The organism is Microbacterium sp. NPDC077663, from assembly GCF_044542795.1.
GTDB lineage: Bacteria > Actinomycetota > Actinomycetes > Actinomycetales > Microbacteriaceae > Microbacterium.
In genome coordinates, this window is sequence record NZ_JBITVE010000001.1 from 1070766 (window position 1) to 1126887 (window position 56122).

Sequence of the window (56122 nt, forward strand, 5' to 3'; positions counted from 1 at the left end):
CGGTGAACGAGTCCTGGTTCATCAGACGCTGCAGGGGCAGGTTCTGCCGCCGCATCGCGCGAGCGATCGCGTCCTTGCCCTGCTCGACCGCCTCGTCGCGGCGTTCCTTCGTGAACCACCCGCGGATCTTGTTGCGGGCGCGGGTGCTCTTGACGAACGCCAGCCAGTCCTGGCTCGGCCCGGCATCCGGATTCTTCGAGGTGAACACCTCGACGACGTCACCCGAGTGCAGTTCGGACTCCAGCGGCACGAGGCGGCCGTTGACCTTCGCGCCCATCGTGCGGTGACCGATCTCGGTGTGCACGGCGTAGGCGAAGTCGACGGGGGTCGCGCCGGCGGGGAGGCCGATCACACGTCCCTTGGGCGTGAAGACGTAGACCTCCTTCGCCCCGATCTCGAATCGCAGCGAGTCGAGGAACTCGCCGGGATCGGCCGTCTCGGCCTGCCAGTCGGAGATGTGGGCGAGCCACGCCATGTCCTGGTCGATGGCTTTGGAGTCGGCCTTGCCGCCGGCGATCTGCTCCTTGTACTTCCAGTGCGCCGCGACGCCGTACTCGGCCTGCTGATGCATCTCGTGCGTGCGGATCTGGATCTCGACCGTGCGACCACCAGGACCGATCACCGTCGTGTGCAGGGACTGGTACAGGTTGAACTTCGGCGTGGCGATGTAGTCCTTGAAGCGGCCCGGGATGGGTGTCCAGCGGGCGTGGATCGCGCCGAGGACCGCGTAGCAGTCTCGGACGGTGTTCACCATGATCCGAATCCCGATGAGGTCGTAGATGTCGTCGAACTCGCGACCCCGGACGACCATCTTCTGGTACACCGAGTACAGCTGCTTGGGGCGGCCCATCACGCGCCCGCGGATGCGCAGATCCCGCAGGTCGGTCTCCACGGCGTCGATCACGGTGTGCACGTACTGCTCGCGTTGCGGCGTGCGCTGCTTCACGAGCGAGTCGATCTCGGCGTAGAGCTTCGGGTGCAGGACGGCGAACGACAGATCCTCGAGTTCGCTCTTCGCGGTCTGGATGCCGAGACGGTGCGCCAGCGGGGCGTAGATCTCGAGGGTCTCGCGTGCCTTCTTGGCCGCCTTCTCGGGGGGCACGAAACCCCACGTCCGCGCATTGTGCAGCCGGTCGGCGAGCTTGATCAGGAGGACCCGGATGTCCTTCGACATCGCGACGATCATCTTCCGGACCGTCTCGGCCTGCGCGGCGTCGCCGTACTTGACCTTGTCGAGCTTCGTCACGCCGTCGACGAGCATGGCGACTTCGTCACCGAAGTCGGCGGTCAACTGGTCGAGCGAGTAGTCGGTGTCCTCGACGGTGTCGTGCAGGAGCGCTGCCGCGATGGCGCGCGGTCCGAGGCCGAGCTCCGCGAGGATCTGCGCGACGGCCAGGGGGTGCGTGATGTACGGCTCGCCGCTCTGACGCTTCTGCGAGGCGTGCGCCTTGGCCGCAGTCCGATAGGCCCGCTCGACGATCGCGATGTCACCCTTGGGATGGTGCATCCGCACCGTCCGCATGAGCTCCTCGAGCGCATCCCGTGAGGGGGCGCGCGAGAAGATCCGCGGGACCAACCGGCGGAGTGACTGACCGCCGGTGGCGGTCCCCGTGGGAGTGACCGCTTCAGCCATGCGATCGCCTCCCCTCTGTCCGCCCGCGCGTGGAACTGGAGGTCAATCCTACGCCCGCGCGCATGCGGCTCAGACCGCGGCGACGGCGGCCGAACGGGCCTCGATCACACGCTGGTCGCGCGTCTTCAGATCGGACTCGTTCTCGCGCAGGAGCGAGTACAGCGGAGCCGCGACGAACAGCGTCGAGTAGGCCGCAACGATCGTTCCGACGAAGATCGAGAGCGAGATGTCGGTGAGCGTCTGAGCACCGAGCCACAGGGCGCCGATGAAGAGGATCGCACCGGTCGGCAGCACGGCCACGACCGTCGTGTTGATCGAGCGGACGAGGGTCTGGTTGACCGCGAGGTTGACGGACTCGCCGAATGTGCGGCCGGACTTCTCCCCGTCCTCGAAGGTGTTCTCGCGGATCTTGTCGAACACGACCGTGGTGTCGTAGAGCGAGTAGGACAGGATCGTGAGGAATCCGATGACGGCAGCGGGAGAGATCTCGAACCCGAACAGCGCGTAGACCCCGACGGTGACGACGAGCACGTCGACGAGCCCGATCATCGCCGCGACGGACATCTTCCAGGTGCGGAAGTAGAGCGCCAGGATGAGGAAGGTCAGGACCAGGAAGATCACGAGGCCCCACAGCGACTGCCGTGTCACGCTCTCACCCCAGCTCGGACCGATGAAGGACGAGCTGACACTGTCCTCCGACACGCCGAACGTGCTGACGAGCGCGTCGGTGACTTCGCGCGTCTCCAGCTCGCCCAGCTGGTCGGTCTGGATGCGCAGCGCGTCGTCGCCGACCGTCGTGACGCGGGTCGCGGCATCCGGGACGACGGACTGCACCGCATCGGTCGCCAGCAGCTGATCCGGGGAGGCGACGTCGTTCACCGTGAACTGCGATCCACCGGTGAACTCGATCGAGAACTGGATGGGGCGGAAGACGGGCACGAGCGCCGAGCCGATCACGAGGATGGCCGCGATGAGGAACCAGAGTCGACGACGGCCCACGAAGGGGAAGGAGACCTTCCCGGTGTACAGGTCGTTACCGAAATCGTTCATGGAGCGCATCAGTCGTCCCCCTCCCCTGCCGAGCGGGTATCGCCGCTCTGCTGCGCGAGCTTGCGCTCGGCGATCGTCTGACGGCGGACCGCCTCACCCCGGGACCGTGACGACCTCTTCTCGGCCTGTGATGTGCCGCCTGCGGCGACCGGCGCACGGAACTGTGCACGACCGCGGTAGACCGCGCCGAGCGCGCTCGGGTCGAGGCCCGACAGCTTGTGCCCGCCGCCGAAGAACGACGTCCGTGCCAGCAGCTGCAGGACCGGGTGCGTGAAGAGCACGAAGATCAGGACGTCGATCACGGTCGTCAGGCCCAGCGTGAACGCGAAGCCCTTCACCGTGGCGTCGGCGAGGATGTACAACACGACGGCGGCGAGGATGTTGATCGACTTCGAGATGTAGATGGTCCGCTTCGCGCGCGCCCACCCGTCCTCGACGGCACTCGTGATCGACTTGCCGTCGCGGAGCTCGTCTCGGATGCGCTCGAAGTAGACGATGAACGAGTCGGCGGTGAAGCCGATCGTCACGATGAGGCCCGCGACACCCGCGAGGGACAGGCGGAAGCCCATCCGCCAGGCGAGGATGCACAGCGTGATGTACGTGAGGATGCCCATCACCGCGAGCGATGCGATGATCACCGAGCCGAGTGCGCGGTAGACCACCAGGGAGTACACGGCGACGAGCGCGAGTCCGATGAGTCCGGCGACGAGGCCGATGAGCAGCTGCTGCGAACCCAGGGTGGCGGAGATCGCGTTGCTGCTCTGGACCTCGAAGCTCAGCGGGAGGGCGCCGTACTTGAGCTGGTCGGCGAGCGTCTTCGACGTGTCCTGGTCGAAGTTGCCGGTGATCTGCGGCTTGCCGTCGGTGATGACGGCGTTCATCGAGGGAGCCGAGATGACCTCGCCGTCGAGCACGAAGGCGAACTGGTTCTGCGGCGACTGCAGGTTGAACAGGCGCTGGCTGATCTCACCGAAGGTCTCGGTGCCGGCGCTGTCGAAGACGATGTTGACGGCCCACTGACCGTTCTGCGAGTTCAGACCGTTCGTCGCGTCGGAGATCGCGGAGCCGTCCAGCTCGACGGGACCGAGGAGGTACTTCGCCGATCCGTCGGCGTCGCACGTGATGAGTGGTTCGCCGGCGGGCTGCTGGGCCGGGTCGTTCGCGGGATTCGCGCAGTCGTACGCCAGGAACTCGGCCTGGACCTCCTCCGTCGCCCACGACAGGTCGCTGCCGTTGGTCGGCGACGGTGTCGGCGTGGAGTTGAGCGACGGACCGGGGGTCGGATACGGCGTCTCGTTGCCGTCGTCGCCGACGAAGGTGTTGCTCGGCGCCGCTGTGTAGAGGACAGCCCGGAGCTGCATCTGTGCGGAACGTCCGATGCGGTCGCGGGTCTCCTGATCGGCGATACCCGGCAACTGGACCACGATCTGGTTGCCGGCCTGCGTGGTGATGTCGGTCTCGCCGACACCCGAGGCATCCACACGCTGACGGATGATCGAGACCGCCTGCTGCATCTGATCGGCGGTGGGCTGGGCACCGTCCTCCGTCTGCGCCTGAAGGATGATCTGCGTGCCACCCTGCAGGTCGAGGGCGAGCTCGGGGACCCACGAACTCCGCTCGAACAGATACACGCCGGCGGCGTTCACGCCGAAGAGGACGGCCGTGAGGGCCAGAAGTCCGATCAGAGCGCGCCACGCGCGACGGACGGGGGTGGATGAAGCCACGGAGGGAACTTTCGTCAGGGGCCGCCGGAGCGGTGAGATCAGGCCTTGGGCTTGTCGTCCGCGTCGGGCGTTCCGTCGGCGGGACGGGCCTCCGCGTCGGTCTCGTCGCGCGAGACGATCACGTCGTCGCCGGGGACCTGCTCGGTCTCATCGATCACCGGCTCCTCTTCCTCGACAGCACGCAGGATCGCCTGGCTGTGGACCTCGACGACCATTCCCGGGGCGAGTTCGACGTGCGCGGGCTTGGAGAGGTCGGTCGGGTCGTACTCGACGATGGTGCCGTAAAGACCGCCCTGGAGGAGCACCTTCACGCCCGGGACCATCTGCAGGGCCTTCTTCTCCTGCTCCTCCTTCATCCGCTTCGAGCGACGGCGCGAGCTGATGAACATGAAGACGAGCAGACCCGCCAGCAGGATGAGCAGGCCGTAGTCCGTGAAGAAGTTGCCTCCGGTGGCCTGCGTGGTGTTCTGCTGGGAGAGAAGCAACATGAACGGGTGTCCGCCTTTCGGGTGGGCACGCCGCAGCGATGCGGCGAAGAGAGTGGGAGGCCGAAGCCTTCAGCGATTATAGGTCATCGAGGGTCAGCGCCCCGTCGTGACGGGGGATGCCCAGGTGGGCGTACGCCTCGGGGGTCGCGACCCGGCCGCGGGGCGTGCGTCCCACGAACCCGATGCGGACGAGATACGGCTCGACGACCGACTCGATCGTGTCGGCTTCCTCTCCCACGGTGACGGCGAGGGTGTTCAGTCCCACGGGACCGCCCCGGAAGCGGCGGACGAGTGCGTCGAGGACGGCGCGGTCGAGTCGGTCCAGCCCCAGGTCGTCGACGTCATAGAGCTCGAGCGCGGCAGAGACGTCGGACGTCGTGGCCTGCGTCGACGAGCCGCCGTGGACCACGACGTAGTCCCGCACGCGGCGCAACAGCCGATTGGCGATGCGGGGCGTTCCGCGTGACCGACGGGCGATCTCGGCACGGGATGCCGCGGGAAGGTCGACATCGAGCATCACCGCCGAGCGGGCGATCACCTGTTCGAGCTCGAGGGGTTCGTAGTACTCGAGGTGGGCGGTGAACCCGAACCGATCGCGCAGCGGGTTCGGGAGCAGGCCCGACCGCGTCGTGGCGCCGACGAGGGTGAAGGGTGCGAGATCGAGCGGGATGCTGGTGGCTCCCGCGCCCTTGCCGACCATGATGTCGATCCGGAAGTCCTCCATCGCGAGGTACAGCATCTCCTCGGCCGAGCGCGCCATGCGGTGGATCTCGTCGATGAAGAGCACCTCGCCCGGGACCAGGCTCGACAGCAACGCCGCCAGGTCACCGGCGTGCTGGATCGCGGGGCCGCTCGACATGCGCAGCGGGCGTTCGCTCTCGTGCGCCACGATCATCGCCAACGTCGTCTTGCCGAGGCCCGGCGGGCCCGAGAGCAGGATGTGGTCGGCGGGCCGCTGCTGGATGCGGGCGGCATCCAAGAGCAACTGCAGCTGACCGCGCACCTTCATCTGACCGATGAACTCGGCGAGCGACGCGGGACGCAGGGCTCCCTCGACGGCGAGCTCGCTCTCGTCCGCGGGCAGGCGCTGGTCGTGGGCCTCAGACACCGGTGCGCTCCGCTCTCGCCGGGCCGAGGTGGGCGAGGGCCAGCTTCAGCAGCGCCGGCACGGTGGCTCCCGCCGGCGCCTCCGCCAGGACGTTCTCGGCGGTCTCGGTCGCGACGCGCTCGCTCCACCCCAGGGCGACGAGCGCTGCGGTGAGTTGGGCGCCGAGGCCCGGGGCCGCGGACACCCCTGGTGCCGTACGGGTCGGTGCCGTGAGCTTGCCGGCGAGCTGCACGACGATCAGCTTCGCGGTCTTCGGACCGATGCCCGAGACCCGACGGAACGGTGCGTCGTCCTCATCGGCGACCGCGGTGGCGATCTGGTCCACCGTGAGCGCCGAGAGCACTCCGAGAGCGGACTTGGGGCCGACCCCGGAGACGCTCAGCAGGTGACCGAACACGTCGAGCTCGGACCGGTCCTCGAACCCGAACAGGAGCATGGCGTCCTCTCGGACGATCATCGAGGTGTGCACGAAGACCTCGTCACCGAGGTGCAGCTGACGCGCATGCTGCGCCGTCACGTCGACCGAGTACCCGACCCCGTGCACGTCGATGACGACCGAGTCCGGTTCGAGGTGCAGCACACGGCCGCGCAGCGAGGAGATCATGCCTCGAGCCTAGACGCGCGTTCGGAGGTATGTTCGAGCGACACGCCTCGGGACGGAGTCAGCGACGGGCCGCCTTCTCGGCCGCCGCCCACGCCCGTTGCGCCGGGGTGAGGTTCGTTGCCCCGGGTGCGGCGGCCGGGCCGCGTCGCCAGGCATGGCAGAGCGCGAGCGCGAGCGCATCGGCGGCGTCCGCCGGCTGGGGCAGGGCGTCGAGCCGCAGCACGCGGGCCACCATCGTCTGCACCTGGAGCTTCTCGGCGTTGCCGTAGCCCGTGATCGCCGCCTTCACCTCGGAGGGAGTGTGCGTTGCGGCGGGCAAGCCGTGCTCTGCGGCGAGCAACAGGGCGATCCCGCTGGCCTGCGCCGTGCCCATCACCGTGCTCCGGTTCTGCTGCGCGAACACCCGCTCGACCGCCAGCACGTCGGGACCGTGCTCCGCGATCACCGCACGGATACCGGCTGCGATGGTGGCGAGCCGCTGCTCGATCGGGGCGTCGGGTGCCGATCGCACGACCCCGACGTGCACGAGCGACGCCGACCGGTCCGCACGCACATCGACCACCCCCACGCCGCAGCGGGTGAGTCCTGGGTCGACGCCGAGGACACGAAGAGCGGATGCCACTCCCCCACGCTAGGCGGGAGATGCGGCATCCGCTCGTCGGCGCGCCTGCGGACTCAGTCCTCGTCGTCGGATTCGAGCTCGGCCTGCACCTCGGGGGTGAGGTCGAAGTTGGCGTAGACGTTCTGCACGTCGTCGCTGTCCTCGAGGGCGTCGATCAGGCGGAAGATCTTGCGCGCGGTCTCGGCGTCGATCTCGACCTTCAGATTCGGGACGAACTCGACGTCGGCGGAGTCGTACTCGATCCCGGCGTCGGTCAGCGCGGTGCGCACCGAGACGAGGTCGGATGCCTCGGTCACGACCTCGAATCCCTCGGCGCGGGGCTCGATCTCCTCGGCGCCGGCCTCGAGTGCCGCCATCATGAGGTCGTCCTCGGTGGTGCCCTCGCCGGAGACGACGATGACGCCCTTGCGGGTGAAGTTGTAGGCCACGGAGCCCGGATCGGCGAGGGTGCCGCCGTTTCGGGTGAGCGCCGTGCGGACCTCGGCGGCGGCACGGTTCTTGTTGTCCGTCAGACACTCGACCATGAGCGCCACACCGTTGGGCCCGTAGGCCTCGTACATGATCGAGGTGTACTCGACCGACTCGCCGCCGATGCCCGCGCCGCGCTTGATGGCGCGGTCGATGTTGTCCTTGGGCACCGACGTCTTCTTGGCCTTGAGCACGGCGTCGAAGAGGGTCGGGTTGCCCTGCAGGTCGGCGCCGCCCAGCTTGGCGGCGACCTCGATGTTCTTGATGAGCTTCGCCCACGACTTCGCACGACGGGCGTCGATGACGGCCTTCTTGTGCTTCGTGGTGGCCCACTTGGAATGTCCGCTCACGGGACTCCTCTCGGAAAAAGCGCAGGGTCCAGTCTACGACCGCGATGGCGGAGGGCCACTACGCGTCGCGCACGCTCGCGAGGAACAGCTCGTGGAACCGCGTCTCGGAATCGAGTTCGGGATGGAAGGAGAGTCCGATGATCGCGTCCTGCCGGACGCCGACGAGTCGTCCGTCCGGGAGCGAGGCGATCACCTCGGCCGCCGGCCCGACCTCCTCGACGATCGGAGCGCGGATGAACGTCGCCCGCACGGGCGGGCCGCCGACCGCGGGCACGTCCAGCTCCGTCTCGAACGACTCCACCTGACCCCCGAAGGCGTTGCGTCGCACCGTCACATCGAGCCCGCCCAGCGTCTGCTGTCCCTCGATCCCGTCGACGAGTCGCTCGGCGAGGAGGATGAGGCCGGCGCAGGTGCCGAGGACCGGCATCCCGTCCGCGATGGCCGCGCGGAGCGGTTCGCGCATGCCGAACGCCCGGGAGAGCTTGTCGATGACGCTCGACTCGCCGCCGGGGAGCACGAGCCCCTCGACGCGAGCGAGCTCCTCCGGCCGTCGGATCGGGACGACGTCGGCACCGAGACCGGTAAGCATACGGGTGTGCTCACGCACGTCGCCTTGCAGCGCGAGGACGCCGACCCGCAGAGCCGTCACCAGCCCCGCTCGGCGAGACGGTGCGGTGCGGCGAGGTCCGACACGTTGATCCCGACCATCGCCTCCCCCAGACCGCGCGAGACGTCCGCGATCACCTTCGGGTCGTCGAAGAACGTCGTCGCCTTGACGATCGCGGCCGCCCGCTCAGCGGGGTTCCCGCTCTTGAAGATGCCGGAGCCGACGAACACGCCGTCCGCACCGAGCTGCATCATCATCGCGGCATCCGCCGGTGTCGCGACACCGCCGGCCACGAACAGGACGACGGGCAGGGTGCCGGTCTCCGCGATCTCGGCAACGAGCTCGTACGGCGCCTGCAGTTCCTTCGCGGCGACGTACAGCTCGTCCTTGGGCAACGCCGCGAGGGCCGCGATCTCACCGCGGATCTTGCGGATGTGCTTCATCGCCTCCGAGACGTCGCCCGTGCCGGCCTCGCCCTTGGAGCGGATCATCGCCGCCCCCTCGGTGATGCGTCGCAGCGCCTCGCCCAGATTGGTCGCCCCGCAGACGAACGGCACCGTGAAGCCCCACTTGTCGATGTGGTTCACGTAGTCCGCGGGCGAGAGCACCTCGGACTCGTCGATGTAGTCCACCCCGAGCTCCTGCAGCACCTGCGCCTCGACGAAGTGCCCGATGCGCGCCTTGGCCATCACCGGGATGGACACCGAGGCGATGATGTCGTCGATCAGGTCGGGGTCGCTCATGCGCGCGACGCCGCCCTGTGCTCGGATGTCGGCCGGCACCCGCTCGAGCGCCATGACGGCGACGGCGCCGGCGTCCTCGGCGATCTTCGCCTGATCGGCGGTGACGACGTCCATGATGACGCCGCCCTTGAGCATCTCGGCGAGGCCGCGCTTGACGCGGGCGGTTCCAGTGGAGTTCGTTGGCATAGGCCAAAAGTTACCATGACTCGGACATAGACTCGTCGCCATGGCAGAGGACGTCCTGACGATCGGCGGCGAGACCGCCGCCGAGATCGCGGACAGCATCCGTACCCTCATCGATCGCGGCGATCTCGCTCCCGGCGCCGCCCTCCCCTCGGTCCGGGCGCTCGCCGACATCGTCGGCGTCAACCGCAACACGGTGGTCGCCGCCTACCGCCACCTCGCGGCGGCCGGCGCCGTCGAGACCGCCGGACGCGCCGGGACGCGCGTCGCACCGCGGTCGGATCCGGCGCAGGAGGGCTTCGCCGCCGACACCGTCCTGCGCGACATCGGCACCGGCAACCCCGACCCGACCCTCATCCCCGACCCGTCGCACGCGCTCTCAAGCCTCGCGGGACGCCCCGTCCTCTACGGCGAACCGACGATCGACCCCGACCTCTACGCGTGGGCTTCGCGGTGGATCGGGGCCGACCTGCCCGGACGCGACGACCTCCGCCTGACCATCACGGGCGGCGCGGTCGACGCGCTCGAGCGTCTGTTCGCCGATGCACTGACCCGTGACGACGCCGTCGGTCTCGAGGACCCCTGCTTCCTCTCGGCGCTCCGCACCGTGCGAATCGGCGGGTACCGCCCGGTCCCCATTCCCGTCGACGAGCAGGGCATGACCGTGGCGGGCCTCCTAGCCGCGCTCGACGCAGGCGTCCGCGCCATCGTCTGCACGCCGCGCGCCCAGAACCCCACCGGCGTCAGTCTCACCGCCGAGCGCGCGGCGGAGCTGCGGGCTGTGCTGGAGCGGCATCCGTATGTCCTCGTGATCGAAGACGACCATTTCTCCATGCTGTCGAGGGAGCCCTACCACTCGATCATCGGAGCGGGCCACCACCGGTGGGCCCTGATCCGATCCGTGTCGAAGTTCCTCGGTCCCGACATGTGCCTGGCCGTCACGGCGAGCGACGCGGAGACGGCGGAACGCCTCGCCCGCCGGCTCAGTCCCGGATCGACCTGGGTGAGCCACCTGCTGCAGCGTCTCGTGCTCGCCCTGGTCTCCGACGACGCCGTGCTGACGCGCGTCGAGGAGGCCGCACGGCACTACCGCTCGCGCAACGACGCCTTCGCCGCGGAGCTGTCGCGCGTCGGCCTGCCGACGACCGCCGGCGACGGGTTGAGCATCTGGGTGCGCGTCCCGGCACCGGCCCGTGCCGTGGCGGAACAGCTCATGCGCCGCGGTTGGCTCGCCCGCCCCGGCGACGAGTTCGTCCTCGCCGACCACGACGCGACCCACCGACTGCGCCTGACCGTCCACGACCTGTCCGACCCCGACCTCGCGCGCCTGGCCGCCGATGTCGCCGCCTCGGCGCGAGCGATCGCGCCCTCACCGGAAGCGAGCACCGCCCCGTGAAGATCCTCTCCATCCAGTCCGCCGTCGCGTACGGGCACGTCGGGAACTCCGCCGCGGTGTTCCCCCTGCAGCGCATCGGCGTCGAGGTGTACCCGGTGTACACCGTCAACTTCTCCAACCACACCGGCTACGGGGCCTGGCGCGGGCCGCTCATCAGTCCGCAGGATGTCGCCGACGTCATCACCGGGATCGAGGAGCGCGGCGCGTTCGGCGAGATCGACGCGGTCCTCTTCGGCTACCAGGGCGGTGAGGGCATCGGCGACGTCATCCTCGACGCCGTAGCCCGCGTGAAGGCCGCGAACCCCTCCGCCGTCTACGCGTGCGACCCAGTGATGGGCAACGCGAAGAGCGGATGCTTCGTGGCCCCCGCCATCCCGATCCTGCTGCGTGAGCGGGTCGTCCCCGCCGCGGACCTCATCACGCCGAACCAGTTCGAACTCGGGTTCCTGACCGGCACCGAGCCGTCCGACCTCGAGTCGACCCTCGACTCGGTCGATGCGGCACGGGCCATGGGTCCGTCGACCGTGCTCGTCACGAGCGTCGAGCGACCCGACCGTCCCGAGGGAACGATCGAGATGCTGGCGGTCACGGACGACGGCGCGTGGATCGTCCGGACGCCGCACATCCCGATGAAAGCGAACGGGTCGGGTGACGTCACGGCCGCGCTGTTCACGGCCCACTTCCGGCGAACCGGCGATGCGGCCGACGCCCTCGCGCGGACGACGTCGAGCGTGTTCGATCTGCTCCAGCAGACCTACGATGCGGGATCGCGCGAACTGCAGCTGATCGAGGCGCAGGAGGCCTACGCGAACCCGCGCATGCAGTTCGAGGTCACCCAGGTGCGGTGACCCGGGCGGGCTGGTCGCGTCAGAGGACCGGCCAGCCCTCCTGGACCGCCTGGCGGACCTCGCCGAGCAGCTGCGGCAGCGCCTTCGTCTTGGCGATGATCGGGAAGAAGTTCGCGTCGGTCGCCCACCGCGGAACGATGTGCTGGTGCAGGTGCGCGGCGACGCCCGCCCCCGCGACCGCTCCCTGGTTCATGCCGAGGTTGAACCCGTCGCACTTCGCGACGGTGCGCAGCACGCGCATGGCCACCTGCGTCAGCGCACCGATCTCGGCGACCTCCTCCGGCGTCGCATCGTCGTACGTCGCGAAGTGACGATACGGACAGACCAGCAGATGCCCCGAGTTGTAGGGGAACAGGTTCAACAGGACGTAGGCCGTCTCGCCGCGCGCGACGATGAGACCCTCCTCGTCCGTCTTTCCCGGCGCGGCGCAGAAGGGGCAGTCGTGCACGAGCGGCTCCGGCCCCGCCTGGATGTAGGCCATGCGGTGCGGCGTCCACAGGCGCTGGAACTCGTCGGGCACTCCTGCCAGGTCGGCGGCGTCCTCGACCCGACGGTCGTCGCCCGTCATGCCAGGTCCGCAGAGGTGTTGACGAGGGTGTGATCCGCGATCGCGGCGACGATCTTCTCGATCGCCTCATCGACGGGGATGCCGTTGGTCTGCGAGCCGTCGCGGAACCGGAACGACACGGTGCCGGCGGACCGGTCCTGCTCCCCTGCGATCAGCTGCACCGGCACCTTCTGGGTGGTGTGCGTGCGGATCTTCTTCTGCATGCGGTCGTCGGAGTGGTCGACCTCCGCCCGGACGCCCCGCGCGCGCAGCCGGCCGACGATCTCGTCGAGATACTCGCCGTACTGCTCTGCGACGGGGATGCCCACCACCTGCACGGGCGACAGCCACACGGGGAACGCTCCGGCGTAGTGCTCGAGCAGGATCGCGAAGAAGCGCTCGATCGAACCGAACAGCGCCCGGTGGATCATGATCGGGCGGTGCTTCTCGCCATCGGGTCCGGTGTACTCCAGCCCGAAGCGCTCGGGCAGGTTCGGGTCGACCTGCACGGTCGACAGCTGCCAGGTGCGGCCGATCGCATCCTTCGTCTTCAGGTCGATCTTCGGACCGTAGAAGGCCGCCTCGCCGGGAACCTCCGTCAGCTTCAGGCCACTCGCGAGGGCGACGTTGCGGAGCGCATCGGTCGAGTACTGCCAGAACTCGTCGCTGCCGATCCACTTCTCCTTCTCGTCGTCGCGCATCGACAGCTCGAGCTCGAAGTCCTCGAGACCGAAGTCGCGGAGCATGGAGATGACGAACTCGAGCACTCGGGTCGCCTCCGCCTCGAGCTGATCGGGGGTGACGAACAGGTGGGAGTCGTCTTGGGTGAACCCGCGCACGCGCGTGAGCCCGTGCAGGGCGCCGGAGAGCTCGTTGCGGTAGACCGTCCCATTCTCGGCGAAGCGGAGCGGCAGGTCCCGGTAGCTCCGGGCGCGCTCCTTGTAGATCAGGATGTGCATCGGGCAGTTCATGGGCTTCAGGTAGTAGTCCTGGCCCTGCTTCGTGATGTTGCCGTCGGCATCCCGCTCCTCGTCCATGACGATCGGCGGGAACATGCCGTCCTTGTAGGTGACGAGGTGGTTCGAAGTCAGGAAGAGGTCCTCCTTCGAGATGTGCGGGGTGTACACGTAGGTGTACCCGCCCTCGATGTGACGACGCCGGGCGTGCTGCTCCATCTCACCGCGGACCACACCGCCCCGGGGGTGCCAGACGCTCAGACCCGAACCGATCTCGTCGGGGAACGAGAAGAGGTCGAGCTCCTTGCCGAGCTTGCGGTGATCGCGCTTGGCGGCCTCCTCGAGGCGATGCTGATACGCACGCAGCTCGTCCTTCGACGGCCAGGCGGTGCCGTAGATGCGCTGCAGCTGCGGGTTCTTCTCGCTGCCGCGCCAGTACGCGCCGGCCATCCGGGTGAGGTCCCAGCCGTTGCCGACCATCCGCGTGTTGGGCACGTGAGGACCGCGGCAGAGGTCCTTCCAGGCGGTCTCGCCGTCGCGGGTGACGTTGTCGTAGATGGTGAGCTCTCCGGCACCGACCTCGACGGAGGCTCCCTCGGCGGCCTCCTTCGTACCGCCCTTCAGCCCGATCAGCTCGAGCTTGAACGGCTCGTCGGAGAGCTCGGCGCGCGCCTCCTCGTCGGTGACGACACGGCGGACGAAGCGCTGGCCCTCGCGGACGATGCGCTCCATCTCCTTCTTGATCGCCTTGAGGTCCTCCGGGGTGAACGGCTCCTCGACGCCGAAGTCGTAATAGAAACCGTCGGTGACCGGCGGACCGATGCCGAGGTTCGCCTGCGGGCGTACACGCTGAACCGCCTGCGCGAGGATGTGCGCCGTCGAGTGGCGCAGGATGTTCAGTCCGTCGGGGCTCGACACGGTGACCGGCTCGACCCCGTCGAGCGTGTCCACGACCGTGGCGAGATCCTTCAGTTCGCCGTCGATGCGCAGGGCGACGACAGATCGGTCGGGAAACAGGGCGAAGCCGTCGGCGGGAAGGACGACGTCCGCCGGAACGATCGGATCAGACAAGGGGGGGTCTCCAGAAGGTGGCTCGGATCACGGTGACTCAGCTTCGAGCGCTGTGCGCGCTCCGCCCGCTCAGGCCCGCGGCGTTCGCGTGCCGGCGATGTGGGACATCCGGCTGTTCTGCATCCTGCGAGTCTACTGGGCTGCCGACAGGGGCGATGATGGATGCCGTGAAGCTCGCTCTCGCGGGGGTCGTCCTGCTCGTGGGCGCGATCGTCGCCGCCGCCACCGGCATCCTGCCCCTGTCCGACCTCGGCGCCGTCGCCGAGCGTGTCCTTCCGATCCTCGCGTTCGTGGTCGCCGTGACGGTGGTCGCCGAGCTCGCGGCGAAGGCCGGGGTGTTCGACGTGACGGCATCCTGGCTGGCGCGACTGTCCCGGGGCCGCACCACGGTGCTCTGGCTCCTCGTCGTGGCCCTTGCGATCGTGACCACGGCCTTTCTCTCGCTCGACACGACTGCTGTCCTCCTCACCCCGGTCGTGATCGCCGTCGCCCGGGCGAACGGCCTTCCGCCCCTCCCCTTCGCCCTCACGACGGTCTGGCTGGCGAACACGGCATCGCTCCTGCTGCCGGTGTCGAATCTCACGAACCTCCTCGCCCTCGCCCGGATGCCGGGAGCCGCCGATCCGGCCGCCTTCGTCCTCCTGCTGGGCCCGTCGGCCGTCGTCGCCGTGCTCGTGACCGTCGCGCTCCTCTGGGCCTTCCACCGGCGCGCCCTGGTCGGAACCTTCCCGGTCGCCCCGCCGCCCCGGGTCAGCGACCGCGCGCAGCTCGTGGCGGCATCCGTCGTCGTCATCGCGCTGCTGCCGCTGCTGGTGAGCGGGATCGAGCCGTGGATCCCGGCCACGGTGGCGGCGCTCGCGCTGATCGGGCTGTTCGCCTGGCGCTCGCCGAAGGCGCTGGGCCTGCGATTGATCCCCTGGTCGCTGCTCGTCTTCGCGGCGGGGCTGTTCTCGGCGGTCGCCGCCCTCGAGGCGTGGGGTTCGGGGCAGATCGCGACGGCGATCGCCGGCACGGGATCACAGCCTCTCGACCTGCTGCGGATGTCGGGCACCGGGCTCGTGACGGCGAATGCGCTCGACAACCTGCCGGCGTACCTTCTCCTGGAATCCGCGACGGGAACGCCGGAGCGGCTTGCCGCGCTGCTGATCGGTGTGAACGCGGGGCCGCTCATCACGCCGTGGGCGTCACTGGCCACGCTGCTCTGGCATCAGCGGCTCGTCGCTGCCGACGTGCACCTGCCGTGGAGCCGGTTCATCGTGTGGGGTCTCGTCGCCGCTCCTCTCGTGGTCGTCGCCGCCACCGTCCCCCTGCTGCTGCGCTGATCTCAGAGGTGCTTCAACGCCTCACGCCGGCTGAGCGGGCTCAGCGCGTGCGCCGCAACGTAAGCGGACACCCATTCCGGGTACACCCGGGCGGCGTCGCGAAGCGCCCATCCGATCGCTTTCCGGAGGAAGAACTCGGGGTCGCGGAGATTCGGCTCCAGCGCGTCGGCGAGAAGCCGCAGGTCGGTGCGCTCGCGTCGTCCGAGCTGGCTGAGGACGGCGAGGCGTCGCAGCCACAACTCGTCACTCACGCACCACCCGCGTACGAGCGCCTCGCCGTCGCGGGGATGCTCGTCGAGGAGCTCGCGGATGCGACCGCTCAGCTCATCCGTGATGTCCCACCAGCGTCCGGTCCGCACCATGTGCTCGACGAGCGGCACGATTCGAAGGTCCGCCCGCGCCGGGGGGACGGCGAGCAGCATCATGGCCGCGTACCGCTCTTCCCGGTGGGATGCCGCATCCCACAGCTCCCTCGCGTCCGCGAGGACGCGCGCGGCATCGGGTTCCCTCGCAACCGCCCCCCGCGCGATCCGACGGGTGTCGGGGACGCGTACCCCGAGGAACGGGAGGGTCGACTTCATGTACGCCTGCTGGCCTAAGGCGCGGTCGGGGTCGGCGGCGGCTCGCAGGCGCGCGCGGATCTCGTCGACGCGGTCCACGTCACGCGACGGTGAGGTCCACCTGGATCTCGCCGGCGAGCTCCTCGAGCGCCGCCGTCACCGGTGCGGCGTCCGCTCCGGCCGGGACGCGGAAGGCGACGGTCGCCTCGAAGAGGGTCCCGCCCGCCATGGGCGCGTCCAGCGTCCGGCTGCTGAAGGTGTCGATGCTGAGCGCATGCGCCGCGATTGCGGCGGTGACGTCGCGCACGATACCGGGGCGGTCGTTGCCGAGGACGGTGACCTCGAGCGAGCGCTCGACGGGTTCCACGTCCGCGGCGAGGCGGCCGCCGTGGACGGTGACACGCAGCATCCCGTCGAGTCCTTCGAGCGCGGTGACGAGGTCGGCTTCGCGATCGTCGTCGATCGAGACGAGCACGATGCCGGCGAAGGCGCCGGCCAGCTCGGCGAGCTCGCTGCGCTCCCAGTTGCCGCCCGCAGCCGAAACCTGCTCGGCGAGGGCGTTGACGAGTCCGGGACGGTCGTCGCCGACCACAGTGAGCACGAGGTGGGCCATGGCGGGATCCTATCGCCCGAGATGCCGCCGCGCAGGGGCCTGCTGAGCGAGTCCTGCGGAGCGTAACGTGCCACTCATGAAGGCACTTCAATACACGCGCATAGGTTCCCATCCCGAGGTCGTCGAGATCGAGAAGCCGGTCCCCGGACCGGGTCAGGTGCTGATCAAGGTCACAGCGGCGGGCGTCTGCCACTCGGACGAGTTCGTCATGGGTCTCAGCGAGGAGGAGTACACCGCGGCCGGGTACCCGCTGCCGTTGACGCTCGGTCACGAGGGCGCGGGCATCGTGGCGGAACTCGGCGACGGCGTCGAGCACCTGCAGGTCGGGGATGCGGTCGCCGTCTACGGACCGTGGGGATGCGGGCGGTGCCGCAACTGCGCGCAGGGCAAAGAGAACTACTGCACCAACGCGCAGGCTGAGGGGATCATGCCCCCAGGCTTGGGTGCCCCCGGTTCGATGGCGGAGTACATGATCGTCGACGACGCGCGTCACCTCGTCCCGCTCGGGGACCTCGACCCCGTGAAGAACGTCTCGCTGACGGATGCCGGCCTGACGCCGTACCACGCGATCAAGACCTCGCTGCCGAAGCTGGGCGCCGGCACGACCGCGGTCGTGATCGGAACGGGTGGCCTCGGCCATGTCGCGATCCAGATCCTGCGCGCCGTGTCGGCGACGACCGTCATCGCACTGGACGTGAACGACGAGAAGCTTGCGCTCGCGCGCGAGGTCGGCGCGCACCACGCCGTGTTGAGCGACGCCGACGCGGTCGACGCCATCCGCGAGCTGACCGGCGGACTCGGCGCGAACGCGGTGTTCGACTTCGTCGGCGCGGAACCGACAATCGCGACCGCGGTCGGCGCTGCGGCCGTCGACGCCGACGTCACCATCGTCGGGATCGGGGGCGGCACCGCGCACGTCGGCTTCGGCTCGATCGCCTACGACGCGGCTCTGCGGATTCCGTACTGGGGCTCGCGCAGTGAGCTGATCGAGGTGCTCGAGCTCGCCCGCTCGGGGCAGGTCTCGGTCGAGGTGCAGCGGTATTCCCTTGACGACGGTCCGGCCGCCTACGAGGCGCTCGCGGCCGGCAAGGTTCGCGGACGCGCGGTCATCGTTCCCTGAACCGTGTCCGGGTCGCGGTCATCCGTCGACGGCGTCGGTCACGACCGGAGCGAAGATGATGATCGCGGCCCCGACCAGGGCGACGCCCGACCCGACGTAGTCCCAAACGGTGGGCCGGAAGCCGTCGACCACGATCCCCCAGGCGAGCGAGCCGGCGACGAACACTCCCCCGTAGGCCGCGAGCACCCGCCCGAAGTTCGCGTCGGGTTGCAGCGCGGCGATGAAACCGTAGGCACCCAGCGCCACGATCCCGAGCAGCGCGAACCACCAGCCGCGGCTCTCGCGCACCGCCTGCCAGATCAGCCATGCGCCGCCGATCTCAGCGACAGCGGCGAGGACGAACAGGACGATGATCCGGGCGGTGGTCATGCCCCGCATTGTCCCAGTGGGCTGTGACGGCCGTATGACACGTCCGGAAGCTGCACGAAGATGCCGTGCGCGAATGAGAGGATGACACTGGAGACCGCAGCTCCGCCCTTCTGTACGCCTCGACCTGGGTCGGTTCCATGGGACTCCTCGCCTACAACAGCACCACGCGATTCGACATCGACGATCGCACTCTCGCTCATCTCGAAGCCGTCATCTACGCGAAGCTTCGCCGCGGTGAGGCCTTCCTCTTCACGTGGTCTCGCGCCGCAGGTGAGGGGACGGGACGCACGACCGTCTGGATGAACCGCGCGTCGAGCCTCGCTTTCCGCCGTCGCAGCGACACCCGCATCCCGCTCAACCACGAGTGGGTCGAGCGGCTGATGTCCGCGGCGAACTCCCCTGCTGGCCTGCACGAGTTGCCGGAGTCGGAGTCGGTCTCGGCCGCTGGTTGACGGAGAGTGGCGGCGTTGTGGCGTCGCCGTCTGCCCAGCGGCTTCCGGGCAACAAAAAACCCCCGGATGACCGGGGGTTTGTCTGTGCGCGATACTGGGATCGAACCAGTGACCTCTTCCGTGTCAGGGAAGCGCGCTACCGCTGCGCCAATCGCGCCTGTGAAGGCTGTTGAGTTGTGGAGTGGAGGTGGCGACGGGATTCGAACCCGTGTGGACGGCTTTGCAGGCCGCTGCCTAGCCACTCGGCCACGCCACCGTGTGTGGTTTGACCCACGTGACGCGATCTCCCCGGAGGAAGATCCCCACACTCGAGCGGATGACGAGATTCGAACTCGCGACCCTCACCTTGGCAAGGTGATGCGCTACCACTGCGCTACATCCGCATTTCGTTCCGGATCGCTCCGGCACTCGTTAAACACTAGACGATTCCGGCGCAAGCGCAAAACCGGGCACGCCCCGCGCGTGTCACCTCAGCGCGCCCCCGCTGGTTCGGCCGGAGCCCGCGAATCCGGTATGCTCGGACATCGGCCCGAGTGTCATTCGGGCGATTGGCGCAGTTGGTAGCGCGCTTCCTTCACACGGAAGAGGTCGTCGGTTCGAGTCCGGCATCGCCCACCGAAAAGCCCCCGACGTTCGACGTCGGGGGCTTCCTCGTTCGTGGGCTCAGCCGTTGAGGATCACGTCCGCTTCGGTGAAGAACTCGCTAACCGCGGCATCCACGGTCTTCGTCCCGAGCCCGAGCTCCTTGCCGAGGTCCCAGAACTTCTGCTCCAGCGACCCGTATCCGACCACGGCCGCAGGCGGCGCGTCGCCGATCCGCTCCGAGACCGATTCGATGTAGTCGGCCACCTGCTGGTCGGGGCCTTCGAGTGTCGCCCCCTCGAGCTTGCTGGTGGATGCCGGGAATCCGAGGGTCGTGCCGAAGATCTCACCCGCTTCCGGGCTGTTCACCACGTAGTCGAGGAAGAGTGCCGCGGCCTCGGGGTGCTCGTTGCGCTAGGATATCGCGACCTGAAGCCCGCCCTGCCGGTACAGGTCCTTCGCGCCGGGTTCCGCCGTGGGCGGCGCGACGATCGCGATGGACGACGCGCCCGAATCGGCGAGGTAGCCGCCGAGGAAGTTGCTCCAGCTCATCTCCGACATCGTGCGAGTCGCGCCGAATCCCGACACGGGGCTGATCTCTTCGAGCTGCTGCTGCGGAATGGTGACTCCGTCGCGCAGTCCCGCTCCCGACTGCCAGAAGTCGGTCAGCTCCTGCTCGGTGAACCCGAGCTCGCCCTCTGGCGTATACAACGCTTTACCGGCGGCACGGAGTTGGAGCTCGAAGACCTGGATGCGCTGCGTGTAGTCCGTGCCGCCGAACGGGTCACCTCCGGTCGCGTCCGTGACCTCGGCGAGCCAGTCGTCGAACTCCTCGAACGTCGAGCCTCCTTCCGGAAGGTCGAGCCCCTGCGCCTCGAGCAGGTCCTGGTTGACGAAGTTCGCCCAGAGGCTGTAGCCGGTCGGAAGGGAGTACTGCACGCCGTCGAGACGGCCCGTGCCCAGAAGCGCATCCTCGAACGTCGTGAAGTCGATCTGATCCGCCACCTCAGCGAGGTCGAGGATCGCCCCGCTCTCCCCGTATTGACGGAGGTAGCTGTCGGAGAACTGGAAGACATCCGGAAGGCTTCCACTTGCTGCCTCGACCTGCCGCTGCTCCCAGTAGCTCGGGAAGTCCGTGAAGGTCGTCTTCACCGTGATGTTCGGGTACTCCTTGTTGAATGCCGCGATGAGCTCGTTGTATCGAGCCGCGCGGTCGTCGTTCCCCCACCATGCGAAGTCGAGTGAGACCTTCTCGTCGGGGTCGTACTCGGCCCCGTCGCCGGCGCCGGCGGGGCCGCATCCGGTCAGGATCAGGGCGAACGCGGCGGCCGCGCTCCAGGCTGTGGTGGTGCGGATGCGGGACATCCTCGTCCTCTCTCGTCCGTCATCGGACGCGTCAGGGTGCTGGAAAGCGCTTCCCCGCCAACCTATGGTGGACGGCGCCCGCGCGCAAGGATCGCGTCCCGGCACGACGAAGGGGGCGCCGCGGTCAGCCCGCGACGCCCCCTTCGGGACGATCAGATCGTCGTGATCACTCCTTGGTGTCGGCCAGGACGTAGCCCGCCTCACCGTGGACGACCGTGTCGATACCGGCGATCTCGTCCTCGTTCTTCACGCGGAAGCCGATCGTCTTCTCGATCGCGAACCCGATGATGTAGGCCAGGACGAACGAGTAGATCAGCACTGCGAACGCCGCGATGGCCTGGACGATCAGCTGCGAGGCGTCGCCGCCCATGAACAGGCCGGTGCCGCGGGCGAAGAAGCCCAGGTACAGCGTTCCGATGAGACCACCGACGAGGTGGATGCCGACCACGTCGAGCGAGTCGTCGAACCCGAGCTTGAACTTCAGCTCGATCGCGAGAGCACACACGGCGCCGGCGATGAGACCGAGGAAGATCGCCCAGATCGGGTCGAGCGAGCCACACGCCGGGGTGATCGCCACGAGACCGGCGACCGCACCCGACGCCGCGCCCACGGAGGTCGGCTTGCCGTCCTTGATCTTCTCCACCAGGAGCCAGGCGAGCAGAGCCGCAGCAGGAGCGGCGATCGTGTTGACGAACGCGAGGGCCGCCGTGTTGTCTGCGGCGAGCTCGGACCCCGCGTTGAAGCCGAACCAGCCGAACCACAGCAGACCTGCACCGAGCAGGACGAAGGGCGGGTTGTGCGGGACGTGCACGCCCTTCTGGAATCCGACGCGCTTGCCCAGGACGAGGGCGAGGGCGAGAGCGGCGGCACCGGCGTTGATGTGCACCGCGGTTCCACCGGCGAAGTCGATCGCACCGACGCCGAACACGTCCTGCAGACCGTGGGTGATCCAACCGCCGTAGGCGAAGGATCCGTCATCGGCGAGGCCGAAGTTGAACACCCAGCTGGCGACCGGGAAGTAGACGACCGTGGCCCAGACAGCCGCGAACACCATCCACGCGCCGAACTTGGCGCGGTCGGCGATGGCGCCGGAGACGAGAGCGACCGTGATGATCGCGAACGTCGCCTGGAAGGCGACGAAGGCCAGCGGCGGGTATGCGGCACCCTCGGCGGGCTCGAGCACGTTGGTGAGTCCGGTGGCGCCCCAGTCGATCGACCACGGCGCGAGCGTGCCCTCAGCGCCGGGGAAGGCGATGGCGTAGCCGTAGATGACCCAGAGGACGCCGATGAGGCCGAGTGCGCCGAAGCTCATCATCATCATGCTGATGACGCTCTTCGCCTTGACCAGACCGCCGTAGAAGAACGCCAGACCGGGTGTCATCAGCAGGACTAGTGCCGCCGCGATGAGTATGAATGCGGTGTTGCCTTGATCCATCTCGAAAGGGAACCTCTCTGCAGGGACGCAGGTGTAGCGTCGGGTGTCCCCAGTGTCGAGGTGCCCAGTTTCGTCGGGCGGTGCAACTGTGTTTCGCGCCGGTTACGAGCGGGCCGTCGAGGTAAACATCAGGTTTCCCCGGTCTGCGAGAGGAACCAGTCCCGCCTTACGAATGGGTGAGAGCGACCAGTCGGGAGATGGCGCGGAGGTACTTCTTGCGGTATCCGCCGGCGAGCATGTCCTCGCGGAAAACCGAGTCGAGCGCGGTGCCCGTGGCACGGATCGGGATCTGGGCGTCGTAGGCGCGGTCCACGAACGCCACGAAGCGCAGAGCGGCGGACTGATCGTCGAAGCCGACGACATCGCGCAGCCCGATGGTGCCGATCCCCTCGATGAGACGGATGTACCGCGAGGGATGCACCGACGCGAGGTGGCGGATGAAGGCGCCGAAGTCGTCATCGGAGACGAGAGCGGATGCCGCGGCATCCGTCATCGCGCCCTCGTAGGCGGTCTCGTCGAGGACGACCGCGTGCCCGTCGACGGCGCGCTGCCGATAGTCGGTGCCGTCGATCCGAATGGTCTGGAAGTGTTCGGCCATCGCATGGATCTCGCGCAGAAAGTCCTGCGCGGCGAACCGTCCCTCCCCCAGCGCGTTCGGCGGCGTGTTGGACGTGGCGGCGAGCTTCGTGCCGGTGGGGACGAGTTCGGCGATGAGGCGCGTCATCACCATGGTGTCGCCCGGATCGTCGAGCTCGAATTCGTCGATGCACAACAGGTCGGCGCCGCGGAAGAGCTCGACGGTCTTCTGGTAGCCGAGCGCACCGACGAGCGCGGTGTACTCGATGAAGGATCCGAAGTACTTCCGGCGGGCCGGCATCGCGTGATAGATCGCTGCGAGCAGGTGGGTCTTGCCGACGCCGAAGCCGCCGTCGAGGTAGACACCCGGCTTCAGGGGCGCCTCGCGTTTGGCCCGTCGGAAGAATCCACCACGGGCAGCAGGGGCTCCCCGACCCGAGCTGAACACCTCGAGCAGGTCCTTGGCCTCTTGCTGCGACGGATAGGCGTCGTCGGCGCGGTATGTCGCGAAGGTCGCCTCATCGAACTGCGGCGGCGGCACGAGAGCGGCGACCATCTCGGCGCCGGTCACCTTCGGATCGCGTTCGCTCAGGTGCGTGGTTCCGGAGGAAGTGAGGGGCACGCGATCAGCCTAGTCGCCGCGCGGAGCGCCATCGCCGCGTGGGTCGCCGTGCGAGGATGGCCGCGTGTGGCTGACCGAGGTGGTGCCGTCGACCGGCGAACGAGTGGATGCCTCGACCCCCGACGGACGCGCGTGGCTGACCGACCGCTACGCCCCCGCCGGCGATGCATGGGTGCGCCTCAATATGATCACCTCGCTCACGGGCTCGGCAGTCGGGACCGACGGGACGAGTGACACGCTGACCAACCGGGCCGATCGCGCCATCCTGGGTGTGATCCGCGCTTCCGCCGACGCCGTCGTCGTCGGCGCCCAGACGGTGCGGGCGGAGGGGTACCTCCTCCCGAAGCGTTCCCGCCTCGTGGTCGTGTCGCGCTCGGGCGACCTCGCCGGACATCGCCTGCAGCCGGCCGCCGACGGGCCGGCGGATCAGGTGCTCCTCGTCCTCCCGCGCGACGCGCCCACACCCCCGGCCGTCCACGGCGTCAGTATCGTGCGCGTCGAGTCCGAGGACGAGCGGATGCCCGTGGCCGGGATCCTCGCCGCGCTCGAGGATCGCGGCATCCGTCGGATCGTCTGCGAGGGCGGCCCGTCGCTGGCCGCTAAGTTCGCCGACGCGGACGTCATCGACGAGTACTGCGTGACCGCGGCTCCCCGCCTCGTGCCGAGCGCCGGTCCGTTCCTCCCGATCACCGGACCGGTCGACACGACGCCGACGGGCGTGCTCGTCGGCGACGACGGCTTCAGCTACCTGCGCCTGCGTCGCCGGTGAGGCCCTGCGCGCTCAGCCAGTCGCGGATGACGGAGGTCCACCGCTCCTCGTCGTAGTTCCAGAGCTTCGTGTGTCGCGCACCGTCGAACTCGTCGAGTGTGATCAGGTCCGGGCGCCGGTCCCGCAGGGCCCGGGAGGCATCGGGCGGGACGAAGTCGTCCCCGGAACTGTGGAGGATGAGCATCGGTGCGACGAGCTCGTCCGCGCGGGCGAGGACGTCCAGTCGGTCCCAGGGGATCGGGTCCCCTGCGCCGGTCAGACTGGAGGCCCAGGGCCGGGTCAACGCGTCGAGGGCGAGGTGCGTGAGAGGTCGTGGGATGCGCGTCCGGTCCGCGTGATGCGTGAGGACGAGTCGCCAGTCGACGACCGGTGAGTCGAGGATGACGCCCGCGATGAGGTCGCGGTGGGCGGAGCCGACCGCCAGCTGCAGCGCGATCGCACCACCCATCGACCACCCCATGAGCACGATCCGTCGAGCCCCCGCGCAGCGGGCGTACCCGATGGCGCGGTCGACGTCACGCCACTCCGTCGCACCGAGAGCCGAGCTCCCCCCGCGGCTGCGGGGCGCGTCCGTATCGTTGCGATAGGAGGTCAGGATCGACGTGATCCCCGCCGCGTGCAGCACCGGCACCGCGCGCAGCGTCTCGGCCCGCGTCGTCCCGCGGCCGTGGATGTGCACGGCCCAGACATCGCTCGGGTGGTCTGCGGGGAAGACCCAGGCCGGGCAGGGTCCGAGCGAGGTGGTGACCGAGACGTGCTCGAACGGCAGGTGCAGTTCGGTCGGGTCGGAGAAGTACCACCCGCTGAACGCCGCCGCCGCATCCAGGCGATCCGACTCATCGATCTGCGTCAACAGCTTGCGGGTGACCGTCTCGGGGCCGGCCGTCAGCACCGTACCGACCTTGATGTAGTCCTGCGTCCCAGTGGTGAACAGGCCGTAGCGACCCGGCAGCACCGTGTCATCCGATCGGGAGAGGGTGATCGTCTGGGCCGCCACGTCGACGTCCACGAGGGTCGTGTCCGGTACGCGGGCAGAAAGGGTCACCACGCGTCGCGCGACGCGCCCGGCGAGCAGCGCGAGCAGCCCGGAGGCACTCACCACACCGGTCGCGAGTGCGACGATGACGCTCCGTGCCGCGACGGCGGTCCCCGGCCGGGCCGTGTCGGGGACGGCGCGCCTGGAAGCCTTCATGGTGCCCTCACTCTAGTCTGTCGCCGTGACCGAATCCCCGACCGGGACGCCGGAGTTCCTTGCTGCGAGCGACGCCCTGCGCGCCCTGCGCTTCCGTGAGGACTTCGTGGTGCGCGAGATCGCCGCACCCTCATCGCTCGCCCCCGAGGCGATCGCCTTCGCGGGCGACGTCCGACCGGACGACGACGGGGAATCCCCCTACGGGACGGGTCGCATCGTCATCCTGCACGATGCATCGGAACCGGATGCCTGGGGCGGCGCGTGGCGCATCGTCTGCTTCGCGCAGGCGCCCCTCGAACCGGAGATCGGCACCGATCCCCTGCTGGCCGACGTAGCCTGGTCATGGCTGGTCGATGCCCTGGCCGCACGTGGAGCGACGTTCCACGCGGCATCCGGCACAGCGACCAAGACCCTCTCCAAGGGGTTCGGGACGCTGGCCGCGGAGGGCGACGGCGCGCAGATCGAGCTCCGCGCGTCGTGGTCCCCCGATAAGGACCCGACCAGTCACATGGACGCCTGGGGCGAGTTGGTCTGCATGTTGGCAGGCCTCCCGCCGGGCTCGGAGAACATCGCCGTTTTCGGCGGACAGCGGAGTACACGTGGCTGAATACGACGTCATCGCCGAGAAGGATGCGGCGGCGGCCGCAGCGTCGCGCCTGGCGGCAGGCCATGGGCCCGTCGCGGTGGACGTCGAGCGGGCATCGGGCTTCCGGTATTCGCAGCGCGCCTACCTCATCCAGGTCTATCGACGCGGCAGCGAGGTGTTCCTCTTCGACCCGCCCGCCATCGGCGACCTCTCCGCGCTGCAGGCGGCGATCGGCGAGGAGGAATGGGTCCTCCACGCCGCCAGCCAGGACTTGCCGTCACTCCGCGACGCGGGCCTCGTGCCTCCCCGCATCTTCGACACCGAGCTCGCCGCGCGGCTGCTCGGCCACGAGCGGGTCGGTCTCGGCGCCGTGGTGGAGGACACGCTCGGGATCACCCTCGCGAAGGCGCACTCCGCGGCGGACTGGTCGACGCGGCCCCTTCCCCAGGGGTGGCTCGAGTACGCCGCCCTCGACGTGCTGCACCTCATCGACGTCCGCGACGCGCTGGCGGCCGAGCTCGAGGAACAGGGCAAGACGGCGTTCGCCGAGGAGGAGTTCGAAGCGGTCCGCACCCGCGCGCCCAAGCCGCCCCGCGAAGAGCCCTGGCGCCGTCTCAGCGGACTCCACACCGTGCGCGGCCGTCGCGCCCTGGCCGTCGCGCGGGCCCTGTGGACGGCGCGCGAGGAGTATGCCCGCGAAGAGGACGTCTCCCCCGGGCGGCTCGTGCCCGACCGCTCGCTCGTCGCGGCCGTCATCGCGGACCCGGCCACGAAGCAGGATCTGGCGCGCGTCAAGGAGTTCACCGGACGGGCGAGCCGCAGCCAGCTCGACCGGTGGTGGGCGGCCATCGAGGCGGGTCGCAGCGACCCCGCACTGCCCGCCGAGCGCGGTCCCGGTGACGGCATGCCGCCGCCCCGGGCGTGGGCCGATCGCAACCCTGCGGCGGACGCCCGTCTGAAGGCTGCCCGCCCCCTCGTGGAGGCGCGCGCCGAGGAGCTGCGCATGCCGACGGAGAACCTCCTCACCCCCGACCTGCTGCGCCGCGTCGCTTGGCACCCGCCCGCCGAAGTCACCGCCGAAATGATCGGCGAGGCGCTCCGCGAACTCGGCGCGCGCTCGTGGCAGATTGCACAGACTGCACAGGTGATCGCCACGGCCTTTGTCGATTCCGTGCAGGTGCCCGACGCGGCATCCGAGACCGCTTCGTAGGTTCGACCCAACCGATTTTCGCGGCATCGCGGCCTCCTTAGGCTGGGTGAGAACCCAATCATTGGAGGCAGTGTGGCCGAGCTTTCGGACGTCTATTTCGTCGACGGAATGCGCACCCCGTTCGGGCGTGCCGGCGAGAAGGGCATGTATTGGAACACGCGCGCCGACGACCTCGCCGTCAAGGCGACGATCGGCCTGATGGAGCGGAACCTCGCGGTTCCCGCTGACCGCGTCGACGACGTCGCGATCGCCGCGACGAGCCAGACCGGCGAACAGGGACTGACCCTCGGGCGCTCGGTCGCGATCCTCGCAGGACTCCCGCAGACGGTGCCCGGATTCGCCATCGACCGGATGTGCGCCGGCGCGATGACGAGCGTGACCACGATGGCCGGCGCGATCGGCGTCGGGATGTACGACATCGCGCTCGCCGGCGGCGTCGAGCACATGGGGCACTACCCCATCGGCGGCAACGCCGACCCGAACCCGCGCTTCGTCGCCGAGAAGATGGTCGACCCCGGCGCGCTGAACATGGGCGTCACCGCGGAGCGCATCTTCGACCGGTTCCCGCAGCTCACCAAGGAGCGCTCGGACCGTTTCGGCATGCTCAGCCAGCACAAAGCGCAGGCCGCCTACGAGGCCGGCAGGTTCCAGCCCGACCTCGTACCCGTCGCGGTGAAGGATGCCGAGGGCGCCTGGGGCCTCGCGACCGAGGATGAGGGTCGTCGCCCGCAGACGACCATGGCGGACCTCGCCGCCCTCAAGACGCCGTTCCGTCCGCACGGACGCGTGACGGCCGGGACCTCCTCCCCGCTCACCGACGGCGCGACGATGTCGCTCCTCGCCGGCGGCGGCGCCGTGAAGGAGCTCGGCCTCACCCCGAAGATGCGGATGGTCTCGTTCGCGTTCGCGGGTGTGCAGCCCGAGATCATGGGAATCGGTCCGATCCCCTCGACCGAGAAGGCGCTCAAGAAGGCCGGCCTGACGATCGACGACATCGGCCTCTTCGAGCTGAACGAGGCGTTCGCCGTGCAGGTGATCTCGCTCCTCGACCACTTCGGCATCGCCGACGACGACCCGCGGGTAAACCCGTGGGGTGGTGCGATCGCGCTCGGGCACCCGCTCGCGGCATCCGGTGTCCGCCTGATGATCCAGCTGGCGGCGCACTTCGCCGAGCGCCCCGACGTCCGCTACGGGCTCACCGCCATGTGCGTGGGACTCGGGCAGGGCGGCTCGGTCATCTGGGAGAACCCGCACTACAACGGCAAGAAGAAGAAGTGAGGCAGCCGACGATGACCACCTACGACCAGATCGACTTCTCGCCCCTGCTCGCCCTCTCCGACACCGAGGTCGTGACGAACTCGCCCGTGCGGGACGTGACCCTCGCCAGCGGCAAGGTACTCGCCCTGATCACGCTGGACAACGGCCGCGATCACACACGTCCCAACACGCTCGGGCCTGCGACCCTGACTGCCCTGGGCGCCACCCTCGACGCCCTCGCCTCCCGGGCGCGCGCGGGCGAGATCCAGGCCGTCGGCATCACCGGCAAGCAGTACATCCTCGCCGCCGGAGCCGACCTCAGCGAGGTCAGCAACGTGGGGTCGGTCGAGAACGCGCGCCTCATCGCGCAGCTCGGCCACCACGTGCTCGGCAAGCTGTCCGATCTCGGTGTGCCCTCGTTCGCGTTCGTGAACGGCCTCGCGCTCGGCGGCGGGCTCGAGATCGCGCTCAACTCCACCTACCGGACGGTGGATGCCTCGGCTGCGGCGATCGCGCTGCCCGAGGTCTTCCTCGGCATCATCCCCGGCTGGGGAGGCGCCTACCTGCTCCCGAACCTCATCGGCATCGAGAACGCCCTCGAGGTCGTCATCTCGAACCCGCTGAAGCAGAACCGCGTGCTCAAGCCGCAGCAGGCCTTCGACCTGGGGATCATGGACGCCATCTTCCCCGCGTCGAACTACCTCGAGGCGTCCCTCCGCTGGGCCGATGACGTCCTGACGGGCGCCGTCAAGGTCGAACGGAAGCACGCGCCCGGCAAGATCGAACGACTGACGAAGTGGCCGATCGCGATCAAGGTCGCACGGGGCATGCTCGAGTCCAAGATCGGCGCCGTACCCCGCTCCCCCTACGTCGCACTCGACCTGCTCGACAAGGCCAGGAGCGGGACGAAGGCGGAGGGCTTCGCGCGCGAGGACGACGCGCTGGCCGAACTCGTCACGGGAGATCAGTTCGCGGCATCCATGTACGCATTCGATCTCGTGCAGAAGCGCGCGAAGCGGCCGGTCGGCGCTCCCGACAAGGCGCTCGCCAAGAAGGTGACCAAGGTCGGTGTGATCGGCGCCGGGCTCATGGCGAGCCAGTTCGCGCTGCTGTTCGTGCGGAAGCTGCAGGTGCCCGTCCTCATCACCGACCTCGATCAGGCGCGCGTCGACAAGGGCGTGGCGTACATCCACGAAGAGATCGGCAAGCTCGAGGCGAAGGGACGGCTCGACGGCGACACCGCCAACAAGCTGCGCTCGCTCGTGACCGGGACGACGGACAAGTCGCAGTACGCGGATTGCGACTTCGTCATCGAGGCCGTCTTCGAGGAGGTCGGGGTCAAGCAGGCCGTCTTCGCCGAGATCGAGGCGGTGGTCGCCGAGGACGCGATCCTCGCGACGAACACCTCGTCGCTCTCGGTCGAGGAGATCGGGGCGAAGCTGGCGCACCCCGAGCGGCTCGTCGGCTTCCACTTCTTCAACCCGGTCGCGGTGATGCCGCTGATCGAGGTCGTGAAGACGCCGACGACCTCGGATGCCGCACTGTCGACCGCCTTCGTCGTCGCGAAGGGCCTCGGCAAGAACGCGGTCCTCACCGCGGACGCTCCCGGTTTCGTCGTGAACCGCCTGCTCGCCAAGGTCATGGGCGAGGCTGCGCGCGCCGTGTACGAAGGGACTCCGGTCGCCGACGTCGAGAAGGCGTTCGCCCCGCTCGGATTGCCGATGGGGCCGTTCCAGCTCATCGACCTCGTGGGATGGAAGGTCGCCGCTCACGTGCAGGACACGATGGTTCGCGCGTTCCCCGACCGGTTCTATGCGAACGAGAACTTCCACGAGCTCGCCGCCTTGGACGAGGTCGTCGAGAAGGACAAGGGCGGCCGGGTGACCGGCTTCACGAAGGCCGCGGAGAAGGTCGCCAAGAAGGCCACCGGCTCCACGCCGGCATCCGCCGACGAGATCCTGCGCCGCGTCCAAGACGGGCTCGCGCACGAGATCAAGCTCATGCTGGACGAGGGCGTGGTCCCCGAGGTCGAGGACATCGACCTCTGCCTCATCCTCGGTGCGGGCTGGCCGTTCATCGACGGTGGAGCCACCCCTTACCTCGACCGGGAGGGCGCCAGCGACCGGGTGTTCGGCGACACGTTCCACCACCCGCCGATCCGCGGCATCGCCTGAGCGTCCGCTGATGACAACAGCCCCGGGGGCCGATCCCCGGGGCTGTTGTCATGCCTCAGCGCCGAGCGACCGCGGCGGCGCGGACCCGCAGGTCGCGCGCCAGATGATCGCGCTGCTCGATCACGATCCGGCGCAGCGAGCCCGGTGCGTCGTGGTGTGCGTCCAGCCAGGCATCCACGCGGGCGGTGTCGTCGGTCGCGGGGAACAGTCCGCGCACGAGGCGCGCGGCGATCTCGATGCTCCGCGAACGCCACACCGACAGGATGCGGGCGAAGTAGTCGTCGTCGAACTTCCCGACGAAGGCTCGGCTCTCTCCTGCACGCACGCCACGGATGGTGGCGTCCAGATGATCGTTCGTCAGCGTCTCGTCCTCCCACGCCGCGAGCCACGCATCCCGACGGACGGATGCCTCCGGCCGCGCCGCGAGGGCGGCGAGCCGTGCCGTGCGGCCCGAGGAGGTGGCATCCCGCGTCGTCTCCCCCTCGATGGCCGCCGCGTCGAGCCGTCCCGCGGCGGCAAGGCCGAACACCCACCCCCAGCGCAGCTCGGGATCCAGCGACAGACCGTCGGGAACCGGCGCCGCTCCGTCGAGGATCGCTGTCATCCGATCGGCGCGAACGGATGAGAGCTCCGCAGCCACACCGACGGCACGAGCCCAGATCACCTGCGCGTCGGAGCCGGCACCTGCGGCATCCATCGCGGTCCAGGCGACGTCCAGCCAGGCGTCCGCGGCTGCGGCACGCGCGCCGGCCGGGACGTAGTGGCGAATCGCGAACGCCGCGTGGGCGAGGACGTCCGCCAGCAGTGCGGGGTGTGACTCCCCGGGCGCGTGCTGCGTCGCGATGGCGAGATAGGCGGATGCCGAGAGCTCCCCGTCCCGCACGGCGTTCCACAGGGCCGCCCACACCACGCCCCGGGCGACCGCATCCGGCATGGTCGAGAGGCCCTGCGTGACGACCTCCAGCGATCTGTCATCGAGGCGCACCTTCGCATACGACCGGTCGTCCACGTTCGCCACGACCAGCGCTGCGTCGGGCAGGACGGGGGCAGCCACGACCGTGCGCTCCTCGAAGAGGTCGACCGTGACGTCACCGCGCGCGACGAGCCCATCGCCCTCGCGATCCCAGAGCCCCACGCGCACGGTGTGGGGGCGGGCGACGTCCTGATGGATCGCGAGAGGTCCCCGCTCCACGGTGAGGGTCGGCAGCCCGGTCGTCTCGAGCCACGATGCGCTCCACGACCGGAGGTCGCGACCGGAGGAGTCCTCGAGCGCCCTCAGCAGGTCCTCGAGCGTGGTGTTGCCGTAGGCGTGCGCGGCGAAGTAACGCTGCGCGCCCCGGAAGAACGCCTCCTCGCCGACGAAGCCCACGAGCTGCTTCAGGACGGACGCGCCCTTCGCGTAGGTGATGCCGTCGAAATTGAGCTTGGCGGCCTCGAGGTCGGGGATGTCGGCGACGATCGGATGCGTGGTCGGCAGCTGGTCCTGCACGTACGCCCACCCCTTCCGCCGGCTCGCGAACGTCACCCAGGCGTCCGGGAACAGACCGGTCGCGACGTTCGCGTGGGTCCCCATGAAATCGGCGAAGGACTCCTTCAGCCAGAGGTCGTCCCACCACCGCATGGTCACGAGGTCGCCGAACCACATGTGCGCCATCTCGTGCAGGATCGTGTTCGACCGCGCCTCGTGCTGAGCGACGGTCGCGACCCCGCGGAAGACATAGGCCTCGGTGAAGGTGACGAGCCCCGGGTTCTCCATCGCCCCGAGGTTGTACTCGGGCACGAAGATCTGGTCGTACTTCCCCCACGGATAGTCCTGTTCGAACGCCGTGGTGAAGAAGTCGAGTCCGCGCCGCGTGATGTCGAGGATCTCTTCGGCGTCGAGGTGCTCCGCGAGCGAGGCTCGACACAGCACGCCGAGGTCGACACTCTGGCGCTCACCGTGCCACACCCCGTCCACCCGGTGGTACGGGCCCACGGCGACAGCGGTCACGTAGCTCGAGAGCGGAGGCGTCTCGGCGAACGACACCCGGACGCCCCCGTCGACATCGGTGCGCGAGGTCTCCGCGCCCCCGGAGAGGACGACGCCCCCGTCCGCGGCGGTGACGTGGAAGGTCCACCGCGCCTTGAGGTCGGGTTGCTCGAAGCAGGGGTAGACCCGGCGGCTATCGGCGGGCTCGTACTGCGTGTACAGGTACACGGCGTCGTCGACCGGATCGGTGAAGCGGTGCAGCCCCTCCCCCGATCGGCTGTAGCGCCCGCGCGCACCGATGCGCACGACGTTGCTGTCGGCGAGTCCCGTGAGCCGGATGCGAGCGCCGTCCCAGTCGACCTCGCGGACCTCACCGTTGACCTCGACCTCGTCCACCGAGACCCCGAGGAAGTCGACCCACGTCTCCGGCGCCGAGGCGGCGAACCGGAGGACGCTCTGCGTCCCAAAGTCCTCCCGCGCCGAGGCGGCCGCCGAACGCACATCGAGATGGACCTCGATTGTGTCGAGCGTGATGACGGATGCCCGTGCTGCGGCATCCTCTCGACTCAGGTTCTCATCGCCAGGATGCTGCGGTGTCTGCATCCCTCCATGCTGTCACGCAGGGGGCGGAGTCAGTCCGAGCCCGCGTCGGCGGGGCCGCGGAGTTCGACGTCCTGAGAGGACCACACCGTGTCGTCGCTCGACTGACGGGCGACCGGCACGCGGGTGCCGAGGACCTGGGCGACGACGTCCTGCGCGATCTTCGACGCGGTGAGCCCCGCGTCCGCGAGGATCTGCTCCCGGCTGGCGTGGTCGATGAACTCGTCGGGCAGCCCGAGTTCGTCGACGGCGGTCGACACGCCCGCTTCGCGCAGGACCTGCCGCACACGCGTGCCGACACCGCCCACGCGGATGCCGTCCTCGATCGTGATGACGAGCCGGTGGGATGCCGCCAGGTCGACGATCGCCGGTCGGATGGGCACCGCCCACCGCGGGTCGACCACCGTCGACCCGATGCCCTGGGCGCGCAGACGCTCCGCGACCTCGACGGCGAGGTGCGCCATCGGGCCGATGCCGACCAGCAGCACGTCCTCCGCGCCGCTGCGGTACAGCACGTCCGTGCCGTCCTCCAGACGCTCGATCGCTTCGAGCGACGCGGGCACGGACCCCTTCGGGAAGCGGACGACCGTCGGGGCGTCCTCGACGGCGATCGCCTCGTCGAAGAGCTCCCGCAGGCGTTCACCGTCGCGCGGTGCTGCGAGACGGATGCCGGGGACCAGCTGGAGCATCGCCAGGTCCCAGATGCCGTGATGGCTGGGACCGTCGGGGCCGGTCACGCCCGACCGGTCGAGGACGAACGTGACACCGGCCTTGTGGAGGGCGACATCCATCATGATCTGGTCGAATGCGCGGTTCATGAACGTCGCGTAGATGGCGACGACGGGGTGCAGCCCCCCGTAGGCGAGACCCGCCGCCGAGGTCACCGCGTGCTGCTCGGCGATACCCACGTCGTACACACGATCGGGGAATCGCTGGGCGAACGGCTGCAGACCCGTGGGACGGAGCATCGCCGCGGTCATCGCGATGATGTCCTCACGTCGATCGCCCGCGTCGACCAGGGCGTCCGCGAAGACGTCGGTCCAGGCGACGGCGTCCGAGGCGCCGATCGGCTCGCCGGTGACGGGATCAATCTTGCCGACGGCGTGGAACTGGTCGGCCTCGTCCCGCCGGGCCGGCTCGAAGCCCCGGCCCTTGTCTGTGATGGCGTGGACGATGACAGGGGCCCCGTACTCCTTCGCGAGCCGGAGGGTCTCCTCCATCGCGTCGAGGTCGTGCCCGTCCACCGGGCCGAGGTATTTGATGTCGAGGTTGGAGTAGAGCGCGATGTTGTTCGTGAACCGCGACAGGAACCCGTGCGTCCCCCCACGGACGCCGCGGTAGACGGCGCGCCCGATCGGGCCGAACAGTCGCGACACGTGCGCGGAGCTGCGGCGGAGGGTCTGGTAAGTGTCCGCGGTGCGTACCCGGTTGAGGTAGCGCGCCATGCCGCCGATGGTCGGCGCGTAGGACCGGCCGTTGTCGTTGACGACGATGACGAGGTTGCGGTCGTTGTCGTCCGAGATGTTGTTGAGCGCCTCCCACGTCATCCCGCCGGTCAGCGAACCGTCGCCGACGACCGCGACGACGTGGCGGTCCTTGCGCCCCGTGCGGGTGAGCGCACGGGAGACGCCGTCGGCCCAGCTGAGCGAGCTGGAGGCGTGAGAGGACTCGACCACATCGTGCGGGCTCTCGGACCGTTGCGGGTAACCGGCGAGCCCGCCGCGGGAGCGCAGCTTCGAGAAGTCCTGACGGCCCGTCAGCAGCTTGTGGACGTAGGACTGGTGTCCCGTGTCGAAGATGATCGGATCGTTCGGCGAGTCGAACACCCGGTGCAACGCGATGGTCAACTCGACGACACCGAGGTTGGGGCCGAGGTGCCCGCCGGTGCGCGAGACGTTCTCGACGAGGAAGGTCCGGATCTCATCCGCCAGGACGTGGAGCTCCTCGCTCGAGAAGCCGTCGAGGTCACGCGGCCCGGTAATTCCCTCGAGAAGACTCATGACCAGAGTCTACGTGGCCCTACGCGAGAGGACCCCGACTCCACACGGAGCCGGGGTCCTCTTGACAACTCGTCTCAGACGAGGGAACGCAGCACGTACTGCAGGATTCCGCCGTTGCGGTAGTAGTCCGCCTCACCGGGGGTGTCGATGCGGACGACCGCGTCGAACTCGACGGTCTGCTTGCCCTCAGGCGAGAACTCGCTGGGCTCGGCGACGACCTTCACCGTCCTGGGAGTGATGCCCTCGTTCAGCTGCTCGAGGCCCGTGATCGAGACGATCTCGGTGCCGTCGAGGCCGAGCGACGCCCAGCTCTCGCCGGCGGGGAACTGCAGCGGGACGACGCCCATGCCGATGAGGTTCGAGCGGTGGATGCGCTCGAAGCTCTCGGTGATGACGGCCTTGACGCCCAGGAGGCTCGTGCCCTTGGCCGCCCAGTCACGCGACGAACCGGAGCCGTACTCCTTACCACCGAAGACGACGAGCGGGGTGCCCTGCGCCTGGTAGTTCTGGCTCGCGTCGTAGATGTACGACTGCGGGCCGCCGGGCTGGGTGAAGTCACGGGTGAAGCCACCCTCGACGACCTTGCCGTCGTTGACCGCCGCCACGATCTCGTTCTTGAGCCGGATGTTGGCGAACGTCCCGCGGATCATGACCTCGTGGTTCCCGCGGCGCGAGCCGTAGGAGTTGAAGTCCTTCTGTGCGACGCCGTGCTCGGTGAGGTACTGCGCGGCGGGAGTGCCCGCCTTGATGTTTCCGGCCGGGCTGATGTGGTCGGTGGTGACCGAGTCGCCGAGCGTCGCCATCACGCGGGCGCCCGAGATGTCGGTGACGGGTGCCGGCGTCCGCTCCATGCCGTCGAAGTACGGCGCCTTGCGGACGTAGGTCGAGTGCTCGTCCCACTCGAAGACGGGACCGGTGGGCGTCGGCAGGTTCTTCCAGCGCTCGTCGCCGTCGAAGACGGTCGAGTACTGCTTGATGAACTGCTCGCGTGAGATGGAGTGATCGATGACCTCCTGCACCTCGTCGGGCGAGGGCCAGATGTCCTTGAGGAACACGTCGTTGCCGTGCGCGTCCTTGCCGAGCGCGTCGGTCTCGAAGTCGAAGTTCATCGACCCGGCGAGGGCGTAGGCGACCACCAGCGGCGGCGAGGCCAGGTAGTTCATCTTCACGTCGGGGCTGATGCGGCCCTCGAAGTTGCGGTTGCCGGAGAGGACGGCGGTGACGGCGAGGTCGTTCTCGTTGATCGCCGCCGAGACCTCCTCGATGAGCGGACCCGAGTTGCCGATGCAGATCGTGCAGCCGTAGCCGACGGTGTAGAAGTCGAGGGCCTCGAGCGCCTTGTCGAGGCCGGACTTCTCGTAGTAGTCGGTGACGACCTTCGATCCGGGGCCGAGCGTCGTCTTGACCCACGGCTTGCGCTTCAGGCCCTTGTCGGTGGCCTTCTTGGCGAGCAGGCCCGCCGCGATCATGACCGACGGGTTCGACGTGTTGGTGCACGAGGTGATCGCCGCCAGGGTCACTGCACCGTTGTCGAGGAGGTACGACTGCCCGTCGGGCGTCGTCACCTTGACGGGCTTGGATGCTGCGTGACGCGCGCCGCTCGAGATCATCGAGGGGACGTGCTCGTGCTCGTGCTGGTGCGAGACACCCTCGGCCGAGACGGTCTCGTGCTCGACGCCGGGAGCCGACCCCGGGTCGGAAGCGGGGAACGTGCCCTCGATCTCGACGGAGTCCTCAGCCGTGGCATCCGCGTAGTTGAGGATGTCCTTCTCGAACTGGTTCTTCGCCTCGGAGAGGAGGATGCGGTCCTGCGGGCGCTTCGGGCCGGCGATGGAGGGCACGACCGTGGACAGGTCGAGCTCCATGAACTCGCTGAAGCTGAGGTCGCGTGCCGGGTCGTGCCACAGCGACTGCGCCTTCGCGTACGCCTCGACGAGGGCTACGGTCTGCTCGTCGCGGCCGGTCAGGCGCAGGTAGTCGAGCGTCACGTCGTCGACGGGGAACATCGCGGCCGTCGAGCCGAACTCGGGGCTCATGTTGCCGATGGTGGCGCGGTTGGCCAGCGGGACCTGCGCGACGCCCTCGCCGTAGAACTCGACGAACTTGCCGACGACGCCGTGCTTACGCAGCATGTCCGTGATCGTCAGGACGACGTCGGTCGCGGTCACACCGGCGGGGATCTCGCCGGTCAGCTTGAACCCGACGACGCGCGGGATGAGCATGGAGACGGGCTGGCCCAGCATGGCGGCCTCGGCCTCGATGCCGCCGACGCCCCATCCGAGAACACCCAGACCGTTGACCATCGTGGTGTGCGAGTCGGTGCCGACGCAGGTGTCGGGGTAGGCGCGCAGCACACCGTCCACCGTGCGGTCGTAGATCACCTTCGCCAGGTGCTCGATGTTCACCTGGTGGACGATGCCGGTGCCCGGCGGGACGACCTTGAAGTCGTCGAAGGCCGTCTGGCCCCACCGAAGGAACTGGTACCGCTCGCCGTTGCGCTCGTACTCGATCTCGACGTTTCGCTCAAGGGCGTTCTCGCTGCCGAACAGGTCGGCGATGACGGAGTGGTCGATGACCATCTCGGCCGGCGACAGCGGGTTGATCTTGTTGGGGTCGCCGCCGAGGGCGGTGACCGCCTCGCGCATCGTGGCGAGATCGACGATGCAGGGGACGCCGGTGAAGTCCTGCATCACGACGCGGGCGGGCGTGAACTGGATCTCGGTGTTCGGCTCGGCGTCGGGCTGCCAGTTGCCCAGGGCCTCGATCTGCTCCTTCGTGACGTTCGCACCGTCTTCGGTGCGGAGCAGGTTCTCGAGGAGGATCTTGAGGCTGTACGGAAGCTTCTCGTAACCGGGAACCGTGTCGATGCGGAAGATCTCGTAGTCGGTGTCGCCGACCGTGAGTGTGCTCTTCGCACCGAAGCTGTCAACAGTGGACACGTGTGCTCTCCTTCGTCGGCGGGCGCGGCGTCAGCCGGCCCTCCCATCTTCGCCCCGCCCGGTCCCGGCGGCTAGTGAGGTCTGCCTTACCGTGGCGGGCGAAATTTATCTTGATATCAAGATACCTCACCGGGGCGCATGACGTGCATCTCACACGTCGTCGTCGTCCGTGTCGGCCTCGTCCGCCGCGCGGGCGATGAGCACCGGCTCCTCGTCGAGACACATCTGCCGCAGCGTCTCCAGCAGGTTCTCGAGGCTCGTCGACCCCAGTAGCCGGAACCGGTCGTACTCCCCCAGCGGCGCCAGCGCCGCGAGCTGCCACGACGAGGCGACGGGGTCGTCGGCGAGCTCGGCATCCGGGTCCCAACGCGCCTCGTCGAGCACCGAGGCCAGCGTCGCGACGCGACGGACCACGCGTTCGACGTCACGCCGCAGCGGCGCCAGGTCGTCGTCCCATTCCAGCGGCGGCACCGGCGACACGTCGGCGATCGGATGCGGGTCGTCCTCGCCCCATCGGTCGACGGCGATGCGCTCGTCGCCGACCGCGATGACGAACAGATCCGCGGCATCCGCCTCGACACGGACGATGCGTGCCATCGTGCCGAGCGTGGCCCGCTCGTCGCCGCCCCCGGCTTCGAATCCGCGCTCGATGAGCACGACGCCGAACGAGGGGTCCTCCGCGTCGAGCAGCCGGCCGATCATCGTCAGGTACCGCGGCTCGAAGACCCGCAGCGCCAGGGGCGTGTGCGGAAAGAGCACACCACCCAGAGGGAACATCGGAACGGCGTCCATGGGGTCAGTCAACCAGCCGTGGCGCCGAATCGGGCCGGTTCCTCAGCTCTCGTCGAGCGTGGTGCTGCGCGGCGGGTAGAGCGCGCGCACCGCGAGCCATGTCACCGCGACCATCGGCGCGAACAGCGGAAGCCCCATGATGAGCTTCAGGGTCCCGAGTGCCGCCACCTCTCCCGCCAAATAGAGCGGAAGCTGCACAGCGAGCCGGGCGTAGAAGAGGGCGGCCCAGGCGATCGTGAGCCAGAAGAAGGCGCGCCGCTTTCGGCGGTCGGCGCGCCAGGCGGTTCCCTCGTTCATGAGGAAGCCCACAGCGAGGCCGATGAGAGACCAGCCGACGAGCGCGGACACCAGCAGGCCGGTGCCGTACGCGGCATTGGTGATCAGCCCGGGAACGAAATTGTCCTCGCCACGGCCCGTGAACAGCGCCAGAGCCGCCGCGACACCGGTCGCCACCAGACCGCCGAAGGCGGCTGCCGCCGGCGACCGCTGGACGAGTCGGATGATCGTGAAGACGGCAGCGAGACCGACCGATGCCACAAGGGAGAGCACCAGATCCTGACCGGTGACGGTGAAGAGGATGACGAAGACGAGCCCCGGAAGGACGGATTCGCCGACCCCGCGCCATCCGCCCATGGCGCGCCAGACCACGTGCCCCGTCGTCGCGTCCTCCGCCGGGTCCAGGCCGGCCCGTTTGGCCGCGCCTCCCAGCGCCTGTCCGAGCAGTTCGGATGCCGTCGGCGACTCGGATGCCGCAGGAGGAACCAGATCGGGGCGCTGCACCGAGGGGTCCTCGGACCCGGCACGATCGTGCGGCGTGGTCATGCGCTGCCGGGCGAGGCGGGCATCTTCAGGGGGATGAGATCACGCGGCGGCATGGGCGTCGCGCCCCGCACCACGACGATCGAGCGGAAGAGATCCTCCACCTGGGCGGCAGCATCGATGTCGCTCGCCGCGGCACCGCCGATGACGCCGCGCAGGAACCAACGCGGCCCGTCGACACCGACGAACCGGGCGAGGCGCTTGCCCGCCGCGCCGTCCGCTCCGGCCACCGGGACCTCCGCAAGCAGCTCCGGACCGAGCGGACCCTCCCGCTCCTCCACGCGGCCGCCCTGCTGACGCACCTGCTGGCGGATCTGCTCGCGGGTCTCCTCCCACAGCCCGCTCGAGCGGGGCGCGGCGAACGGCTGCACCTGCAGCGTCGAGCCGGCGTAGTCGAGGCCGACGGCGACGATGCGCTTGGTCTGCTCCTCGACCTCGAGACGGAGGTTCAGTCCCTCACGGGGCAGCACCTTCACCCCGCCGAGATCGATGTAGGGACGGACGGGGTTCGCTTCCGCCTCGTCGAAGGGGCCGTTGCTGGCACGATCGCTCGGTGCCGACTTGGGTGCGAGCTCGTCGCTCATGCGGGTTGTCCTGTCGTATAGCCGGTGGATCCGAATCCCCCGTCGCCGCGCACACTGTCGGGAAGCGCGTCGACGGGGATGAAGGTCGCCCGCGAGACGGGCATGACGATGAGTTGGGCGATGCGGTCGCCGGGAGCCACATCGAAGGCCTCTGCAGCATCCGTGTTGAGGAGGGTGACTTTGATCTCGCCGCGATAACCGGCATCCACCGTCCCCGGGGAATTGACCACGGTGATGCCGTGCTTGGCGGCGAGGCCGCTGCGCGGCACCACGAAAGCGACGTACCCGTCGGGCAGGGCGATGCGCACGCCGGTGCCGATCAGCGCACGCTGTCCGGGGGCCAGTCGCACCGCCTCCGTCGCAACGAGGTCGGCGCCCGCGTCGCCCGGGTGCGCGTAGACGGGAACCTGAGCCGAGATAATGGGAACGTCCACGGTATCCATCACCCCCCGAGGCTAATGCACAACATCGACCGCACCGCTGCGTCCTCCTACCGCGAGCGACTGAGCCCGTCGCTGTGGCTGCTGGTCAGCGCCGCGGTGTGCGCGCCGATGGCAGCCGTGACCTTCTCTCCCATCGACACCACCCTCGCGCTCGTGGTCGGCCTGGCCGTCGGTGTCGGACTCGTCTCGGCCCTCATCCTCGCCGCACCGGTCGTGTCCGTCAGCGACGGGGTTCTCCGCGTCGGACGCGCCCACATCCCGGTCGACGGGCTCGGCGAGCCCGAGATCCTCGCCGGCGAGGCAGCGCGGTCAGCGCGCGGTGGCGAATTGCGACGCGACGACTGGCACCTGATCCGCGGCGGCATCGACGGTGTCGTCCGCGTTCCGGTCACAGACGACGACGACCCCACCGCGCGCTGGGTGTTCTCGTCCCGCACACCCGAACGGGTGGCGGCGATGATCACCCGCGCACAGCGGGGTCGCTGATAGTAGGCGGCTCAGGCCGCGCACTCGGTGCAGATCGCACCGATCGAGGTCTGGTGGTCGATCTGGGTGCGGTGCTTCACCAGGAAGCACTCCACACACGTGAACTCATCCTCCTGCGGGGGCAGGACGACGACGTCGAGGTCGACGTCGGACAGGTCGGCACCGGGCAGTTCGAAACCGCTCGGGTTGTCGGAGTCCTCGACGTCGACCGAGCCGGACATCTTGTCCGGGACGCGCTCCTTGAGAGCCTCGATCGACTCGCTGTCGTCTTCGGTCTTGCGGGGGGCGTCGTAATCCGTGGCCATTCGAGAACGTCTCAACTTTCGGGTGTTGCAGTGGGTGCGGCCCGTTCGGGCGGCCATAGTTTGCATCACGCACCGGTGAATCGCAAATGGGCCGCCGGGTCGCCGCCGCCTTTCGGAGGGGCCTCACCGCAAACTCGCGGCGCGCCCCGGATATTCCCGTCGCTCAGCCCCCTTCGTGACAGCATGGGCGCACACGCTGGATCTGGAGGACGTCCGCATGGAACAGCTCAAAGTGATCGGCACCGAGGACGGTCGCCTCATGCTCGCGACCGACGCCGGCGACCGGTTCTCGCTCGCCGTCGATGAGGCGCTGCGCGCACAGTTGCGGCGCCTGCAGCGCGACGCGGAGCCCCGACTCACGCGCCCCAACCCCCGTGACATCCAGGCCCACATCCGGGCCGGCATGTCGGCGGAGGACGTCGCTCAGCTGCTCGGCGTCCGCGTCGAGGACGTCCAGCGCTTCGAGGGCCCCGTCCTCGCCGAGCGCGAGCACATCGTGGGACAGGCCCTCGCCGTCACCGTGCTGATCGGCGGCGAGCTCGACCCGGGCGCTCAGCCCACCTTCGGCAACGCCGTGCGCGCGAAACTGGCCGAAGCGGGTGCGACGGGCGAGCGGTGGACCAGCTGGAAGGACCAGAACGGCTGGACGGTCAAGCTCGAGTTCGCCGTCGGCGAGGTGGAGCACGACGCGCGATGGTCGTTCGACCCGCGGCGCTCGTCACTGGCGCCGCAGAACTCCGACGCGAGCCAGCTCTCCCGCCAGGGATCCCTCCCGGAGGGACTCATCCCGCGTCTGCGTGCGCTCGACACCAGCCCGCAGAAGGACGCCACCCGATTCGACAGCGAGTCCTTCGGGCCCCGCGGCATCGTCACGCCCGACACCTCGGTCGACACCGCGGAGGACCGGCCGTCCTCGTCGCCGGCCGTCCAGCAGGCGGCGATCAAGCGCGCACCGGACGCCCCCGTGACCTCCGCCGAGACCGCCGACCTCCTCGAGGCGCTGCGCCGCCGCCGCGGACAGCGCGAGCCGATGCCGAGCGAGCAGACCGAACAGCGGTCGTCCAGCCCTGTCGCGCTCTTCGACACGTTCGAGACCACCGAGGACGCTGCTCCCACCGAGGCCACGCCCGCCGAGACGGAGACGGCGCCCGAGGCGCCCGCCGAGCAGACTCGCCGTCGCGGACGCACCTCGATGCCCTCGTGGGACGAGATCGTCTTCGGTGCCCGCACCGAAGACGGCTGAGCGTCAGGCGAAGGACCCCAGCCGCACCGTGGGGACGACCCGCTCCTGATCGGTGAGTGAGCCGTGCTGGCCGATCATGCTCTGCGGCCTCTTGTCGGTCTCCCTGTCGTCGTAATAAGCGACGGCAGCGCGCGCCGCCACGAGAACGTCCCCGATCCGCGGGAGGACCTCGGCGTCGACGGTATCGCCGAACAGACCCGCGGCGACCGCCTCGTCGCGCGACACGACCCACGACCGGCCGGCCTCGGCATCCCGCCACCGGCGCAGGACGTCGCCCGCTCGCCCCTCCTCCGCGTACAGGTGCAGCATGCGCGGTTCGCCGCCCACGATCCGCACGTCCGCCACGAGCGGGTCGTCGTGCTGCAGCAGCAGATGCCGGTGCCGGGGGACGTCGACGATCCCGTGATCGGCGGTCACCACCGCACCGGCCTGCGAGCCGATCTCCGCGTCGAGTCGGCGAGCGGCGGCATCCACGGTCTCGAGTCCCGCCGACCACTCGTCGCTCTCCCAACCGCGGGCGTGCGCGATCGTGTCGAGCTCCGGGATGTAGGTGTAGACCAGTGCCCCCGGATGCCGGAGGGCGAGATCCGCGGAGCGTTCCATCCGCTCGGCTATCGTCGTCGCTCCCACGAACTCCGCTCCGCGCTGCAGGGCGCGGGTGAACCCGGTCGCAGCGTACCGGGGCGCCGACACGACGAAGCAGGGCCGCCCCGCCGCCGTCTCGCGTTCGAGGATCGGGGCGCTCCGCTGCCAGGTGAAGGGATCGAGCCCGTCGGTCTCCCATCCCTTCAACTGGTTCGGCGCGAGGTCCGTGCCGGGGACGCGCACGCGGTAGCCGACGAGACCGTGCCGGCCCGGTGACTCCCCCGTGAGCAGACTCGTCAGCGCCGCCGCCGTGGTGGCGGGGAAGACGGTGCGCGCGGCATCCTTCTTCGTCAGCCGAGCCGCGAGGAAGCGGGCATGCCCGGCGCGGGACGTGAGGTTCGACCGCCCCAGTCCGTCGACCATCACGACGATCGCGGATCGAGCGGGCGCGAACCAGTCGCCCCGCCCCTGCAGCGACGCCAGGATCTGCGGCACGACACCGGTGAGGCTCCGGGCCGACGGCGGGTCCGCGGGTAGGCTGGCAGTCATCCGGGTCAGTCTTCCACACGGTGCGCAGCCGCCGTCCTGGCCCCTCGCAGCATCACCGAAGACCGATCGAGGCCATGGCATCGCGCACTCCCCCACCCCCGCCCGCCGCTGAACGCATCGAGGACGTCGATCTCGCCGACGAGATGCAGGGGTCCTTCCTGGAGTACGCCTATTCGGTCATCTACTCCCGAGCGCTGCCCGACGCTCGCGACGGCCTGAAGCCGGTCCAGCGCCGCATCCTCTTCCAGATGTCGGAGATGGGCCTGCGGCCGGACCGCGGCCACGTCAAGAGCGCCCGCGTCGTCGGCGATGTGATGGGCAAGCTCCACCCGCACGGCGACTCGGCCATCTACGACGCACTCGTCCGACTGGCTCAGGACTTCGCGCTGCGGGTCCCCCTCGTCGACGGCCACGGCAACTTCGGCTCGCTCGACGACGGGCCGGCCGCGGCGCGGTACACGGAGGTTCGGCTCGCGGCATCCGCCCTCGCCCTCACCGAGAACCTCGACGAGGACGTCGTCGACTTCATCCCGAACTACGACGGTCAGTTCCAGCAGCCCGAGGTGTTGTCAGCGGCGTTCCCGAACCTGCTGGTGAACGGCGCGACCGGCATCGCGGTCGGCATGGCGACGAACATGGCGCCCCACAACCTCATCGAGGTCATCTCCGCCGCCATCCATCTGCTGGAGCACCCGGACGCGACCCTCGACGAGCTCATGGAGTTCGTGCCGGGTCCGGACCTGCCCGGCGGCGGTGTCATCGTCGGACTGGACGGCATCAAAGAGGCATACGAGACGGGACGCGGCTCGTTCCGCACGCGGGCGAAGACCTCGATCGAGTCGCTCGGTCCGCGGCGCACCGGCATCGTCGTCACCGAGCTGCCCTACATGGTCGGTCCCGAACGCGTCATGGAGAAGATCCGCGACGCGGTCACCGCGAAGAAGCTGACCGGCATCTCCGACCTCACCGACCTCACCGACCGGAACAACGGCCTGCGTCTGGTCATCGGCATCAAGACGGGGTTCGATCCGAACGCCGTCCTCGAGCAGCTGTACCGTCTGACGCCGCTTGAGGACTCGTTCGGCATCAACAACGTCGCCCTCGTCGCCGGACAGCCGCAGACGCTCGGACTCAAGGATCTCCTCCGGGTCTACCTGGACCACCGCATCCAGGTCGTCACCCGCCGCAGCCGCTATCGCCTGGCTCGAAAGCAGGAGCGCCTCCACCTCGTCGAGGGTCTCCTCATCGCGATCCTCGACATCGACGAGGTCATCCAGGTCATCCGCACCTCGGACGACAGCGACCAGGCACGCACGCGACTGATGGACGTCTTCGACCTGTCGCAGCCGCAGGCCGAATACATCCTCGAGCTCCGCCTGCGACGATTGACCAAGTTCTCGCGCGTCGAGCTCGAGAGCGAGCGCGACACCCTGAAGGCCGACATCGCCGCGCTCGAGGAACTGCTCGCCAGCGACGTGCTCCTGCGTCGCCAGGTCGCCAAGGAGTTGGATGCCGCGGCCGATGCGTTCGGCACGCCCCGCCGCACGCTGCTCATGAACGGCGGTCCGGTCGCGCCTCGCGGCCGCGCCGCCGCCCCCACCGATCTGCAGATCGCCGACGCGCCGTGCCGCGTCTTCCTGTCGGCCACGGGGCGCATGGTGCGCGCCGAGCTCGTGCCCGACGCACCGGGAGGGGGCATCGTGTCTCCGGCGCGTCGATCGAAGCACGACGCGATCCGCTCCGCCGTGGCCGCGACGACGCGCGGCGATCTCGGCGCGGTGACGACCTCGGGTCGCTTGGTCCGGTTCACGCCCGTCGACCTCCCCTCCGTCCCGGCCAACTCGGTGCAGCTTGCCGCGGGGACCCGCGCCGACCAGTACCTCGGTCTGAGTGCGAACGAACACGTGGTGGCGGTCGTCCCGCTGACGGGCGACGTCCCTATCGCCCTCGGCACCGCCCAGGGCGTCGTCAAGCGGGTCTCCGCGACGGAGCTGCCTGCGGGCAAGCCCGACGTGGATATCATCGCGCTCAAGCCGGGCGACACGGTGGTGGGTGCCGCACTCGCGACGGACGGCGTCGAGCTCGTCTTCGTCGCGAGCGACGCGCAGCTGCTGCGTTTCGACGCCGCCACCGTGCGCCCGCAGGGCCGCTCGGCCGGCGGCATGGCCGGGATCCGACTCGCGGACGGCGCCCGCGTCATCGCCTTCACGGCGGTCACCGCGACCGACGACACCGTCGTCGCGACCGTAGCCGGTTCGACCGCGGCCCTGCCGGGAACGGATGCCGGATCCGCCAAGGTCTCGGCGTTCAGCGAGTTCCCCGCCAAGGGTCGCGCGACCGGCGGCGTGCGCGCACAGCGCTTCCTCCGGGGTGAGGACGCTCTGATGCTCGCGTGGATCGGCGAGGCGCCGCGCGCCGTAGGCAGCGACGGCGCCGTGCGCCAGCTGCCGGAACCCGGCGCGAAGCGCGACGCCTCGGGACAGCCCCTCGATGCGGTCGTCGGCGCCATCGGCACCGCGGTGTCCTGAGAGTCGCTGATGGGACGGCGCGGCATCCATGTGGAGATCGACATCGCGGCGCCGATGGAACGCATCTGGACGCTGACGCAGGACACCGACCTGCACCCGCGATGGGACGTGCGGTTCTCGCGCATCACCCCCACCGAAACGGATGCCTCCGGAGCGAGACGGTTCACCTACGAGCGCGCGACCCCGCTCCACACCGTCACGGGCACAGGCATCAGCCTCGGCGAGCGACGGCGGCCCGACGGCTCCCGCACGTCCGCCCTCCGCTTCTCCACACGCGACCGGCTCTCCCCGATTCGCGGCGGCCGCGGGTACTGGCGCTACCTCCCCCTCCCCGACGGTCGTGTCCGCTTCGTGACGGGATACGACTACGACGCGGGCTGGGGCCCCCTCGACATCCTCGTGCGTCCGCTCATCGGCTGGGCGACCGCGTGGAGCTTCGACCGCCTGCGCATCTGGGCCGAGACCGGGGTGCCCCCGGAGCGCTGGCCCCTCGGTACGGTCCTCGTCTGGTGGCGCTCGGACCGCCCGCGTGCGGCGCGATGCGGTCGTCGGCCGGCAGGGCGCGACGCTCTCGACGGCGCGCCGGACACCCTCGCCACGCTTCGCGAACCATCGTGACCTCGCTCTTCCGAGCCGCCATGGGCGACGCCTTCGAGCGGCTCCACCCACAACTCCAACGCCGCTTCGACGTCGGCGTGACAGGCGGGACCGCCTGCGTGGGGCGCGGGGTGATGTCCGAGATCAGGCGCGGGCCATGGTGGACGGTACCGTTCCTGCAGATCGGGCGGCTCCGCAACATCCTGGTGCCGGACGTGGGCTCCGACGTTCCCTTCACCATCGCCAACTACCCCTATCTCGATCCGTTCGGACGCGAGACCGTCACGTTCGTGCGGGAGTACCGGGTGAGGGGCAGGGACCGTCGATTCGACGCGACCATGGTGGCGGGGCCCGGCGGGATCGTCGACTACCTGGGCACGCACCAGCACCTCGCCGTCGATCTCGATCTCGCGGCGGAGCCCGACGGTTCGCTTCTGCTCCGCAGCGGTGCACAGCGCTTCTACGAGGGGCCGGTGGCCTTCGCCTTCCCGATGCTCTTCAGCGGCCGTGCGACCCTGCGGGAGCGGTTCGACGACGCCGACGGACGCTTCCACATCGACCTCCGCGTGGACAACGACCGCTTCGGCTTCCTCTTCGGCTATCGCGGGTCGTTCACCTGCGAGTGGATGCCGGCCTCCGACGCTCCGGCGCACCTCAAGCCGCGTCGGCACGAGCGACGTCTCTGAGTCAGGCGTTCAATTTCGCCTTGACGTAGGCGACGATCGCGTTGGCGTGCCCGTGACCCAGTCCGTGCTCCTCTTTGAGGAGCGCAACCGTCTCCATGTGCGTGCGCGAGTCGAGGGCGTCGGCGGCGATGTCGAGCCAGTGCTGGACGGGCTGTCCGTAGGTCTTCTCGATGCTCGGGAAGTAGGACGCCGGACCTTGGAGCTTGTCGCCCGGAGCGATCACGGGTGCGACGACACGGTGGGAGCTCATGCGCACACGCTACTAGCGTCCGGCCAACCGCTCACGCATCGATGCGCTCGCGGTCGAGACGCTCGCTCGAGGTGACGATGAAGTCGCGCCGGGGCGCCACCTCGGACCCCATCAGCAGTTCGAAAACCGTCGACGCCACCTCGGCGTCTTGCGCCCGCACCCGACGGAGCGTGCGTCCCGCCCGGTCCATCGTGGTCGTCGCGAGCTGATCGGCGTCCATCTCGCCGAGACCCTTGTACCGCTGCACCGGCTCCTGCCAGCGCTTGCCGGCCTTCGTGAGCTTCGCCAGCAGCGCGTGGAGTTCCTGCTCGCTGTAGGTGTAGATCGTCTCGTTCGGCTTCGAACCCGGATTGATCACGACGACGCGGTGCAGCGGCGGCACGGCGGCGTACACCCGTCCCTCCTGGATGAGCGGTCGCATGTACCGGAAGAAGAGGGTGAGCAGCAGCGTGCGGATGTGGGCACCGTCGACGTCGGCGTCGCTCATCAGGATGATCTTCCCGTAGCGCGCGGCCTCGAGATCGAAGGAGCGACCGGAGCCGGCACCGATCACCTGGATGATGGCCGCGCACTCCGCGTTCGACAGCATGTCGCTGATCGACGCCTTCTGGACGTTGAGGATCTTGCCCCGGATCGGCAGGAGCGCCTGGTACTCGCTGTTGCGGGCGTGCTTGGCCGTGCCGAGCGCCGAATCGCCCTCGACGATGAACAGCTCGGACTCGGCGACGTCGTTCGTCCGGCAGTCGGCGAGCTTTGTGGGCAGCGACGACGACTCGAGCGCATTCTTGCGACGCTGCGTCTCCTTGTGTGTGCGGGCCGAGATGCGCGCCTTCATCTCGGAGACGACCTTCTCGAGCAGCAGAGCGGTCTGCGCCTTGTCGTCCCGCTTCGGCGAGGCGAACTTCGCGGCCAGCTCCTTCGACACGACGGACGTCACGATGTTGCGGACGGCCGGGGTGCCGAGGATCTCCTTCGTCTGGCCCTCGAACTGCGGCTCCGGAAGCCGCACGGTGAGCACCGCGGAGAGGCCGGCGAGGATGTCGTCCTTCTCGATCTTGTCGTTCGCGCCGACTTTGAGCTTGCGGGCGTTGGACTCGATCTGGCCGCGGAGGGTCTTCATGAGTCCCTGCTCGAAGCCCTGCTGGTGCGTGCCGCCCTTGGGCGTCGCGATGATGTTCACGAACGAGCGTGTGACGGTCTCGTACCCCGTGCCCCACCGCAGGGCGATGTCGACCTCGCACTCGCGCTGCACCTCGGTCGGGACCATCGCCCCGGACGCCTGCAGGACGGGCACCGTCTCGGTGAACGTGCCGGTTCCCGTCAGACGCCACGTGTCCGTGATCGGCGCATCCGGCGCGAGGAAGTCGGCGAACTCCGAGATGCCGCCGTCGAAGCGATAGCTGGTCTCGACGGTGTCCGCGGTGCGCTGATCGACGATGACGATCTCGAGACCGGGGACGAGGAAGGCGGTCTGACGCGCGCGCTGCTCGAGCTCGCCGAGATCGAAGGCGGCGTCCTTCGTGAAGATCTGCCGGTCGGCCCAGTAGCGGATGCGGGTGCCCGTGACGCCCTTCGCGGCTTTGCCGACCACCCGCAGCTCGCTCGACTTCTCGAAGGGCCGGAACCCGGACGACGGCGAATCGCCGTCGAAGGAGCCGGGCTCGCCCCGGTGGAAGGACATCGCGTAGGTCTTGCCTGAGCGGTCGACCTCGACGTCGAGCCGCTCCGAGAGGGCGTTGACGACGGACGCGCCGACGCCGTGCAGACCCCCGGATGCCGCATACGACCCGCCGCCGAACTTGCCGCCCGCGTGCAGCTTGGTGAAGACGACCTCGACACCGGTGAGACCTGTGCGCGGCTCCACGTCGACGGGGATGCCGCGGGCCCGATCACGCACCTCGACACTGCCGTCCGAGTGCAGGATGATCTCGATGCGGTCCCCGTGACCCCCGAGGGCTTCATCGACGGAGTTGTCGATGATCTCCCAGAGGCAGTGCATGAGCCCTCGGGAGTCCGTCGAGCCGATGTACATACCGGGCCGCTTGCGCACGGCCTCGAGCCCTTCCAGGACCTGGAGATGATGGGCGGAATACTCGGCTGTCACGATCTCCCATCGTATGCGCCACCTCCGACACGGAGCCGATCGACACACACGCCGACACCGGGTCGTCACGCACAGCGGACGCATACCGTACGCGCACAGCGAAATGTCACGCAATGGCGGCATACCCGCAACATCCGCGTGGTTGTATTGCCTGACAGTTCACCCGTCATGAGCAGTACGAGGAGGCACCTGACATGAGCACGTCGACCACCACCGAGCCCGGAGCCGTCCTCGAACACCGCCTGACGGCGATGGATCGCTGCGACTCCTGCGGAGCGCAGGCCTACATCGCCGCCGAGGTCAACGGGAGCGAACTCCTGTTCTGCGCCCACCACGGCCGCAAGTACGAAGAGAAGCTCCGCGCCGTCGCCACCTCGTGGCACGACGAGACTGCGCGCCTGACCGAATCGGTCTGAGCCGCGGCATCCCGATCACGACGAAGGCCCCCTGCATCGCAGGGGGCCTTCGCGTGTGTCCGGGTCAGAAGCCGACGGCCGCCTGGTAGACGGGCAGCAGACCGGTGCGCACGCCCGACGCCGACGGCTTCGGTTGGAAGACGCTGGAGTTGTGGTTGCCTTCGATGACGACGGGACCGTTCGCGGTGATCGCGATGTCCCAGCCGACGTAGGGCGCCTCCGGCGTGCGGCGCGCGAGGGCGGCGACCAGGTCGAGGATCTCGCAGTAGAGCGGCACCTGGAATCCCACGATCGGCGTTCCCGTCACCGGGTGCTCGCGATACACGTTGCTGTTCTTGTCGACGCCCGGATACAACGCGACACCGTCGTCGTCGAGCATCGTGAACATGCCGCCCGAGGCGAAGTTGTCGATCACGTCGCCGTTGCCGATGCGCAGAACGGCGGCGAGCAGATGCACCCGATCCTCCGCGTCGAGGAACGTGATCAGGCGCACGGTGTTGACGGCGTCGGGGTAGAGCGCCGACATCGCGGGGTGCTGGACGATGAACTCGTCGAGCACGGTCTGCCCCTTCGCGGTCGCTTCGGCGCGGAACCGTGCGGCGTCGACGTCGGGGGTCACCTCGTGGAGCTCGATGCCGCCGCCGCCGTGACCTTCGTTCGGCTTCGCCAGCACGCGCGGATGCCGCGAGAGGAACGCGGCCAGCTGGGCGTCGTCGACGTCACGCACATCGATCGTCTCGCGACCGAGCAGGTCGGCGTACTCCCGCGCGAACCGGCGCTTGTCCTCGAGCTTCGACCGGCCCTCCGGGGTGTTGTACATCTTCGTGATCCGGAACGACTTGGGGTGCGTCATCCACGTCTTGCGCTCCCGGGCGTTCAGGAGTCGGATGTCCCACACCGCGTAGTCGCGGAAGGCCATGTCGTAGCGCACCGAGCACCACAGCATGTCCGCGATGATCACCGGGAGCGGCGCCTTCGACACGCGCTGCACCGTGCGGGCGAACTCGACCAGGTTGCCCGGTCGGAGCTTGCGCGCGCGTCGGAGGAGGTACTGCAGGCGGACACGGATGCGGCGCATGGCGGTCCCTTCGTTCGGATCGGTCAGAAACGCATCGCGGCGCGATAGCGGGGCAGCAGGCCGCGACGGATGCCGGAGACCGAGGGCTTCGACTGGAAGACACCGGAGTTGTGGTTGCCCTCGATGACGACGGGACCATCGGGGGTGATCGCGACGTCCCACCCGATGTAGGGGAACGCCGGGACGCGACGGGCGAGGCGGTCGACGAGGTCGAGCACCTGGTCGTAGAGCGGCACCTGGAACCCCGTGATGGGTGTGCCCGTTGCCGGGTGTTCCGCAAAGGGACGACCCTCTTCGTCGCTGGCGGCGTGGAGGGCCCGCCCGCTCTCGTCGAGCATCGTGTACATGCCGCCGTTGCTGAAGTTGTCGATGACGCCGCCGTTGCCGATCTTCAGGACTCCGGCGAGGACGTGCACCTCACCCTCCGGGTCGAGGTAGGAGACCATGCGGAGCGAGTTGACGCTCCCAGGGTAAAGGGCCGCCATGTCGGGGTGCTGCACGAGCACCTCTTCAACGAGCGTCTGCCCATCGGCGTGCAGCCGCTGGCGGAACGCCTCGACGTCGTCGATGTCGGTCGAGTCCACCAGTGTGATGCCGTTGCCGCCGACACCTCCCGGGTTCTTCGCGATGATGCGCGGGTGGCGACCGACGAAGGCGGCGAAAGCCGCGGCATCCGTCGTCCCCAGATCGATCCACTCACGTCCCAATTCGGCGCCGAAACGGGTCGCGAATTGGAGCTTGTCGTCGAAGATCGCGCGCTGGGCGTTGTCGTTCAACCGACGCGACAGGTGGAACGACTTCGGGTCGGTCATGTACGTCTTGCGTTCACGCCCCTTGAGGATGCGGAAGTCCCACTCGGAGTAGTTCTCGAACGTCGTCTCGTACCGGACCGAGCACCACGCCATGTCGGCGACGACCCACCACAGCGGCGCCTTCGAGAGCTGCGCGGACTGTCGGGCGAACTGCAGGACCCGCTCCGTGTCGAAGTTCGCGATGCGACGGACGAAGAATCGGGCGCGGCGATAGAGCCTGTTGACGGCGCTCACGGTCACGCCTTCGAGGGGCGGATGATGCCGAGCGGCGTGGACTGGTGTCCTTGGCCGAGCGGGTTGTCCGAGAGGATGCGGACGAGCCGCTGCTCCCCCGCCTTGTCGAGCGTCGATCCGAGGATGTTGCCGCCGATGTCGTTGATGTCGACGACAGCCACGTCGTACGCACCGCCGAGCCGGGACTTCAGGTGCGACGCGACTCCGGCCGGGTCCGTCGGACCGAGCACAACCGCCTTGTTGTAGGGCGGGATCGTGTGCGGGGTCGGACCGTCGATGGACCGGGCCTTGTCACCGGCGATGCGATAGAAGTCACCGCGCCGTCCGAACAGCTTCGTGATCGCTGCGACGCCGGCGGCGAAGAGGATGCGAGGCGTCCCGCATTCCCGCAGCGCCATCTCCATCGTCTCGGGCATACCCAGACCGATGCCGTACTTCGTCTTCACGACATAGCGCGACAGGAAGCGTGCGAGCGGACGCGGGGTGATGTCCTCGACGAGGTACGACCGTCCCTGGGTGATCGCGACGATCTTCTCCGTCACGAAGAGGAGGTCACCGGGCTGCAGTTCGGGCGCCGCGTACGTCGCGACGATCTCGTCGATGTCCTCCCCCGGCATGACGACGTGCGTCCGGATCGGGATCCGGGCGAACGTCGCGCCGTCGACCGCTCGCGTGAGCTCCTTGCCCTCGTTCGCGGCGCCGCTCATTCGAGGTAGTCCCGGAGCGACTGCGACCGCGACGGATGCCGCAGCTTCGCCATCGTCTTGGACTCGATCTGACGGATCCGCTCGCGCGTGACGCCGAAGGTGTCGCCGATCTGGTCGAGCGTCTTCGGCTGACCGTCGCCGAGGCCGAAGCGCATCCGGATCACTCCCGCTTCGCGCTCGCTGAGCGAGTCGAGAAGCGACTCCAGCTGGCGCTGCAGCATCGTGAACCCCACCGCGTCGGCCGGAACGACGGCCTCGGTGTCCTCGATCAGGTCACCGAACTCGCTGTCGCCATCCTCGCCCAGGGGCGTGTGCAGCGAGATGGGCTCGCGGCCGTACTTCTGGACCTCGATGACCTTCTCGGGGGTCATGTCGAGCTCGCGGCTGAGCTCCTCGGGCGTGGGCTCGCGGCCCAGGTCCTGGAGCATCTGGCGCTGCACGCGGGCCAGCTTGTTGATGACCTCGACCATGTGCACCGGGATGCGGATCGTACGCGCCTGGTCGGCCATGGCACGCGTGATCGCCTGGCGGATCCACCACGTCGCGTAGGTCGAGAACTTGAAGCCCTTGGTGTAGTCGAACTTCTCGACGGCGCGGATGAGGCCGAGGTTGCCCTCCTGGATCAGGTCCAGGAACTGCATGCCGCGACCGGTGTAGCGCTTGGCGAGCGAGACGACCAGGCGCAGGTTCGCGCCGAGCAGGTGGCTCTTCGCGCGCTGCCCGTCACGGGCGACCCACTGCAGGTCGAGGCCCAGCTGCGACGACTTCTCGGCCGCCGTCATGTGCGAGAGCTTCTCTTCGGCGAACAGGCCCGCCTCGATGCGCATCGCGAGCTCGACCTCTTCGGCCGCGTTCAGGAGCGGGACCTTGCCGATCTGCTTCAGGTAGTCCTTGACCGGGTCGGCCGTCGCGCCGGTGATCTGCGTCGAGTAGACCGGCACCTCGTCATCGTCGGAGGACGAGATGACGATCGCGCCCGTGGGCAGGGGCTCGGTGAACGCCGGCTTCGCGGGCTCGTCCTCGTCGTCGCCGTCCGCCTTGTCGGCGTCCTTCTTCGCATCGTCGTCCGACGCGTCGTCAGCGGCTTCGACGTCGAGCTCGGCCTCGTCGACCTCTTCCTCGTCGTCCTCGTCGTCCGACTTCTTCGCGCGCGCCTTCGCCGGGGACGCCTTCGTCGCGGCCGGCTTCTTCGCCGCGGCCTTACGAGCCGGGGCCTTCTTCGCCGTGGTGGTCGTCGCCTCAGGCTCGACCGTGTCGGCGTCGTCGACCGTGTCGGCCGCTCGTGTACGGGTGGTCCTCGTGCTCGAAGTCACGTTTCGCCTTTCACCGACGGCACTCCGCCGGGTTTCGGACACTAATAAGACCCTTGTCAAGTCCGTGGACTCGCACGGAAGCGACTCCACGGGCCCGACAACGGGTCATTTCGTCCATTCTCTCATACGTCTCGGATGCATGAAGGACGCACCCGTGTCAACACCGAATACCTTGTGCGCATTCCCCTGCGGGATGCCGCGAGGGCGGTGGCGGCGGTGAGTCAGCCGAGGCCGGGGCGGCGGTCGTCGTCCCCCGATGGGCGATTGGCGAGGAATCGTTCGAGTTCGGCGGCCAGCTCATCTGCCGACGGGAGATCGCCGGTGTGGATGATCGGCTGAGCCTGCGTCGAGCCGGCCATGTACGCGTCGTACCGGTTCTCGAGGTTGCCGAGCATGGTGGTGAGCTCTTCGCTGGCCGACACCTGGTCGTCCACCTTCTCGAGGTACTCGCGGTTCTCCTCGCGAAGGGTGTCGCTGTCGAAGACGAGGCCCGTCGCGACCGAGACGCTGTCGAGGGCCGCGATGGCGGCGGCCGGGAAATCGGTCTCGGCGAGGTAGTGGGGCACCAGCAGCGCGAAGCCCGACACCGAGACACCCGCGTCGGAGAGCCGGTACTCGAGGAGGTGTCCTGCGGTCGAGGGGACCTGCGTGCGCGGCTTCCAGACGGAGTGCGCCTCGGTGAGCTCCGCACGGTTGCCGCTGACGGTGGTCCCCAGCGGCCGGGTGTGCGGCACCGGCATCGGGATCGCGTGCACCCAGGTCACCGACCGCACCTGCAGCCCTTCGGCGAGACCGACCACGGTGTCGACGAAGGCCTCCCACGCGAAGTCGGGCTCGTACCCGGACAACAGCACGAATGGCTGACCGAGCGAGTCGTGCACGAGAGCGAGGTCGAGCCGCGGCGGTTGGTAGTCCTCGAGGTGGTCGCCGTTGAAAGTGATGAGAGGACGACGGGCCCGGTAGTCGAAGAGCACGTCCGGATTGAAGGTGATGACCGGCTGGGGGTCGAGCTCGGCGTGCAAGTGGTCGACCACGCGCGAGACGGCGGACCCGGCATCCGTGAAGCCGGTCAACGCGACCACCAGCGGCAGACCCGCCGGCACGGGCGGCGCGGTCGTGATGCGCTCGTAGAGGGGACCAGACAGGGGCATGACTCCACTGTAGGAGCACGCCCGGAGCGCTCGGCGCGCCCACCGTCCCGCTCTGAGCGAACGCACCCCTCCATAGGATGGAGACCATGCCGTACCCCGAGCTGACCGTGTCCACCTCCCCCGCACGCGACGGCGGCGCCGACGCGATCGTTCTCGCCCTCCCTCCGCTCGATGAGGCCGCCGCGGTCCTCGCCGACTGGCCCGGCGTCGAGGACGTGCTGCGCGGCGTCGGGTTCACCGGGGCCATCGGCACGACGACCCGCGTCTTCGCGCCCGCCGCGACCGACCTCCCCCTCTTCGTCGTCGGCACCGGCGCCGCTGCGTCGGCCG

Annotated in this window: 53 protein-coding genes and 4 tRNA genes (2 of these 57 only partly in view); 18 read left to right on the top strand and 39 right to left on the bottom strand. The window is 69.0% G+C overall.

Annotation, left to right across the window (positions count from 1 at the left end; translation table 11 throughout):
* From ACIGEP_RS05235 to pdxS, 10 genes are all read right to left on the bottom strand, one after another.
* Nucleotides 1-1633: the 5' portion of a RelA/SpoT family protein gene (locus ACIGEP_RS05235; protein ID WP_396660550.1), read on the bottom strand. The gene continues 635 nt to the left of window position 1, outside the view; 1633 of the gene's 2268 nt are visible here — the first part of the coding sequence; its start codon is at nucleotides 1631-1633; the stop codon falls past the left edge of the window.
* Nucleotides 1634-1702: 69 nt separating this feature from the next.
* On the bottom strand, nucleotides 1703-2692 hold the full coding sequence (gene secF / locus ACIGEP_RS05240; protein WP_396660551.1) for a protein translocase subunit SecF: 990 nt from the start codon (nucleotides 2690-2692) through the stop codon (nucleotides 1703-1705).
* Nucleotides 2692-4407 (bottom strand): protein translocase subunit SecD, encoded by a 1716-nt coding sequence (secD, locus tag ACIGEP_RS05245; RefSeq protein ID WP_396660552.1) that lies wholly within the window; start codon nucleotides 4405-4407, stop codon nucleotides 2692-2694. The genes secF and secD overlap by 1 nt, the downstream gene beginning before the upstream one ends.
* 38 nt (nucleotides 4408-4445) lie before the next feature.
* Nucleotides 4446-4895, bottom strand: coding sequence for a preprotein translocase subunit YajC (gene yajC / locus ACIGEP_RS05250; protein WP_396660553.1), 450 nt, complete (start codon nucleotides 4893-4895; stop codon nucleotides 4446-4448).
* A 76-nt stretch (nucleotides 4896-4971) separates the two neighbouring features.
* On the bottom strand, nucleotides 4972-6003 hold the full coding sequence (gene ruvB, locus ACIGEP_RS05255; protein ID WP_396660554.1) for a Holliday junction branch migration DNA helicase RuvB: 1032 nt from the start codon (nucleotides 6001-6003) through the stop codon (nucleotides 4972-4974).
* Nucleotides 5996-6607, bottom strand: coding sequence for a Holliday junction branch migration protein RuvA (gene ruvA, locus ACIGEP_RS05260; RefSeq protein ID WP_396660555.1), 612 nt, complete (start codon nucleotides 6605-6607; stop codon nucleotides 5996-5998). The genes ruvB and ruvA overlap by 8 nt, the downstream gene beginning before the upstream one ends.
* 58 nt (nucleotides 6608-6665) lie before the next feature.
* On the bottom strand, nucleotides 6666-7229 hold the full coding sequence (ruvC, locus tag ACIGEP_RS05265; protein ID WP_396660556.1) for a crossover junction endodeoxyribonuclease RuvC: 564 nt from the start codon (nucleotides 7227-7229) through the stop codon (nucleotides 6666-6668).
* A gap of 53 nt (nucleotides 7230-7282) precedes the next feature.
* Entirely contained in the window at nucleotides 7283-8047 is a 765-nt protein-coding gene (locus ACIGEP_RS05270; RefSeq protein WP_396660557.1) for a YebC/PmpR family DNA-binding transcriptional regulator, read from the bottom strand.
* Between the two features lie 58 nt (nucleotides 8048-8105).
* A complete protein-coding gene (gene pdxT / locus ACIGEP_RS05275; protein ID WP_396660558.1) occupies nucleotides 8106-8696 on the bottom strand; it encodes a pyridoxal 5'-phosphate synthase glutaminase subunit PdxT in 591 nt (196 codons plus the stop codon).
* Entirely contained in the window at nucleotides 8693-9583 is an 891-nt protein-coding gene (gene pdxS, locus ACIGEP_RS05280; RefSeq protein WP_396660559.1) for a pyridoxal 5'-phosphate synthase lyase subunit PdxS, read from the bottom strand. The genes pdxT and pdxS overlap by 4 nt, the downstream gene beginning before the upstream one ends.
* Before the next feature lie 40 nt (nucleotides 9584-9623).
* Between pdxS and ACIGEP_RS05285 the strand changes: the two genes are divergently transcribed.
* Together ACIGEP_RS05285 and pdxY are read left to right on the top strand one after the other, a co-directional pair.
* The gene (locus ACIGEP_RS05285) at nucleotides 9624-10976 is read left to right on the top strand and encodes an aminotransferase class I/II-fold pyridoxal phosphate-dependent enzyme (protein WP_396660560.1); all 1353 of its coding nucleotides are present in this window, start codon (nucleotides 9624-9626) and stop codon (nucleotides 10974-10976) included.
* Nucleotides 10973-11824, top strand: a complete 852-nt coding sequence (gene pdxY / locus ACIGEP_RS05290; protein WP_396660561.1) for a pyridoxal kinase PdxY — start codon at nucleotides 10973-10975, stop codon at nucleotides 11822-11824. The genes ACIGEP_RS05285 and pdxY overlap by 4 nt, the downstream gene beginning before the upstream one ends.
* A 19-nt stretch (nucleotides 11825-11843) precedes the next feature.
* Here the strand turns inward: pdxY and ACIGEP_RS05295 are convergent, their stop codons facing one another.
* The gene (locus ACIGEP_RS05295; RefSeq protein ID WP_396660562.1) at nucleotides 11844-12392 is read right to left on the bottom strand and encodes an HIT family protein; all 549 of its coding nucleotides are present in this window, start codon (nucleotides 12390-12392) and stop codon (nucleotides 11844-11846) included.
* A complete protein-coding gene (gene thrS, locus ACIGEP_RS05300; protein ID WP_396660563.1) occupies nucleotides 12389-14398 on the bottom strand; it encodes a threonine--tRNA ligase in 2010 nt (669 codons plus the stop codon). Before thrS ends, ACIGEP_RS05295 begins: the two co-directional genes overlap by 4 nt.
* A gap of 155 nt (nucleotides 14399-14553) precedes the next feature.
* On the opposite strand from thrS, the gene ACIGEP_RS05305 reads away from it, so the two are divergent.
* Entirely contained in the window at nucleotides 14554-15720 is a 1167-nt protein-coding gene (locus tag ACIGEP_RS05305) for an SLC13 family permease (RefSeq protein WP_396660564.1), read from the top strand.
* Nucleotides 15721-15722: 2 nt separating this feature from the next.
* On the opposite strand, the gene ACIGEP_RS05310 is transcribed toward ACIGEP_RS05305, so the two are convergent.
* Nucleotides 15723-16379 (bottom strand): DNA alkylation repair protein, encoded by a 657-nt coding sequence (locus tag ACIGEP_RS05310; protein WP_396660565.1) that lies wholly within the window; start codon nucleotides 16377-16379, stop codon nucleotides 15723-15725.
* Between the two features lies 1 nt (nucleotide 16380).
* Nucleotides 16381-16893, bottom strand: coding sequence for a glycine cleavage system protein R (locus tag ACIGEP_RS05315; protein ID WP_396660566.1), 513 nt, complete (start codon nucleotides 16891-16893; stop codon nucleotides 16381-16383).
* 76 nt (nucleotides 16894-16969) lie between these two features.
* Here ACIGEP_RS05315 and ACIGEP_RS05320 point away from each other — a divergent pair, with 76 nt between their 5' ends.
* Entirely contained in the window at nucleotides 16970-18013 is a 1044-nt protein-coding gene (locus ACIGEP_RS05320) for an NAD(P)-dependent alcohol dehydrogenase (protein WP_396660567.1), read from the top strand.
* Nucleotides 18014-18031: 18 nt separating this feature from the next.
* Here the strand turns inward: ACIGEP_RS05320 and ACIGEP_RS05325 are convergent, their stop codons facing one another.
* Nucleotides 18032-18382, bottom strand: a complete 351-nt coding sequence (locus tag ACIGEP_RS05325) for a YnfA family protein (RefSeq protein WP_396660568.1) — start codon at nucleotides 18380-18382, stop codon at nucleotides 18032-18034.
* A gap of 137 nt (nucleotides 18383-18519) precedes the next feature.
* Between ACIGEP_RS05325 and ACIGEP_RS05330 the strand changes: the two genes are divergently transcribed.
* Nucleotides 18520-18834, top strand: a complete 315-nt coding sequence (locus ACIGEP_RS05330) for a hypothetical protein (RefSeq protein ID WP_396660569.1) — start codon at nucleotides 18520-18522, stop codon at nucleotides 18832-18834.
* Nucleotides 18835-18919: 85 nt separating this feature from the next.
* Here ACIGEP_RS05330 and ACIGEP_RS05335 read toward each other — a convergent pair.
* The 3 genes from ACIGEP_RS05335 to ACIGEP_RS05345 form a co-directional block, all read right to left on the bottom strand.
* A tRNA-Val gene (locus ACIGEP_RS05335) sits at nucleotides 18920-18991 on the bottom strand.
* 25 nt (nucleotides 18992-19016) lie between these two features.
* Nucleotides 19017-19090, bottom strand: a tRNA-Cys gene (locus tag ACIGEP_RS05340).
* A gap of 55 nt (nucleotides 19091-19145) precedes the next feature.
* A tRNA-Gly gene (locus ACIGEP_RS05345) sits at nucleotides 19146-19217 on the bottom strand.
* A gap of 159 nt (nucleotides 19218-19376) precedes the next feature.
* Here ACIGEP_RS05345 and ACIGEP_RS05350 point away from each other — a divergent pair.
* Nucleotides 19377-19449, top strand: a tRNA-Val gene (locus ACIGEP_RS05350).
* 48 nt (nucleotides 19450-19497) lie between these two features.
* Here ACIGEP_RS05350 and ACIGEP_RS05355 read toward each other — a convergent pair.
* The 4 genes from ACIGEP_RS05355 to zapE all read right to left on the bottom strand — a co-directional run bounded on the left by ACIGEP_RS05355 (nucleotide 19498) and on the right by zapE (nucleotide 23414).
* On the bottom strand, nucleotides 19498-19785 hold the full coding sequence (locus tag ACIGEP_RS05355) for a hypothetical protein (protein WP_396660570.1): 288 nt from the start codon (nucleotides 19783-19785) through the stop codon (nucleotides 19498-19500).
* A gap of 45 nt (nucleotides 19786-19830) precedes the next feature.
* Entirely contained in the window at nucleotides 19831-20781 is a 951-nt protein-coding gene (locus ACIGEP_RS05360; RefSeq protein WP_396660571.1) for an ABC transporter substrate-binding protein, read from the bottom strand.
* A 166-nt stretch (nucleotides 20782-20947) separates the two neighbouring features.
* Nucleotides 20948-22216 carry an ammonium transporter gene (locus ACIGEP_RS05365; RefSeq protein WP_396660572.1) on the bottom strand — a complete coding sequence of 423 codons (1269 nt, stop codon included), beginning with the start codon at nucleotides 22214-22216 and terminating at the stop codon, nucleotides 20948-20950.
* Nucleotides 22217-22382: 166 nt separating this feature from the next.
* Nucleotides 22383-23414: a cell division protein ZapE gene (gene zapE, locus ACIGEP_RS05370; protein ID WP_396660574.1), complete on the bottom strand. Its 1032-nt coding sequence runs from the start codon at nucleotides 23412-23414 to the stop codon at nucleotides 22383-22385.
* Between the two features lie 64 nt (nucleotides 23415-23478).
* Between zapE and ACIGEP_RS05375 the strand changes: the two genes are divergently transcribed.
* Entirely contained in the window at nucleotides 23479-24183 is a 705-nt protein-coding gene (locus ACIGEP_RS05375; RefSeq protein ID WP_396660576.1) for a dihydrofolate reductase family protein, read from the top strand.
* Here the strand turns inward: ACIGEP_RS05375 and ACIGEP_RS05380 are convergent.
* The gene (locus ACIGEP_RS05380) at nucleotides 24155-25375 is read right to left on the bottom strand and encodes an alpha/beta hydrolase family protein (protein WP_396660577.1); all 1221 of its coding nucleotides are present in this window, start codon (nucleotides 25373-25375) and stop codon (nucleotides 24155-24157) included. The two genes, ACIGEP_RS05375 and ACIGEP_RS05380, sit on opposite strands and share 29 nt — an antisense overlap.
* 25 nt (nucleotides 25376-25400) lie before the next feature.
* Here ACIGEP_RS05380 and ACIGEP_RS05385 point away from each other — a divergent pair, with 25 nt between their 5' ends.
* From ACIGEP_RS05385 to ACIGEP_RS05400, 4 genes are all read left to right on the top strand, one after another.
* A complete protein-coding gene (locus tag ACIGEP_RS05385; RefSeq protein WP_396660578.1) occupies nucleotides 25401-25982 on the top strand; it encodes a DUF3000 domain-containing protein in 582 nt (193 codons plus the stop codon).
* Nucleotides 25975-27171 carry a ribonuclease D gene (locus ACIGEP_RS05390; protein ID WP_396660579.1) on the top strand — a complete coding sequence of 399 codons (1197 nt, stop codon included), beginning with the start codon at nucleotides 25975-25977 and terminating at the stop codon, nucleotides 27169-27171. The genes ACIGEP_RS05385 and ACIGEP_RS05390 overlap by 8 nt, the downstream gene beginning before the upstream one ends.
* Before the next feature lie 72 nt (nucleotides 27172-27243).
* Nucleotides 27244-28449, top strand: coding sequence for a thiolase family protein (locus ACIGEP_RS05395; protein WP_396660580.1), 1206 nt, complete (start codon nucleotides 27244-27246; stop codon nucleotides 28447-28449).
* An 11-nt stretch (nucleotides 28450-28460) separates the two neighbouring features.
* Nucleotides 28461-30602 (top strand): 3-hydroxyacyl-CoA dehydrogenase NAD-binding domain-containing protein, encoded by a 2142-nt coding sequence (locus tag ACIGEP_RS05400; RefSeq protein ID WP_396660581.1) that lies wholly within the window; start codon nucleotides 28461-28463, stop codon nucleotides 30600-30602.
* A 55-nt stretch (nucleotides 30603-30657) separates the two neighbouring features.
* On the opposite strand, the gene pepN is transcribed toward ACIGEP_RS05400, so the two are convergent.
* The 7 genes from pepN to dut all read right to left on the bottom strand — a co-directional run bounded on the left by pepN (nucleotide 30658) and on the right by dut (nucleotide 40751).
* Nucleotides 30658-33174, bottom strand: coding sequence for an aminopeptidase N (pepN, locus tag ACIGEP_RS05405; RefSeq protein ID WP_396660582.1), 2517 nt, complete (start codon nucleotides 33172-33174; stop codon nucleotides 30658-30660).
* A gap of 29 nt (nucleotides 33175-33203) precedes the next feature.
* A complete protein-coding gene (dxs, locus tag ACIGEP_RS05410) occupies nucleotides 33204-35171 on the bottom strand; it encodes a 1-deoxy-D-xylulose-5-phosphate synthase (RefSeq protein WP_396660583.1) in 1968 nt (655 codons plus the stop codon).
* Between the two features lie 74 nt (nucleotides 35172-35245).
* Nucleotides 35246-38110, bottom strand: coding sequence for an aconitate hydratase (locus tag ACIGEP_RS05415; RefSeq protein ID WP_396660584.1), 2865 nt, complete (start codon nucleotides 38108-38110; stop codon nucleotides 35246-35248).
* Nucleotides 38111-38260: 150 nt separating this feature from the next.
* Complete coding sequence (locus ACIGEP_RS05420; RefSeq protein WP_396660585.1) at nucleotides 38261-38902, bottom strand: LON peptidase substrate-binding domain-containing protein; 642 nt, start codon at nucleotides 38900-38902, stop codon at nucleotides 38261-38263.
* 42 nt (nucleotides 38903-38944) lie between these two features.
* Nucleotides 38945-39724 (bottom strand): DUF3159 domain-containing protein, encoded by a 780-nt coding sequence (locus tag ACIGEP_RS05425; RefSeq protein WP_396660586.1) that lies wholly within the window; start codon nucleotides 39722-39724, stop codon nucleotides 38945-38947.
* Nucleotides 39721-40305, bottom strand: a complete 585-nt coding sequence (locus tag ACIGEP_RS05430; RefSeq protein ID WP_064002126.1) for a DUF3710 domain-containing protein — start codon at nucleotides 40303-40305, stop codon at nucleotides 39721-39723. The genes ACIGEP_RS05425 and ACIGEP_RS05430 overlap by 4 nt, the downstream gene beginning before the upstream one ends.
* Nucleotides 40302-40751 carry a dUTP diphosphatase gene (gene dut / locus ACIGEP_RS05435; RefSeq protein WP_396660587.1) on the bottom strand — a complete coding sequence of 150 codons (450 nt, stop codon included), beginning with the start codon at nucleotides 40749-40751 and terminating at the stop codon, nucleotides 40302-40304. The genes ACIGEP_RS05430 and dut overlap by 4 nt, the downstream gene beginning before the upstream one ends.
* Nucleotides 40752-40763: 12 nt before the next feature.
* Between dut and ACIGEP_RS05440 the strand changes: the two genes are divergently transcribed.
* Nucleotides 40764-41234, top strand: coding sequence for a DUF3093 domain-containing protein (locus ACIGEP_RS05440; RefSeq protein WP_396660588.1), 471 nt, complete (start codon nucleotides 40764-40766; stop codon nucleotides 41232-41234).
* Nucleotides 41235-41245: 11 nt separating this feature from the next.
* Here the strand turns inward: ACIGEP_RS05440 and ACIGEP_RS05445 are convergent, their stop codons facing one another.
* On the bottom strand, nucleotides 41246-41539 hold the full coding sequence (locus tag ACIGEP_RS05445; protein ID WP_018186686.1) for a DUF4193 domain-containing protein: 294 nt from the start codon (nucleotides 41537-41539) through the stop codon (nucleotides 41246-41248).
* Nucleotides 41540-41756: 217 nt separating this feature from the next.
* On the opposite strand from ACIGEP_RS05445, the gene sepH reads away from it, so the two are divergent.
* Nucleotides 41757-42782, top strand: coding sequence for a septation protein SepH (gene sepH, locus ACIGEP_RS05450; RefSeq protein WP_396660589.1), 1026 nt, complete (start codon nucleotides 41757-41759; stop codon nucleotides 42780-42782).
* A 3-nt stretch (nucleotides 42783-42785) separates the two neighbouring features.
* On the opposite strand, the gene ACIGEP_RS05455 is transcribed toward sepH, so the two are convergent.
* Nucleotides 42786-43916, bottom strand: a complete 1131-nt coding sequence (locus ACIGEP_RS05455) for an alkaline phosphatase family protein (RefSeq protein WP_396660590.1) — start codon at nucleotides 43914-43916, stop codon at nucleotides 42786-42788.
* A gap of 74 nt (nucleotides 43917-43990) precedes the next feature.
* On the opposite strand from ACIGEP_RS05455, the gene ACIGEP_RS05460 reads away from it, so the two are divergent.
* From ACIGEP_RS05460 to ACIGEP_RS05470, 3 genes are read left to right on the top strand one after another with little or no spacing between them, the layout of a single operon-like run.
* The gene (locus ACIGEP_RS05460; protein ID WP_396660591.1) at nucleotides 43991-46444 is read left to right on the top strand and encodes a DNA topoisomerase (ATP-hydrolyzing) subunit A; all 2454 of its coding nucleotides are present in this window, start codon (nucleotides 43991-43993) and stop codon (nucleotides 46442-46444) included.
* Between the two features lie 9 nt (nucleotides 46445-46453).
* Entirely contained in the window at nucleotides 46454-47062 is a 609-nt protein-coding gene (locus ACIGEP_RS05465) for an SRPBCC family protein (protein ID WP_396660592.1), read from the top strand.
* Nucleotides 47059-47727, top strand: a complete 669-nt coding sequence (locus ACIGEP_RS05470; RefSeq protein ID WP_396660593.1) for a DUF4166 domain-containing protein — start codon at nucleotides 47059-47061, stop codon at nucleotides 47725-47727. Before ACIGEP_RS05465 ends, ACIGEP_RS05470 begins: the two co-directional genes overlap by 4 nt.
* Before the next feature lies 1 nt (nucleotide 47728).
* On the opposite strand, the gene ACIGEP_RS05475 is transcribed toward ACIGEP_RS05470, so the two are convergent.
* Complete coding sequence (locus ACIGEP_RS05475) at nucleotides 47729-47977, bottom strand: DUF4287 domain-containing protein (protein WP_396660595.1); 249 nt, start codon at nucleotides 47975-47977, stop codon at nucleotides 47729-47731.
* 31 nt (nucleotides 47978-48008) lie between these two features.
* The gene (locus ACIGEP_RS05480) at nucleotides 48009-50081 is read right to left on the bottom strand and encodes a type IIA DNA topoisomerase subunit B (RefSeq protein WP_396660596.1); all 2073 of its coding nucleotides are present in this window, start codon (nucleotides 50079-50081) and stop codon (nucleotides 48009-48011) included.
* Nucleotides 50082-50275: 194 nt separating this feature from the next.
* On the opposite strand from ACIGEP_RS05480, the gene ACIGEP_RS05485 reads away from it, so the two are divergent.
* Nucleotides 50276-50497, top strand: a complete 222-nt coding sequence (locus ACIGEP_RS05485) for a hypothetical protein (RefSeq protein WP_018186680.1) — start codon at nucleotides 50276-50278, stop codon at nucleotides 50495-50497.
* 64 nt (nucleotides 50498-50561) lie between these two features.
* On the opposite strand, the gene ACIGEP_RS05490 is transcribed toward ACIGEP_RS05485, so the two are convergent.
* The 5 genes from ACIGEP_RS05490 to ACIGEP_RS05510 form a co-directional block, all read right to left on the bottom strand.
* On the bottom strand, nucleotides 50562-51575 hold the full coding sequence (locus tag ACIGEP_RS05490) for a sugar-transfer associated ATP-grasp domain-containing protein (RefSeq protein WP_396660597.1): 1014 nt from the start codon (nucleotides 51573-51575) through the stop codon (nucleotides 50562-50564).
* 23 nt (nucleotides 51576-51598) lie between these two features.
* Entirely contained in the window at nucleotides 51599-52621 is a 1023-nt protein-coding gene (locus ACIGEP_RS05495; protein ID WP_396660598.1) for a sugar-transfer associated ATP-grasp domain-containing protein, read from the bottom strand.
* A gap of 2 nt (nucleotides 52622-52623) precedes the next feature.
* Entirely contained in the window at nucleotides 52624-53328 is a 705-nt protein-coding gene (locus ACIGEP_RS05500; RefSeq protein ID WP_396660599.1) for a coenzyme F420-0:L-glutamate ligase, read from the bottom strand.
* Nucleotides 53325-54641, bottom strand: coding sequence for an RNA polymerase sigma factor (locus ACIGEP_RS05505; protein ID WP_396660600.1), 1317 nt, complete (start codon nucleotides 54639-54641; stop codon nucleotides 53325-53327). The genes ACIGEP_RS05500 and ACIGEP_RS05505 overlap by 4 nt, the downstream gene beginning before the upstream one ends.
* Nucleotides 54642-54862: 221 nt before the next feature.
* Nucleotides 54863-55792: a proteasome assembly chaperone family protein gene (locus tag ACIGEP_RS05510; RefSeq protein ID WP_396660601.1), complete on the bottom strand. Its 930-nt coding sequence runs from the start codon at nucleotides 55790-55792 to the stop codon at nucleotides 54863-54865.
* An 86-nt stretch (nucleotides 55793-55878) separates the two neighbouring features.
* Between ACIGEP_RS05510 and ACIGEP_RS05515 the strand changes: the two genes are divergently transcribed.
* Nucleotides 55879-56122 carry the start of a leucyl aminopeptidase gene (locus tag ACIGEP_RS05515; protein WP_396660602.1) on the top strand. Its footprint extends 1229 nt past the window's final position, so only the first 244 of its 1473 coding nucleotides appear in the window; it begins with the start codon at nucleotides 55879-55881; the stop codon falls past the right edge of the window.

What these genes read in the sequence shown, in the direction of transcription:
- ACIGEP_RS05295 (WP_396660562.1), bottom strand. Translation starts at nt 12,392, where the DNA reads ATGACGGGCGACGACCGTCGGGTCGAGGACGCCGCCGACCTGGCAGGA.
- yajC (WP_396660553.1), bottom strand. Translation starts at nt 4,895, where the DNA reads ATGTTGCTTCTCTCCCAGCAGAACACCACGCAGGCCACCGGAGGCAAC.
- secF (WP_396660551.1), bottom strand. Translation starts at nt 2,692, where the DNA reads ATGCGCTCCATGAACGATTTCGGTAACGACCTGTACACCGGGAAGGTC.
- ACIGEP_RS05510 (WP_396660601.1), bottom strand. Translation starts at nt 55,792, where the DNA reads ATGCCCCTGTCTGGTCCCCTCTACGAGCGCATCACGACCGCGCCGCCC.
- ACIGEP_RS05305 (WP_396660564.1), top strand. Translation starts at nt 14,554, where the DNA reads ATGATGGATGCCGTGAAGCTCGCTCTCGCGGGGGTCGTCCTGCTCGTG.
- ACIGEP_RS05315 (WP_396660566.1), bottom strand. Translation starts at nt 16,893, where the DNA reads ATGGCCCACCTCGTGCTCACTGTGGTCGGCGACGACCGTCCCGGACTC.
- ACIGEP_RS05425 (WP_396660586.1), bottom strand. Translation starts at nt 39,724, where the DNA reads ATGACCACGCCGCACGATCGTGCCGGGTCCGAGGACCCCTCGGTGCAG.
- ACIGEP_RS05320 (WP_396660567.1), top strand. Translation starts at nt 16,970, where the DNA reads ATGAAGGCACTTCAATACACGCGCATAGGTTCCCATCCCGAGGTCGTC.
- ACIGEP_RS05365 (WP_396660572.1), bottom strand. Translation starts at nt 22,216, where the DNA reads ATGGATCAAGGCAACACCGCATTCATACTCATCGCGGCGGCACTAGTC.
- ACIGEP_RS05400 (WP_396660581.1), top strand. Translation starts at nt 28,461, where the DNA reads ATGACCACCTACGACCAGATCGACTTCTCGCCCCTGCTCGCCCTCTCC.
- ACIGEP_RS05500 (WP_396660599.1), bottom strand. Translation starts at nt 53,328, where the DNA reads ATGAGCGGCGCCGCGAACGAGGGCAAGGAGCTCACGCGAGCGGTCGAC.
- pdxS (WP_396660559.1), bottom strand. Translation starts at nt 9,583, where the DNA reads ATGCCAACGAACTCCACTGGAACCGCCCGCGTCAAGCGCGGCCTCGCC.
- dxs (WP_396660583.1), bottom strand. Translation starts at nt 35,171, where the DNA reads ATGAGTCTTCTCGAGGGAATTACCGGGCCGCGTGACCTCGACGGCTTC.
- ACIGEP_RS05330 (WP_396660569.1), top strand. Translation starts at nt 18,520, where the DNA reads ATGGGACTCCTCGCCTACAACAGCACCACGCGATTCGACATCGACGAT.
- ACIGEP_RS05460 (WP_396660591.1), top strand. Translation starts at nt 43,991, where the DNA reads ATGGCATCGCGCACTCCCCCACCCCCGCCCGCCGCTGAACGCATCGAG.
- ACIGEP_RS05475 (WP_396660595.1), bottom strand. Translation starts at nt 47,977, where the DNA reads ATGAGCTCCCACCGTGTCGTCGCACCCGTGATCGCTCCGGGCGACAAG.
- ACIGEP_RS05430 (WP_064002126.1), bottom strand. Translation starts at nt 40,305, where the DNA reads ATGAGCGACGAGCTCGCACCCAAGTCGGCACCGAGCGATCGTGCCAGC.
- ACIGEP_RS05440 (WP_396660588.1), top strand. Translation starts at nt 40,764, where the DNA reads ATGCACAACATCGACCGCACCGCTGCGTCCTCCTACCGCGAGCGACTG.
- ACIGEP_RS05380 (WP_396660577.1), bottom strand. Translation starts at nt 25,375, where the DNA reads ATGAAGGCTTCCAGGCGCGCCGTCCCCGACACGGCCCGGCCGGGGACC.
- ACIGEP_RS05445 (WP_018186686.1), bottom strand. Translation starts at nt 41,539, where the DNA reads ATGGCCACGGATTACGACGCCCCCCGCAAGACCGAAGACGACAGCGAG.
- ACIGEP_RS05490 (WP_396660597.1), bottom strand. Translation starts at nt 51,575, where the DNA reads ATGCGCCGCATCCGTGTCCGCCTGCAGTACCTCCTCCGACGCGCGCGC.
- ACIGEP_RS05485 (WP_018186680.1), top strand. Translation starts at nt 50,276, where the DNA reads ATGAGCACGTCGACCACCACCGAGCCCGGAGCCGTCCTCGAACACCGC.
- ACIGEP_RS05285 (WP_396660560.1), top strand. Translation starts at nt 9,624, where the DNA reads ATGGCAGAGGACGTCCTGACGATCGGCGGCGAGACCGCCGCCGAGATC.
- ACIGEP_RS05325 (WP_396660568.1), bottom strand. Translation starts at nt 18,382, where the DNA reads ATGACCACCGCCCGGATCATCGTCCTGTTCGTCCTCGCCGCTGTCGCT.
- ACIGEP_RS05465 (WP_396660592.1), top strand. Translation starts at nt 46,454, where the DNA reads ATGGGACGGCGCGGCATCCATGTGGAGATCGACATCGCGGCGCCGATG.
- ACIGEP_RS05420 (WP_396660585.1), bottom strand. Translation starts at nt 38,902, where the DNA reads ATGGACGCCGTTCCGATGTTCCCTCTGGGTGGTGTGCTCTTTCCGCAC.
- ACIGEP_RS05455 (WP_396660590.1), bottom strand. Translation starts at nt 43,916, where the DNA reads ATGACTGCCAGCCTACCCGCGGACCCGCCGTCGGCCCGGAGCCTCACC.
- ACIGEP_RS05360 (WP_396660571.1), bottom strand. Translation starts at nt 20,781, where the DNA reads ATGTCCCGCATCCGCACCACCACAGCCTGGAGCGCGGCCGCCGCGTTC.
- ruvA (WP_396660555.1), bottom strand. Translation starts at nt 6,607, where the DNA reads ATGATCTCCTCGCTGCGCGGCCGTGTGCTGCACCTCGAACCGGACTCG.
- pepN (WP_396660582.1), bottom strand. Translation starts at nt 33,174, where the DNA reads ATGCAGACACCGCAGCATCCTGGCGATGAGAACCTGAGTCGAGAGGAT.
- sepH (WP_396660589.1), top strand. Translation starts at nt 41,757, where the DNA reads ATGGAACAGCTCAAAGTGATCGGCACCGAGGACGGTCGCCTCATGCTC.